Below are 56,902 nucleotides of genomic sequence, written 5' to 3'. Positions count from 1 at the left end.
CTGCTCAAGCTCCTGCGGCGAGAGCACCCGCACGGTCTCGGGCTGGATCTGCTGTGCGACGCGCTGCGGCTCCGATTGCTGCGTGGGCCCGACGCCCCACGGCAGCAGCAGCCCCTGGGACCAGGCATAGAAGCCGCCGTTGGCCAGCAGCAGGAGCAGGACGATCAGGCGCAGCATGAGGGCTTAGGGGGCCGCCGGCCGCACGCTCACTTCCGAGCTGGCGATGGCCTGCAGGCCGGCCGCAGTATGCACCAGCAAGGCTCCCGAGTCGCTGACGCCATGGGCGGTGCCGGCGGTGCCGTCGCTGAGCGTCACGGCACGATCGCGCAGCGCGTCGCGCGCCTCGAAGCGGAGGCGGAAGGCCGCGAAGCCAGCCTGCTGGAAGGCCAGCACGTCCCGCACCAGCGCGGGTGCGACGCGCTGCAGCACCGAGGCAGCGTCCGCCTGCGGCAGCAGTTCGCGCACGCAGGCGGGCGGGGTCGAGAGGCCGGCTGCCGGGCGCGGCGCGATGTTCAGGCCGACGCCGATCACGGCTTGGCGCGCGCCGCCTGCATCGACAAAACCGGCCGTCTCGATCAGGATGCCGCCGAGCTTGCGATCGCTCAGCCACAGGTCGTTGGGCCATTTCAGCCGCACGGCCGGGTGCAGGTTCTCCGCGATGCTGGCACCCACTGCGAGCGAGAGGCCCGCCCAGTCCGCCGGGGCCAACGGCAGGGCCAGGGAAAAAGTCAGGGAATCTCCGGCGCCGCTGTGCCAGTCGCGCCCGAGCCGGCCGCGGCCGGCGGTCTGCCGCTCCGCCACCAGCAGCACGGGCTCGGTCTGGCCCGAGCGCGCGCGGCGCATCAGCTCGCTGTTGGTGGAGTCCAGCTCAGGCAGGACTTCGACGGTGAAGCCGGGCAGCAGAGGGGCGACGGCTTCCCAGATGGCTTCGGCGGGCCAGCGGATCATTTCCCCCTGCGCTTGGGCGCCAGCAAGGTCCGGCGGCAATTCTCGCTGCCGCACCAGCAGGGATACTCCGCCTTCAGCTTCTTCGTGTACGGCTCGTCGATGATCAGGCCGTAGTCGTAGTTGAGCTCTTCCCCTGCCTCGATGTTGCGCAGGCTCTTGATGAACACGCGGCCGTCCTGCTCGTCGGCTTCGCAGTTGGGGTTGCACGAATGGTTGATCCAGCGCGAGGCATTGCCGCCGTGGGCGGCGTCGATCACCCGGTCTTCGTCGACGTGGAAGTAGAAGGTATGGTTCGGGTCTTCCGGATTCCAGGGATGGCGCCGCTGTGCCTCCTTCCACGTGATGATCTCGCCGACATATTCGATCAGCGTCTCGCCCTCGGGAATATCCTGCAGCGCGAAGACGCCCTTGCCGTGCACGCCCGACTTGCGGACCTGGATTCTGCGGTTGGTCTTGGATGCGGTCTGGACGGGCATTGGAAAAAAATCTGTTAACTTGAATTCGTACACGTGCGCAGGCGCGTGCGCGTACATGCGCGAGGAAAAGCGCGATTGTAAGAACACCGAGGAACAGGGCGCCGCAAGGCGCCCGGTCTGAGAGACCGTGAGCACCAAGACACTAGTCATCGCCGAGAAACCCTCTGTCGCCCAGGACATCGTCCGGGCGCTGACGCCCGTGGCCGGCAAGTTCGAGAAGCACGACGAGTACTTCGAGAGCGACAAGTACATCGTCACCAGCGCCGTGGGCCACCTGGTGGAGATCCACGCGCCGGAGGAATTCGACGTCAAGCGCGGCAAGTGGAGCTTCGCCCACCTGCCGGTGATCCCGCCCTACTTCGACCTGAAGCCGGTGGACAAGACCAAGACGCGCCTGAACGCGGTGGTCAGGCTGGCCAAGCGCAAGGACGTGACCGACCTGGTCAACGCCTGCGACGCGGGCCGCGAGGGCGAGCTGATCTTCCGCCTGATCGAGCAGTACGCCTTCGGCAGCGACGGCGCCGGCGCCGGCAAGAAGGGCGGCCCGGTCAAGCCGGTCAAGCGCCTGTGGCTGCAGTCGATGACGCCGCAGGCGATCCGCGACGGCTTCGACAAGCTGCGCAGCAACCGGCAGATGGAAGGCCTGGCGCACGCGGCGCGCTCGCGCTCGGAGGCCGACTGGCTGGTGGGCATCAACGGCACGCGCGCCATGACCGCCTTCAATTCGCGCGACGGTGGCTTCTTCCTCACCACCGTGGGCCGCGTGCAGACGCCGACGCTCGCGATCGTGGTGGAACGCGAGGAGCAGATCCGCAAGTTCATCAGCCGCGACTACTGGGAGATCCATGCCAGCTTCGCCGCCGAGGCGGGCAACTATCCGGCCAAGTGGTTCGACCCCAAGTGGAAGAAGGACCCCGAGGACGCCGAGAAGCGCGCCGACCGCGTCTGGAACGAGCACGACGCGCAGGCGATCGCGCAGGCGGCACGTGGCCAGCTGGCGACCGTCACCGAAGAATCCAAGCCCAGCACGCAGGCCGCGCCCGGCCTGTTCGACCTGACCTCGCTGCAGCGCGAGGCCAACGGCCGCTTCGGCTATTCGGCCAAGACCACGCTGGCGCTGGCCCAGTCGCTGTACGAGCGGCACAAGGCCCTGACCTATCCGCGGACCGACTCGCGCCACCTGCCGCAGGACTATGTGGCGGTGGTGCACGACACCATGGGCATGCTGGCCGGCAGCGGCATGCGGCACCTGGCGCCGTTCGCGCAGCAGGCGATCGACGAGAGCTACGTCAAGCCGATCAAGCGGGTGTTCGACGACAGCAAGGTGTCCGACCACTTCGCCATCATCCCCACGCTGCAGGCGCCCAGCGGCCTGTCCGAGGCGGAACAGAAGGTCTACGACCTGGTGGTGCGGCGCTTCCTGGCGGTGTTCTTCCCGAGCGCCGAATCCATGGTGACGACGCGCATCAGCCAGGCAGCCGGCCATCACTTCCGCACCGAGGGCAAGGTGCTGGTCCGCCCGGGGTGGCTGGCCATCTACGGCAAGGAAGCGGCCGCCGAGGTGGAGGACGCCAAGGAAGGCGACAAGGGCCAGAACCTCGTGCCGGTGAAGCCGGGCGAGCAGGTGCCCGCCGAGAGCGTCGAGGCCAAGGGCCTGAAGACGCGGCCGCCGGCGCGCTACAGCGAAGCGACGCTGCTCGGCGCGATGGAAGGCGCGGGCAAGTTCGTGGAGGACGACGAACTGCGCGAGGCGATGCAGGAAAAAGGCCTGGGCACGCCGGCCACGCGCGCCTCCATCATCGAAGGCCTGATCAACGAGAAGTACATGCTGCGCGAAGGCCGCGAGCTGATCCCGACCGCCAAGGCCTTCCAGCTGATGACGCTGTTGCGCGGCCTCGGCGTCGAGGAATTGAGCAAGCCGGAGCTCACCGGCGAGTGGGAATACAAGCTGGCGCAGATGGAGCACGGCAAGCTGTCGCGCGACCAGTTCATGCTCGAGATCGCCGACATGACGAAGCGCATCGTCATGAAGGCCAAGGAGTACGACCGCGACACGGTGCCGGGCGACTACGCCACGCTGAAGACGGCCTGCCCCAATTGCGGCGGCGTGGTGCAGGAGAGCTACCGTCGCTACAACTGCGTGGGCAAGGCGGGCCAGGAGCCCTGCGGCTTCTCGTTCACGAAGATCCCCGCCGGCCGCGCCTTCGAGCTCGAGGAAGTCGAGACCTTCCTGCGCGACAAGCGCATCGGCCCGCTGCAGGGCTTCCGCTCGAAAGCGGGCTGGCCGTTCACGGCCGAACTGGCGCTGGCCTTCGACGAGGAAGAAAAGAACTGGAAGCTGGAGTTCGACTTCGGCGAGGGCAAGGACCCGTCCGAGACCGGCGAGATCGTCGACCTCTCGGCGCAGGACCCGCTGGGTCCGTGTCCCAAGTGCGGCCACCGCGTCTTCGAGTGGGGCAGCAACTACGTGTGCGAGCGCGCGGTGCCGACGCAGGAGCATTCCACGCCCACCTGCGATTTCCGCAGCGGCAAGATCATCCTGCAGCAGCCGGTGGAGCGCGAGCAGATGGCCAAGCTGCTGGCGACCGGCAAGACCGACCTGCTGGACAAGTTCATCTCGATGCGCACGCGCCGCCCCTTCAAGGCCTTCCTGGCCTGGGATGCGGAGGCCGGCAAGGTGAACTTCGAATTCGAACCGCGGGCCTCGAAATTCCCGCCGCGCAAGACGGCGGGCGCAGCGACGAAGACGACGGCTGCGAGCCGCGCGAAAGCCAAGGAACCGCCGGCGCCGTACAAGGCCACGGCCAAGGCCGCGAAATCGGCCGTCGCCAAGAAGGCGGTGGCGAAGAAGGCACCGGCCGCGAAGAAGGCGACGGAGGCCAAGGCGCCGCGCAAGACCGGCGCCGGCCTCAGGCCCAGCCCCGAACTCGCGGCCGTGGTCGGCAACGAGCCGATCGCGCGCACCGAGGTGATCAAGCGGATCTGGGACTACATCAAGGCCAAGGGCCTGCAGGACGCCAAGGACAAGCGCTCGATCAACGCCGACGAGAAGTTGCGGCCGGTGTTCGGCAAGGCACAGGTCACGATGTTCGAACTGGCCGGCATCGTGGGCAAGCACCTCTCCGCCGCCGAATAGTGCCTTGCACCCTCCCCCGCCGGGGGGGGGCTGGGGTGGGGGCGCTCCCCCGGCCGCCGCATCTCGTCCACGCGATCTTCAGTCGCGCAGCACTTGCCGGGCAAGGGCCGCCTGCCGCGTCATGCGCGGGGCACAATGCCCCGGTGAAAAGGCCCCTCACCCCTTCCGAGACCACGCCCCAGCCAGCGCTGGAGGCGCTGCGCCTGCGCAGCATCGTGCTGGCGGGCGCCGCCCTGCTGCTGGTGCTGTGGCTGAACCTGCTGTCCGCGCTGTTCGCCGGTCTCGCCGGCTTCGTGCTCTACCGGCGCGTGCGAGTCTTCACCGGCCCGGCCCAGGGCTCGTGGAAGAAGCGCGCCGTGCGCTGGTTGCTGGTGTCGGCGACCGTGGCCGTCCTCACCGGCGCGGTGCTCGCGGCCACCGAGCTGCTGTTCCGGTCCGGCGGCCTCGGTCGGCTGATGCAATTGCTGGCCGACACGCTGGACCAGGTCCGCGTCACGGCGCCGACGTGGATCGTCGAGCGCCTGCCGCAATCGGCCGACGCGATGCAGCACGCCGTGAGCGAGTGGCTGCGCGGGCATGCGCACGACGTGCAGCGCTGGAGCGGCATGGTGCTCAAGATCCTGGTGCACATCATCATCGGCCTGGCGATCGGCTTGATGGCCGCGACGGCCCGCAGGAGCGCGCCGCAGGAGACGTCGCGGCGGCCGCTGGTGGTGCTGGCGCGGGCGCGCATGCTGCAGTTGGCCGCGGCCTTCGGGGACGTGTTCGCGGCGCAGCTGCGCATCGCCTTCATCAATGCGACGCTCACCGGGATCTACCTGCTGGTGGTGCTGCCGATGCTGGGCTATCGCGTGCCGCTCGGGCCGACGCTGGTGGGCTTCACCTTCTTTGCCAGCCTGGTGCCCATCATCGGCAACCTGCTGTCGAATGCGGCGGTCACGGTGGCGGCGCTGACGGTGTCGGTGTGGCTCGGCATCGCTTCGCTGGGCTTCCTGGTGGTGATCCACAAGCTCGAATACTTCCTCAACGCGCGCATCGTCGGCGGCCGCACCAACGTGCCCACCTACGCCATGCTCGCCTCGATGCTGCTGATGGAAGCGGCCTTCGGCGTGCCGGGGTTGGTGGCAGCGCCGATTTTCTGCGCCTGGCTCACGAGGGAGCTGCGCGACGGGCAGTGGATTTGATTGGTTTTACTCCCTCCCCCACCGGGGGAGGGTTGGGGTGGGGGCGCTCCGGCGTTTCAGATGTGTGCGGGGTGCGCCCCCATCCCAGCCTTCCCCCGGAGGGGGAAGGGGCAAATCAATTCAAGCCTGCCGCAAATGCCACGCCTTCGTCCGCGTGAAGGTCTGGATCCCGTACTTCGACAGCGTCAGCCCCACGCCTGAATCGCCCACGCCACTCCACGGCAGCCGCGGGCTGACGCGGTCGCAGCAGTTCCAGTAGACGCTGCCCGCGTGCACCTGCGCCAGGATGCGGCGCGCGCGCTCTTCGTCGGGCGTGTAGACGCCGGCGGTCAGGCCGTAGCGCGTGTCGTTCATCAGGCGCACGGCTTCCGCATCGCCGGCGACCTTCTGGATGCCGATCACCGGGCCGAAGCTTTCCTCGCGCATGATGTCCATCGTGTGGTCCACATGGGTGAGCACGGTGGCATCGAACCAGTTGCCCTCGCCGATGCGGCGCTCGCCGCCCGCCTGCAAGGTCGCGCCCTTGGCAAGCGCGTCCTCCACTTGCGACTCGAGCACATCGAGCTGCGGCGCGCGCGTGATGGCACCGATGTAGGTGTCCTCGCTGGCGGGGTCGCCCAGGCGAAAGCCCCGCACCGTGCGAACGAAGTGTTCGACAAAGGCGTCGTGGATCTTCTCGTGCACGTAGATGCGCTCGACCGAGCAGCAACTCTGGCCGGTGTTGTACATCGCGCCATCGGCCAGCGATTCGGCCGCGGTCTGCGCATCGGCGTCGTCGCAGACGTAGGTCGGGTCCTTGCCTCCCAGCTCCAGTTGCAGCTTGACCAAGCGACTGCCCATCGCCTCGGCGATGCGCCGTCCGGTGGCATGCGAGCCGGTGAAGAACACGCCGTCCACCGGCTGCGCCAGCAGCGCGGCGCCGACCTCGCCGCCACCGACCAGGCAGGCCATCACCTCCTGCGGCACCCCCGCCTCGTGCAGCAGGCGCGCGATCTCCTGCCCGGTCATCGTCGAATATTCGGAGGGCTTGTACAGCACCGCGTTGCCGGTCAGCAGCGCCGGCAGGATCACGTTGCAGCCGACGAACCACGGATAGTTCCACGCGGAGATGTTGGCGACCAGCCCCAGCGGCTCATGCTGGATCTGCTCGCGCATGCCGCCTTCGTCGAACACGGTCTCGGCCGCGATCGCCGGCTCGGTCTGCGCCAGAAAGAAATCGATCCGCGGCAGCAGGCCGTTCAGCTCGTTGCGCGACATGCGGATCGGCTTGCCGGTCTCGCGCGTCATCACCTGCGCAAGCCGCTCCAGGTCGCGCACGACCCCGGCGCGAAAGCCCTCGATGCAGCGCTTGCGCTCGGCCAGCGGCCGCGCGGCCCACGCGGGTTGCGCGGCGCGGGCGGCCTGCGTCCTGGCGGCTACCGATGCGGGATCGTCGGCCTGCAGTTCGACGATCCGGTGGCCGGTGGCGGGGTTGTAGATGGAGAGGGTGCTCATGATGAGATGGGAAGCCTCCGTGCTACGCACTGCGGTCTTCGGTCTTGGGGCGGCCCGGCGAGCTTCGGGCCGAGCGAGCGGCCGCCAGGAAGTCGCGCAGGAGCGGCGTGTCGTCGACGACACCCAGCTCGGGGCGATGGAATTCGGGATGCCATTGCACGGCGGCGACCCACGGGCCGTCCGTGCGGCGGATCGCTTCGACCACGCCGTCCTCCGGCGAGACGGCCTCGACGGCGAAGCCGGGCGCGACGTCCTTCACGCCCTGGTGGTGCACGCTGTTGATCTTGTGGCGCCCCGGGGGCAGCAGCTGCGCCATGCGCGTGCGCGGCAGGATGTCGACCTCGTGGAAGTTGAGGTCGTAGATCGCCGCATCGCGATGCACCAGCGCACCGGGCTTTTGCGTCGTGATGTCCTGGAACAGGGTGCCGCCGTGCGCCACGTTGATCAACTGCAGGCCGCGGCAGATGCCGAACACCGGCTTGCCGGCGGCGCTGAAGGCCTGGACCAGGCCGATCTCGTACTGGTCGCGAATGCGGTCGCCGTTCCATTCGGGGCGCAGCGGCTCCTCACCGTAGCTGCCCGGCCAGACGTCGGCGCCGCCGTGCATCAACAGGCCGTCGAGCCATTGCGCATAGTCGGCCACGTCCACCGCGCCGCGAAAGGTTTCGCCAGCGAACGAGGGGATCATCACCGGCAGCGCGCCCTCGGACATCACCCAGTGGGCGGTCGACTGCTCGATCCACAGCAGCGTCTTGGAAGGCGCGGCCTTGCGCCCCTCGTCCGGGTGGAAGAAGCAGGCGGAGATGCCGATCTTCAGGCGGTCCATCGCGTCACATCGCGGCCGCGAACAGCCGCTCGAAGTCCTGCGCGGTCACCGGTCGCGGATTGGTCTGGTGGCAGATGTCCTGCACCGCGATCTTCACGAGTTGCGGGATCTGCTCCTGCTTCACGCCATGCGAAGACAGCGTGCCCGTGATGCCAACCTGCTGCTTCAGGTGGCCGAGCCAGCGCACCAGGCCCGGGCCGCCGCCGCTCACGCGGCAGACGTGTGCCAGTTCCTCGAACTTGTCGGGCGCGGCCTCCAGGTTCCAGGCCAGCACGGTCTCGATCATCAGCGCATTGGCCAGGCCATGGTGCAGGTCGCACACGGCGCCCAGCGCGTGGGCGCAGGAGTGCACGGCGCCCAGATCCTTCTGGAAGGCGATCGCGCCCATCATGGAGGCCATCATCATGTCGCTGCGCGCCTGCAGGTTGGCCGGCTCGCGCACCGCGCGCACCAGGGAGCGGGCCGCGATGCGCGTGCCTTCCAGCGCGATGCCGTCGCACAGCGGATGGTACGCCGGAGAGAGATAGCTCTCGATGTTGTGCGTGAGCGCGTCCATGCCGGTCGCGGCCGTCACGTGCGCGGGCAGACCCAGCGTCAACTCGGGATCGGCAAACACTTTTTTCGCCAGGATCAGCGGACTGAACACCACGCGTTTCAGATGCGTCGCATCCTCGCTGATCACGGAGGAGCGGCCGACTTCGGAGCCGGTGCCGGAGGTCGTTGGCAGCGCAACGAAATACGGCAGCGCCGCGCGGATGGATCGCACCTTCGGATGGTCCCACGCGTACTCGATGATGTCGCCTTCGTGCGTCGCGGCGAGGCCGACCACCTTGGCCACGTCCAGCGCCGCGCCGCCGCCGAAGCCGATCACGCAATCGGCGTCGTGCGCGCGGTAGGCCGCCGCGCCGGCCATCACCTGGCTTGCCGTCGGATTGCCGAACACGCCCCCATACACCGCGACCTCGAGGCCCTGCAGATGCGACTGGAATTCGGTGAGCACCGGCAGCGCCGCCAGGGCCCGGTCGGTGACGATCAGGGGCCGCGCGAGCCCCTGCTCCTGCAGGTGCTTGCGCACCTCCTTGCGGGCGCCGGCGCCGAACTGGACGGCGGTGGGAAAGGAGAAATTGGCAAGGCTCATGGTGCTTGGCTCAGGTCCAGGTGCATGTGGTTCTTGGCGAAGGGCTGTCCCTCCACGCGGATCGCATCGGGCTCGATGCCGAAGCTGCGAAAGCCGGCGCCGGCGTACAGCCGCCACGCATGCGCGTTGCCCTCGGTGACGGTCAGCACCAGCGAGGCGATGCCCGCGCCGCGCGCATGCACAACGAGCGCCTGCAGCAGCGCACGGCCGACGCCTTGCCCGGTGACTTCCGGGGTGACGTACATGCCGATCACGCTGCCCTTGTGCCGGTTCTTGGCGCGCTGCTCGTGCTCGAGGCCGACCATGCCGTACAGCTCGTCGCCCTGCACGGCGCCCCAGAAGGCATAGAGCGGCGATGCGAGCCGCGCGAAGCTCACCTGCAGCGGCTGCTGCACGTCCTCCTCGTAGCTGGAGGTGAAGGCATCGGGATGCTCGCGCAACGCCCGCAGGCGCAGCGCCCGGTAGGCCGGGCCATCGGCGGGGGCGAGCCGGCGGATTTCCATCAGATCACTTCGAAGTAGCGTTTCAATTCCCAGTCGGTCACGCCGTCCTGCCACTGCCGCCATTCCCAGTCGCGGGTGGCGGCGAAGTGGTCGACGAAGGCGTCGCCCAGCCAGTCGCGGGCGATCTGGGACTGCTGGAAGACGCGCGTGGTCTCGATCAATGTGCGCGGCGCCCGCGGCACGTCCTCGCCGCCCTGGTTGGTGCCGGTGATCGGTGGCGCCGTGAGCTTCAGTCCCTTCTCGACCCCGTGCAGGCCGGCTGCCAGCACGGCGGCCATCGCGAGATAGGGATTCACGTCCGAGCCGGGGCAGCGCGTCTCCAGCCGCGTGGCCTTGGGCGAGCCGGCCAGCACGCGGAAGCTGGCCGTGCGGTTGTCGATCCCCCAGGTCGGCTTGACCGGCGCCCAGAAGCCGTCGACCAGGCGCTTGTAGCTGTTGATGGTGGGCCACAGCATGGGCCCGAACTCCATCATGCAGGCGACCTGGCCGGCCAGATAGCTTTCGAACAGCGACGACATCTTGCGCGGCGCGTTCGCGTCGTGGAACAGGTTGGTCTTGCCGTCCGACAGGCTCTGGTGGATGTGACCGCTGCAGCCCGGATAGTTCTGGCTCCACTTGGCCATGAAGGTCGGCATGATGCCGAAGCGCTTGGCGATTTCGCGCGCGCCGGTCTTGAACAGGATCGCGCGGTCGGCCTGCTCCAGCGCCGGCGAGAAAGCGATGGCCACCTCGTAGACGCCCGGCCCCGTCTCGGTGTGCAGGCCTTCGATCGGCACGTTGAAGGCCAGCATCTCGTCCATCAGCGCGTTGAAATAAGCGGGGTTGTCGGCCATGCGCAGCAGCGAGTAGCCGAACATGCCGGGCGTGATCGTCTGCGGCGGCTGGCCGTTCTTCTCGGCCCAGCTCTGCGGCGTTTCGCGGAAATTGAACCACTCGAATTCCATCCCGCACATGGGCTGGAAGCCGAGCTTCTCGGCGCGCGCCAGCACGCGCTTCAAGGTCTGGCGCGGGCACAGCGGATGCGGCGAGTTGTCGGCATTGACGAACTCGCCCAGGAAAAAGGGCACGTTGTTGTCCCAGGGCACGTTGCGCGCGGTGCCCAGGTCGATGCGCGCCAGCGCGTCGGGATAGCCATGCTGCCAGCCGGTGACCGTGGTGTTGTCGTAGGTCACGTCCAGCATGTCCCAGCCCAGCACGACGTCGCAGAAACCGAAGCCGCCCTCCGCCGCGCCTTCGAACTTGTCGATATGCAGGTACTTGCCCCGCAGCACGCCATCGATGTCGCTGACCGCCACCTTCACCTTGGTGGCCCCTGCCTTGCGCAGCTTCTCGATCGCGGGGTGCGTCGTGGTGTTCGCCAAATCGGGTCTCCCTGCGGAGCACAGCCGCCCCGGGAAAATGCTAGCGCTTCTGGGCGGCGAGCGGGGCCGTTTGGGCGATGATCCGCGCATGCCGTTCGCTCCCAGCGCATGAACCTGACCTGGCCGGTCGCCCTGGCGGTGCTCTTTGGCGCCCTGCTGCACGCGGGCTGGAATGCGCTGGTCAAATCGGCGGCCGACAAGGCGCTGGACACGGCGCTGCTCAACCTCATCGGTGCAGTGTTCGCGCTGCCTCTGCTGCTGGCCGCCGGCCTCCCCGCCACGAGCGCCTGGCCCTGGCTGATCGCTAGCGCGACGCTGCACGTCGGCTACTACGGCCTGCTGACGGCGGCCTATCGCCATGGCGAACTGGCGCTGACCTATCCCTTGATGCGGGGGGCGGCGCCGCTGCTGGTGGCAATGACTTCGGTTGCGGCTTTCGGTGAGCCGCTCTCGACGGTCGGCTGGATCGGTGTGCTGGGCGTGAGCTGCGGCGTGCTCGTGCTCGGCCTGTCGCGCCACGGGCTGGAGTCCGGCCGCGCGGTCATGCTGGCGCTGGCCAACGCAGGAGTGATCGCGCTCTATACCGTGATCGACGGCCATGGCGTGCGCGTCAGCGGCAATGCGGTGGGCTACGTGGCCATGGTGTTCCTGCTGAACGGCTTGCCCTTCGGTATGCTGGTGCTGGCCCGGCGCGGCTGGCCGGCCGTGCGCGCGCATGCGCTGCGGCGCGCGCCGGTCGCGTCGCTGGGCGCCGCCGCCTCGCTGGGCTCCTATGGCATCGCGCTGTGGGCCATGACGCGCGCGCCGGTGGCCACCATTGCCGCCCTGCGCGAAACTTCGGTGCTGTTTGCCGCCCTGATCGGCGCCTGGCAACTGCACGAGGCGTTTACGCCCCGGCGGGCGCTGGGCACGGCCGCGATCCTGGCCGGCATTGCCGCGTTGCGGCTCGGCTGACACCGATCGGCCAGTTCGGGTCTCAGGGAAAGCCCCTGCCCTCACGGTCGAGTTGCAGGCGTTGCGACACACGAAGGCGCGCCGTAGCATGGCCTTCCCATGTGTTGCAGGAGGGCCTTGTGGCTACTCATCGCGAGATCGCCTCACGGCGCACCGTGGCCCTCGTGGGTCCGAGCGCCGCGGGCAAGACCAGCCTGGCCGAAGCCTTGCTGTGGAAGGCCGGGGCGGTGGGCGCACCCGGCAGCGTGGAAAAGGGCAGCACGGTGTCCGACCACGACCCCCTCGAGAAGAAGGCGCTGCGCTCGCTCAATGCGACGCTGCTGCACTTCACCCACCGTGACATCACCACCCACCTGATCGACACCCCCGGTGCCGGCGACTGCCTCGGCCAGTCGCTGCCCGCACTGGAGGCGGTGGAGACGGCGGCCATCGTCATCAACGCGGCCACCGGTGTCGAACCGATGGCCGTGCGGATGATGGAGTGGGCGCAGCAGCGCGAGCGGGACCGAATCATCATCGTCAATCGCATCGACGCCCAGGGCGTGAACCTGGAAGCGCTGGTCGGTGAAATCCAGGCTGCGTTCGGGCGCGAGTGCCTGCCGGTGAACCTGCCCTCGCAAAAAGGCGAGCGGGTGCTCGATTGCTTCTGGAAGATGGACGACGACGGCCCGCCACCGGACTTCTCCTCGGTGGCGGCGGCGCATCGCGCGCTGGTCGAACAGGTGGTGGAAGTCGACGCCGCTTTCGTCGAGCGCTATCTGAACGACGGCGACGTCGATCCCTCCGAGCTGCACGCGCCCCTGGAGCAGGCGCTGCGCGAAGGCCACCTGGTGCCGATCTGCTTCGTCTCCGCGCGCACCGGCGCCGGCGTGCCGGAGTTGCTGGATGTCATCGAGCGCTTGCTGCCCGATCCGAGCGAGGGCAATCCGCCGGCCTTTCTCGAAGGCGAGGGCGATGCGGCAAAGCCGATCCGTGCGCTGCCCGATGCCGACAAGCACGTGCTGGCCCACGTCTTCAAGATCACGCAGGACCCTTACGTCGGCAAGATGGGCGTGATCCGCGTGCACCAGGGCACCATCACGCGCGACAGCCAGCTGTACGTGGGAGACGGCCGGCGCCCTTTCAAGGTCGGCCACCTCTTCATGCTGCAAGGCAAGGAGCTGCAGGAGGTGGCAAAGGCGGTGCCGGGCGACCTGTGCGCGATCGCCAAGGTGGAGGAGCTGCATTACGACGCGGTACTGCACGACGCCGCCGAAGACTCGCACATCCACCTCAAGCCTTTGCAGTTCCCGCTGCCCGTGCACGGGCTCGCGATCTCGCCCAAGCGGCGCGGTGACGAACAGCGGCTGCACGACATCCTGCTGAAGCTGGTGAGCGAGGACCCCTGCCTGCACGTGGACCACGTGGCCAGCACCAACGAGACGGTGGTCTACGGGCTGGGCGAGCTGCACCTGCGCACGCTGCTGGATCGCCTGGCCGACGTGCACAACTGCCAGGTCGACACGCGGCCCCCGCGTATTGCCTACCGCGAAACGATCACCGCCGCGGCGGAGGGCCATCACCGCCACAAGAAGCAGACGGGTGGCGCCGGCCAGTTCGGCGAGGTGTACCTGCGCATCGAGCCGCTGCCGCGCGGCACCGGTTTCCTGTTCGTCGACGAGGTCAAGGGCGGCGCCATTCCCCACAACTTCATGCCCGCCGTCGAAAAGGGCGTGCGGCAGGCGATGGAGGAAGGCGTGGTGGCGGGCTATCCGGTGGTGGACCTGAAGTGCGTGGTCTACGACGGCAAGAGCCACACCGTGGACAGCAAGGAGATCGCCTTCGTCACCGCCGCCAAGAAGGCGCTGGTGGCGGCCGTGCAGGCGGCGCGTCCCTGCCTGCTGGAGCCGATCGTCGACGTGGAGATCGCCGCCCCGGAAGACAACATGGGCGACATCACCGGCGACCTCGCCTCGCGGCGTGGCCAGGTGAGCGGCACGCGCGCGGACACCGAGGGCGCGCTGACGGTGCTGGCGCAGGCGCCGCTGTCGGAGCTTTCGAGCTACCAGACGCGCCTGAATTCACTCACCGGCGGCCAGGGCCGCTACACCATCGCCTTCAGCCACTACGAGCCGGTGCCGCCCAACCTGCAGACGCAGCTGGCGTCGCAGTACAAGGTGAAGGAAGAGGCCTGAACGTTCGCACCGCCCGAAGCCGAAGGATGTCATCCCGGGCTTGACCCGGGATCCATGCGGCGCCCCTATGAGCGCCGTCGTGGATTGCGGGTCAAGCCCGCAATGACATGCGGTGTCGCTTCGGGCCGGCGCATGCGCGTCAGTGGCGCCAGTGCCCGCCGCCGTTTCCGCCCTGGTGCACGCCTTCCGCATCGCCCTCGCGCTGCCAGCCGCCCTCGCTGCGAGCGATCGGCGCGGCGTGCTGCACGTGGGGCTGCTGCATCAGCGGTTGTTGCATTTGCGGCGGCGGCATTTGCAGATGCTGCTGGGGGGCTGCGAACTGCATCGGGTGCTCCGGCGCGACGTGGTTCTGCCGCGGCTGCACGACCGGTTGCACCGGTTGCTGCACCAAGCCACGGGGCGGCGGCTGCACGGCCTGGCGTTGGGCGCGGTCCTGCTCCCGCTGGCGCAGCCACGCCTCGCGCTGGGCAGGGTCCGGCTGCGGGGCCTGCACCACACCGCGCTGCCCCCGCGGCGCGCCGCCGATGCGACCCGCCTGCTCCTGCTGCTGGCGCAGGATCTGTTCGCGCTGGGCGCGCACATCGCCTTGCTGGCGCACGACTTCCTGCTGCCGCTGCTGCTCGCGGGCGGTGCGTTCGGCATCGCGCTGCAGGCGACGCTGCTCCTGCTCGGCGCGGAACTGGTCGCGCACGGCTGGCGCGGCGGCTTCGCGGCCGCCCGGCAACGGGTGCGGCAGCGTGGCCAGGCCGTTGGCCGCGGGCGCCAGTTGCGATCCGCGTTGCTGGTCTTCCGCGCGCCGCCAGCGCGGGTCTGGTCGGCCGGGCACCACGCCGACCTGCGCGCTGCCGAGGAAATGCGGCTGCACCTGCTGCCGGTGCCGATCCACCGCGCGACCATGACGGAAGTCGTCCTGCCCCATGGCAGTCACCGCGAACGGACGATTGCGCCAGAAGTGATGGTGCGCGCCGCGCGGCTGCCCGCGCAGGTTGATGTTGAAGTTGACGAAGTTCAGGTACGCCACGCTCGTGCCATACACCGGGTACCAGGCCTCGCCCGGCGCCAGCGGATACCAGCCGACCTCGGGCGAGCCGGCGATGCCGGAGCCGTCACCGAGGAACTCCACCAGGGCGGGCGAATACACCGGGCGCACGGTCAGGCGTCCCGGCACCCAGGCCCAGCGGTTGCCTATCATGGCCCAGCGGCCGTAGTGGAAGGGCGCGAAGCCCCAGGGGGCGTCGTCGATCCAGGTCCAGCCCCAAGGCGCTATCCATTCCCAGTGGCCATAGCGGTACGGCGCCCAATCGGCCACCGGCACCTGCGGATACCACACGTCCCCGTAGTTCGGGTCCTGGGCCCACTGGCCGAAGGGATCGAGCTCGTTATAGCCCACCACGCCGCGCGGCACGTGACGCGCGGCGATCGACTGATCCTCCTGCCGGTTGCGCTCGGCCGCCCACAGGCTGAAGTCGTCGATCGCATAGCCCGGGTGCTGCACCTGCGCCAGGAAGCGGCCGGCGAAACTCAGTTGCTGGCCGGCGCCCATCTGGATCACCTGCGCGCCGCCTTCGCCGAACACCTGGGCAAGGCCGCTTTGCACCGTGACCCGGGTCTCGCCGGTCTGCGCGTCGACGTCGATGCGATAGTCGCCCGGTTGCAGGGCACGGAAGGCGAGGTTGGGCGTGCCCACCTCGAAGTTCTCGCCGGTCGCGAGGTCGCGCACCCGCGTATTGATCGAGCCCTGCTGCAGGATGAACTGCGCCGCGCGCTCGTCCACGTCGCTCAGTCCCAGGTGGCTCTCGCCGTCCACGTGCAGGGTGGCGCTTCCCATCTGCAGCTCGGCGCGGGCGCCACGGTCGGTCCAGAGGCGGTCGCCGCCGGTGAGCGGCCGGTTCTGCGGCAGCTCCACCCATTCCTCGTCGCCCTGCGGCGCGTAGACGACGCTGCCCTGACGGAAGGTGACCACGGCCACGCGCCCGGGCGGGTCCCCCGCCTGCTGCGCGGACGCGGCCGCCGCGGCGCACAACAGCAGCAGCAGGCCCAGCCAGCGCAGGGCGTACCAGGGGCGGCGATGGCTGATGGCGTGCATGGCGCTCATGTGGCGAGACTTCATGGCTTGGCCCTCGAGTCTGGAGACTGGACCCCGGCCGTAAAGCGCCGATGAAGCGACCGTCGCGGCCCGTGCGGCAACTGAACGCACGTAACTTTATTAACGCGCGGAAGTGCTCCCGCGTCCAGCAAGGGAAAGCGCTGATCGCCGCCGGCATGCATGCCGCAGTGCAGCACGCGCCGCAATCCATCGCTTTCGGGCAAAAGCGTTTAGCCTTGGATGCGCGTTCCCGCGGGCGTAGTCTTCGGCCGGGCTGATCCCGCCCACGCGACTTGAGCTGCACAAAAGAAGGAGACACCCATGACCACCCCCCGCAAGATCCTGATCCTCGGCGCCTCGTACGGCTCCCTGCTGGCCTCCAAGCTGCTGTTCGCCGGCCACGAGGTCAAGCTGGTGTGCCTGCCCGCCGAGGCCGACCTGATCAACACCGAAGGCTTTCGCGTGCGCATGCCGGTGCGTGGCCGCAAGGAGCAGGTGGTGATCGACTCGCGCGCGCTGCCCGGCAAGGTCTCGGCCGCCGGCACCGGCGACGTCAACCCCGCCGACTACGACCTGGTTGGCCTGGCCATGCAGGAGCCGCAGTACCGCTCGCCCGGCGTGCGCGAACTGCTGTCCGCCGTCGCGCGCTCCCGCGTGCCCTGCATGTCGATCATGAACATGCCGCCGCTGCCCTACCTCCGCCGCATCCCCGGCCTCGACGCCGACGCGCTGAAGCCCGCCTACACCGACCCGAGCGTGTGGGACGAGTTCGATCCCGGCCTGCTGACCCTGTGCAGCCCCGACCCGCAGGCGGTGCGCCCGCCCGACGAACAGGTCAACGTGCTGCAGGTGACGCTGCCGACCAACTTCAAGGTGGCGCGCTTCGACGACCCGAAGCACACGGCGCTGCTGCGCCAGCTGGAACAGGACGTCGACGCCGTGCGCTTCAAGGCGCCCGAAGGCCCGATCGAGCTGCCGGTGAAGCTGCGCCTGTCGGACTCGATCTTCGTGCCGCTGGCCAAGTGGTCGATGCTGCTGGCGGGCAACTACCGCTGCATCACGGCCGACGGCATGCGCACCGCGCAGGAGGCCGTGCACAGCAACCTCGCCGAGTCGAAGTCGGTGTACGACTTCGTGTTCGACCTGTGCGTGCAGCTCGGTGCCAAGCCCGCCGACCTGGTGCCCTTCGAGAAATACGCCGCGGCCGCCGAGAGCCTGACGCGTCCCGCCTCCGCGGCGCGCGCCCTGCAGAACGGCGTGGCCTACATCGAGCGCGCCGACAAGCTGGTGCAACTGGTGGCGCGCCAGAAGGGCCTGCGCCATCCGGTGATCGACGGCATCGTGGAGCTGGTGGACCGCCGCCTGCAGGCCAATCGCGACAAGCTGGCCAGCAAGTAGGATCGCGGCCATCCACTTTCGCGAGGAGATCCCATGACGAGTCCGGTGCCGGCCGTGGCCGCCGCCCTGGTGCAGGCGCATCGCACCCAGCGTCCCGCCGACGCCGTGCCGCTGGAGGGCCTGTTGCAGGGCGCCGGCGACGCCTATGCCGTGCAGGACGAAGTGGCGCGCGCCTGCGGCTGGTTCGGCAATGCCGTGCCGCAGTACTGGAAGTCCGGCGGTCCCGCCCGTGACGCCGCTCTCACCCATGCGCCGCTGCCGCCGCAGCACGTGTGGCCCAGTCCCGCCGATGCGCGCAGCGCCCATTTCAACCTGCGCCTGATCGAGGCCGAGGTGGCGTTGCGCTTGGCGCGCGCGGTCACGCCGCAGGATGCCGCGGCGCTCACGCACGAGGGCGCGGCGACGCTGGTGGAAGCGATGACGGTCTCGATCGAGATCGTCGACTCGCGCTGGCAGCAGGCGCGCTCGGCTGGCGCGCTGCTCAAGCTGGCCGACCTGCAATCGCATGGCGCGCTCGTGCTGGGCGAGTGGCAGGCGTTCGCCGCGCGCGACTGGAATGCCCAGACCTGCAGCGTGCAGATCGGCGACGCGCCAGCGCAGGTCTTCCGCGGCTCGCAGTCGCTGGGCGACCCGGCGTGGCTGCTGCCGATCTGGCTGCGGCACGTGACGCGCCAGGGTGCGACCGTGCCGCGGGGTACGGTGGTCACGACCGGGACGTGGTGCGGCTTGCTGGAGGCCAAGGCCGGCGATCGCGTTCGCGCGGTGTTCGAAGGCATCGGGGCGGCGGAAGTCCAGCTGTAGTTGCCCGGCATCGCGCGGCCGGGGCGATGGATTGCGGGTCAGGCCCGCAATGACATGCTTTCGGCCCGGCATGACAGCCTTCGCACACCCATGTCATTGCGGACTCGATCCGCAATCCATGCGGCGCCAGTGCCACACAGCGCTTCGGATGCCACTGCGCATCGCCTATCCTCGCGCCTGCGTGACCGTATCGACCTCTTCCCCTTCCCGCAGCGCCTGGCCGATGCTCCTGGTGCTGATCTCAGGCTTCAGCATGAGCCAGGCCTTTCGCACGGCGGCCGGCATGATGGCGCCGCCGCTGCAGCATGAATTCGGCCTGACGCCCCAGCAGCTGGGCCTGTTCGCCGCGGCGTTTCATTTCTCGTTCGCGTCGCTGCAGCTCTTCATGGGCATGGGCATCGACGTGTACGGGCCGCGTCGCACCGTCGTCGTCGTGTTTCCGCTGGCGGCCATCGGTTCGCTGGTGACCGCTTCGGCGCATGGCTATCCCATGCTGATCTTCGGGCAGATCCTCACCGGCATCGGCTGCGCGCCCGCCTTCCTGGTGTGCACCGTGTTCATCGCGCGCCACTTCGCGGGCGAGCGCTTCGCCGCGGTCAACGGTGCGGCGCTGGGGATAGGCTCCATCGGCCTGCTGCTCACGGGCACGCCACTGGCCTGGGTGATCGAGCACCTCTCGTGGCGCGCCGGCTTCGTCGCCATGGCGGCGTGCTCGGCGCTGGCGTGGTTGGCCATCCTGGCGCTGGTGCGCGAGGAGCCCGCCGAGGGCGCGCCGCACCAGGAGCTGCACGTGCTGGCCGCCCTGCGTGGTTACGGCGAGCTGTTCCGCCTGCGGCACACCATCGGCATCGTCGCCCTCGCCCTCTTCAGCTATGCGGCCTTCATGTCGCTGCGCGGCCTGTGGCTGACGCCGCTGCTGATCGAGCGGCATGGCTTCACGCTGGTGGAGACCGGCAACGTCGCGCTCGCGATCTCCGCGCTGGGCATGGTGGGTTCGCCGCTCTTCGGCCGCTTCGATCCGGGCGATCAGCGCCGGCGCGGCTGGATCCTGGCCTGCGCATTGCTGTCCGCCTCGATGTTCTTCGCCCTGGCGCTGCATCCCGGTCCGGCCATCGCGGTGGCGCTGGCACTCGGGATCAGCCTGCTCTCCGGCTTCGGCACGCTGCAGTACGCCGATGTGCGCTCGGCGTACCCGGCCCGCATGACCGGCCGCGCGATGGCCGTGTTCACCATGGCCATGTTCCTGGGCGTGGCCGTCATGCAGTGGCTGACCGGAGGGCTGGCCTCGCTGGCGGGCGCCCTGCAGGTCGAGCGCTATGCGGCCGTCATGGGCGGCATCGGCGCTTTCCTGGTGCTCGGCGCGCTGCTGTTCCGCTTGCTGCCGGCGCCGCCGCGGGCCGCCGCGATGGCGGGCGAGCCGTCACAATCGCGTCCATGAACATCGCGAAAGACACCGTCGTCACGCTGCGCTACAAGGTGGCGGATGCCAGCGGCCGGCTGATCGAGGAAAGCCGCGAGCCCATGGTCTACCTGCATGGCGGCTACAACAACACCTTGCCGAAGATCGAGCAGGCGCTCGAAGGCAAGGAGCCCGGCTACGAAACCACAGTGAGCCTGCAACCGGAAGATGCCTTCGGCCAGCGCGACGAGTCGCTGGTGCGCGTGATTCCCAAGGACGACTTCCCGCCGGGCGTGAAGGTGGGCGGCCAGTTGCAGGGCGTGGCCGATGACGGCCGGCCGCATGTCTTCCATGTCATGAAGATCAAGGGCCACGAAGTCCACCTGGACGGCAATCACCCGATGGCCGGCAAGGCGCTGAAGTTCACGCTCAAGATCACCGACGTGCGCCCCGCCACCGCCGAAGAACTGGCGCACGGGCATGTGCATGGGGAGCACGGGCACCATCATTGAGGGTGGTTGGCGCAGCAACAATTCTTGAACGCAGAAGACGCGAAACAAACAGCCAAACACGCGAAAGGATTTCCTGCTGGAATCGTTCTGCGTGTTTTTCTTCCTTCTGCGACTTCTGCGCTTGAAATGCCTGGTCAACCACATGCATTGAAATGTCCGCGTCCAAGCCACATGTGAGAGGACCATGACCGCCGCGACCACCTCTGCCATCCTCTCCGTCCGCCCCCTCGGCTTTCCGTGGGAGACCGCCGATCCCTTCCTGTTCTGCGCGTATCACGACGATGCTTATCCGCGCGGCAACGGCGCGCTGGGGCCGGCGGTGTCGCTGGCCGGGCGCGACATCGGGCAGGACTTCAGCCGCAAGGACGGCTGGAGCATGTACCACGGCGACAGCGTGCCCGGATTTCCGGCGCATCCGCACCGCGGCTTCGAGACCGTGACCATCGTCCGCAAGGGCCTGATCGACCACAGCGACTCGCTGGGCGCCACCGCCCGCTTCGGCGGCGGCGACGTGCAGTGGGTGACGGCCGGCCGCGGCCTCGTGCACTCGGAGATGTTCCCGCTGCTCAAGACCGGCGAAGACAATCCGCTCGAGCTGTTCCAGATCTGGCTGAACCTGCCCCAGCGCAGCAAGATGGCCGAGCCGCACTTCACGATGCTGTGGAACGCGCAGATCCCGCGCCTGGTGCTGGCGGATGCCGATGGGCGCAAGACCGAAGTCGCAGTGATCGCCGGCCGCTTCGGTGACGTCGCGCCACTGCCGGCGCCGCCCGATTCCTGGGCCGCGCAGGCCGAAGCCGACGTCGCGATCTGGACCCTGCGCATGGAGCCGGGCGCCGGCTTGCAGCTGCCGCCCGCGACCCTGGCCGACACGCGCCGCACGCTCTATTTCTTCAAGGGCGACTCGGCGATGGTGGGTGACCGCAATGTGCAGGGCCCGGTCGCGATCACTCTCGATGCGGGCGTCGAGGTCGGCCTGCTGGCCGGCGACACCGCGTGCGAATTCCTGGTGCTGCAGGGTCGTCCCATCGGCGAGCCGGTGGCGCAATACGGGCCGTTCGTGATGAACACGCAGCAGGAGATCGCGCAGGCCATGCAGGACTACCGCCGCACGCAATTCGGCGGCTGGCAGTTCGCGGACGCCGCGCCCGTGCACGGCAGCGAGCCGGTGCGCTTCGCGCGCTATCCGGACGGGCGCGAGGAGAGGCCCGAGTGAGCCCGGGCCAGATCCGGGCGGAGGGTTGAGCGTTTCACGAACCATGTCATTGCGGGCTTGACCCGCAATCCACGACGGCGCAGGCGCGAGCGCAGCGTGGATCCCGGGACAAGCCCGGGATGACATCCTGAAGGCTCCGCCGATCGATCGCGAAGAAGCGCCCCGCAAGGGGCTTTCTCATGGCGGCAGCGCGGCTTACTTGCCCGCCACCACCCGCACCATCTCCAGGCACTTGTTCGAGTAGCCCCACTCGTTGTCGTACCAGGCCACCAGCTTGACGAAGGTGGAGTCCAGCGCGATGCCCGCGTCGGCGTCGAAGATCGACGTGCGCGCATCACCGCGGAAGTCGGTGGCCACCACCTTGTCCTCGACGTAGCCCAGGATGCCCTTGAGCGCGCCCTGGCTCTGCGACTTCATCTCGGCGCAGATCTCGGCGTAGGTCGCCGGCTTCTCCAGTTCCACCGTGAGGTCGACCACGGACACATCCGAGGTCGGCACGCGGAAGGACATGCCGGTGAGCTTCTTGTTCAACTCGGGGATCACCACGCCCACCGCCTTGGCCGCACCGGTCGAGGAGGGGATGATGTTTTCCAGGATGCCGCGGCCGCCGCGCCAGTCCTTGTTGGAGGGGCCGTCGACCGTCTTCTGCGTCGCGGTGGCGGCATGCACCGTGGTCATCAGGCCGCGCTTGATGCCCCACTTGTCGTTCATCACCTTGGCCAGGGGCGCCAGGCAGTTGGTGGTGCACGAGGCGTTGGAGATGATCTCCTCGCCCTGGTACTTCGCGTGGTTCACGCCGAAGACGAACATCGGCGTGTCGTCTTTCGACGGGGCCGACAGGATCACCTTCTTCGCGCCGGCCTGCAGGTGCTTGTGGGCGCCGTCCTTGGACAGGAAGATGCCGGTGGACTCGATCACCACGTCGGCACCGATCTCGCCCCACTTGAGCGCGGCCGGATCCTTCTCGGCGCTCAGGCGGATCTTCTTGCCGTTGACGATCAGCGTGTTGCCCTCGACCGCGATCTCGCCCTTGAACCGGCCGTGCACCGAGTCGTACTGCAGCATGTACGCCAGGTAGTCCGGCTCCAGCAGATCGTTGATGCCGACGATCTCGATGTCGGGGAAGTTCTGCACCGCCGAGCGCAGCACGTTGCGGCCGATGCGGCCGAAGCCATTGATGCCAACCTTGATTGCCATTGCATTCACTCCTTAGTCAAAACTTTCCCGCCGAGCCATGTCATTGCGGGCTTGACCCGCAATCCAGGCGGCGCTTGAACAAGCGCTGCATGGATCCCGGCTCAAGGCCGGGATGACATCCATTGCGGATCTCGACTGGATGCCGCGGGATGACATGCATCATCCTTCAACCCTGCTGCAGCACGGCCCGCACCGTATCCGCCACATTGTCGGCCGTGAAGCCGAAATGCTTGAACAGCACATTAGCAGGTGCCGACTCGCCGAAGGTATCAATCCCCACGACTGCAGCGCAGCCGTACTTCCACCAGAAATCGGTCACGCCCGCCTCGACGGCGATCCGGGGCACATCCGCGGGCAGTACCTCGGCCTTGTAGTCGCGGTCCTGCCGGTCGAAGGTGGTCGTGCTGGGCATGGAGACCACGCGCACGGCCACGCCCTCGGCCGCGAGCTGCTCGCGTGCCTGGATGGCCAGCTGTACTTCCGAGCCGGTGGCGATGATCACGGCATCCGGCGCCTCGTCGCCGCCGGCCAGCACGTAGGCGCCGCGGGCGATCCGGTCGAGGCCGGTCTTCGGGGTGTACTGCAGGTTCTGGCGCGACAGCAGCAGGGCCGTCGGGCGGTTGACGTTCTCCAGCGCCACGGTCCACGCCACCGTGGTCTCGACCGTGTCGGCCGGCCGCCAGACGTCCAGGTTGGGGATCAGGCGCAGGCTGGACGCGTGCTCGATCGACTGGTGGGTCGGGCCGTCTTCGCCCAGGCCGATCGAGTCGTGCGTGAACACGTGGATGATGCGGCGCTTCATCAGCGCCGCCATGCGGATCGCGTTGCGGCTGTAGTCGCTGAAGGTCAGGAAGGTGCCGCCATAGGGGATGTAGCCGCCATGCAGGGCGATGCCGTTCATGATGGCCGCCATGCCGAACTCGCGCACGCCGTAGTTGATGTGGCGGCCGATCTTGCCGTCGGTCATCACGACCTCACCCGATGCGTCCATGCGCAGCGGCAGCGTGCTCTTGGTGTTGGTGAGGTTGGAGCCGGTCAGGTCCGCCGAGCCGCCGAGCATTTCCGGCAGGGCGGCGGTGAAGATTTCCAGTGCCAGTTGCGAGGCCTTGCGGGAGGCAACGGTCTCGCCCTTGCTGGCGGCCGCGGCGATCGCATCGGCGGCGAGCTGATCGAAGTTCGCGGGCAGCCTGCCTTGCACGCGGCGCAGGTAGTCCGCGGCGAGCTCGGGATGCTCCAGGCGGTAGGCGTCGAAGCGCTTTTGCCATTCGGCCTCGAGCGCATCGCCCTTGGCCCGCGCGTCCCACTCGTCGTACACGGCTTGCGGCAGCTCGAAAGCCTCGTGGTCCCAGCCCAGCGCCGTGCGCGTGAGCTTGATCTCGTCGGCGCCCAGCGGCTCGCCGTGCGCCTTGGCGGTGTCGGCGCGATTGGGCGAGCCCTTGCCGATGTGCGTCTTGGCCACGATCAGCGTCGGCTTCTCGGCACTGCGGCGGGCATCGGCGATCGCGCGGTCCACGGCCTCGACGTCGTGGCCGTCGATCGGGCCGATCACGTTCCAGCCATAGGCGCGGAAGCGGGCGGGCGTGTCGTCGATGAACCAGGGCGTGACCTTGCCGTCGATCGAGATGCCGTTGTCGTCGTACAGCGCAACCAGCTTGTTCAGCTTCCACGCGCCGGCCAGTGCGCAGCACTCGTGGCTGATGCCTTCCATCAGGCAGCCGTCGCCCAGGAAGGCATAGGTGTGGTGGTCGACGATCGCGTGGCCTTCGCGATTGAACTCCGCGGCCAGCAGCTTCTCGGCCAGCGCCATGCCCACCGCGTTGCTGATCCCCTGGCCCAGCGGGCCGGTGGTGGTCTCGACGCCTGGCGTGACGTCGACTTCGGGGTGGCCGGGCGTCTTGCTGTGCAACTGCCGGAAGCCCTTGAGCTCGCCGATCGGCAACTCGTAGCCGGTCAGGTGCAGCAGTGCATACAGCAGCATGGACGCGTGGCCGTTGGACAGCACGAAGCGATCGCGATCGCTCCAGTGCGGGTTCTTCGGGTTGTGCCTCAGGTGGCGGTGCCACAGGGCGACGGCCATGTCGGCCATCCCCATCGGAGCGCCGGGATGCCCGGAGTTCGCTTGTTGCACGGCGTCCATGGCGAGCGCGCGGATCGCGTTCGCCATCAGGGATTCGTTGGCCATTCGGGGATGCTCCAGCAGGCGGAGAGTCAGGGGAAACCCGGGATCTTAATGGAGCCGTCCCAACGGCCCGTCCCGACCCCTGGTGCGCGCGCTTGGCTACATTCGGGGCATGAAGGGTCTCCACCTCACCGCCGACCTGTACCGCTGCCGCTGCGAGCCGGCGTGGCTGGCCGATGCCGCCCTGTTGCAGGCCTGGTGTCTCGCCAGCGTCGAGGCCGTGGGTCTGGCGACGGTGGACCATGCATTCCGCGCGCTGCCCGCTCCCCCGCAGGGCCGCGGCGGCCTGAGCGCCACGGTGCTGATGGCCGATGGCCATGTCTGCCTGCACACCTGGCCCGGCGAAAAGGCGGTGAGCGCCGATGTGTACGTCGGCAGCGCCAACGCGGAGCAGACCGCCAAGGCGCGCGGCCTGATGTTCGCGCTGGTCAATCGCTTCCAGCCGGAATGGACCGAGCAGCGCTCGCTCGATCGCGGGGAGGAGGAATGACTGCTCCCGCCATGGTGCTGGCCGCCGGCCGCGGCGAACGCATGCGGCCGCTCACCGATACCTGTCCCAAGCCCCTGCTGCAGGTGAGGGGCAAGCCGCTCATGGGCTATCACCTCGATGGCTTCGCGCACGGTGGCTTGCGCGACGTGGTGGTCAACACCGCGTGGCTGGGCGAGCAGATCGAGCAGCACTACGGCCACGAGACGAGCGCGGGCGTACGCATCGCGTACTCGCACGAGGGCCGCGACTTCGGCGGCGCGCTGGAGACGGCGGGCGGCATCGCGCGCGCGCTGCCGCTGCTGGACGAGGTGTTCTGGATCGTGGCCGGCGACGTCTACATGCCGCAGTTCCAGTTCACGCGCGCGGCGTACGAGCGGTTTGCGGCCGGCGACAAGCTGGCGCACCTCTATCTCGTGCCCAATCCGCCGCACAACGCGAAGGGCGACTTCGCTCTCACCGGCGAGGGGCTGGCAGCGAACGCGACTGAGGGGCGGCACACCTATTCGACCGCGGGCCTGTACCGCAAGGCGCTGTTTGCCGAACTGCCAGCAGGCAATCCCGAGGGACGCAAGCTCGCGCTGGCGCCGCTGCTGCGCGCTGCGATCGATAGTGGCAAGGTCTCGGCGGAGCTCTACACCGGTCCGTGGGTGGATGTTGGCACCCCCGAGCGCCTGGCCGCCTTGAATTCGTAGGCTGGGCTGGCGTAGGCCACCCCAGCCGGCAGCCGCAAAACCGCTGGGGTGCGCTGCGCGCAGCCCAGCCTACCGATCCACGCGCCGCTCCCAATCGCGCAAAATGTCCCCATGAACACCACCGTTCCCACCTCCCTCTACGCCCGGCGTCGCGCCCGCATGGCTGCGCAGCTGGGGGCCAACGGCATCGCCATCATCCCCACCGCTCCGGAGCGGCAGCGCAATCGCGATTCCGACTTCCTGTTCCGGCACGACAGCTACTTCTACTACCTCAGCGGCTTCAGCGAGCCGCATGCCTGGCTGGTGGTGACGAGCGACGGCTGCAGCACGCTGTTCTGCCAGCCGAAGGACCTGGAACGCGAGATCTGGGACGGTTATCGCCTCGGCCCCGAAGCAGCTGTGGGCGCGCTGGGCGTGGACGCGGCCTATCCGGTCAGCGACCTGGACAAGCAGCTGCCGCGGCTGCTGGAAAACCGCGACACGGTGTGGTTCCCCTTCGCGATCCACGAAGGCCTGGAGCAGCGCGTGGCCGGCTGGCTGAACCAGGTGCGCGCTCGGGTGCGCTACGGCGCCTTGTGCCCCGAGCAGCAGAGCGACTTGTGCGCCGTCCTCGACGAGATGCGCCTGACCAAGGACGCGCACGAGCAGGACATCATGCGGCGCGCCGCTGCCATCAGCGCCGGCGCCCACGTGCGCACGATGCAGGCCTGTGCCCGCATGCTGCGCGCCGGCGAGGACGTGCGCGAGTACCACCTCGATGCCGAGCTGATGCACGAATTCCGCATGGGCGGCTCGCAGTACCCGGCCTACAGCTCCATCGTGGCCGCCGGTGCCAACGCCTGCGTGCTGCATTACCGCGCCGACGTGGCGCCGGTGCGCGCCGGCGAGCTGGTGCTGATCGACGCGGGCTGCGAACTCGATGGCTATGCCAGCGACATCACCCGCACCTTCCCGGCCGACGGCAAGTTCAGCGGTCCGCAGCGCGCGCTCTACGACCTGGTGCTGGCCTCGCAGGAAGCGGCTGCCGCGGTCACGAAGCCGGGTGCCCGCTTCACCGATCCGCACGAGGCGGCGGTGAAGGTGCTGGCGCAGGGCATGCTGGATGTCCGCCTGCTCGATCGCAACAAGGTCGGCTCGCTCGACGACGTGATCGAGAAGCGCGCGTACTTCCCCTTCTACATGCACCGCACCGGCCACTGGCTGGGCATGGACGTGCACGACGCCGGCAGCTACGTGGAGCCGGGCGAAGTGGGTCAGGTGAGCGAACGCAAGGACCCGCTCTCGGGCGAGATCATCAAGAACCGGCCGAGCCGCATCCTGCAACCGGGGATGGTGTTGACCATCGAACCGGGCATCTATGTGCGCCCGGGCGAGGGCGTGCCCGAGCAGTTCCACAACATCGGCATCCGCATCGAGGACGACGCGATCGTGACGGCACAGGGGTGCGAGCTGATCACGCGCGGCGTGCCGGTGAACGGGGACGAAATCGAGGCGCTGATGCGCGGGTGATCTTGCGTGGTGGGGTGCGCTGACGCGCATCCCACCCTACGTGGCATAGGGCGTTTCTTGCGGCGGGGGTCGGGTGAATGCCCGGTGGGGTGCGCTGCGCGCATCCCACCCTACAAGTGCCGCCGGTAGGGTGGGATCGCGCAGCGACCCCACCGTCTCGCTCCGCTGGCCCGACATGGGCGCGCGCAGCTCTGCACTCACCCCGACACCCGCCTGATCGCCTCTCCCGCCGTGAACAGCAGCAGCCCGATCGCACCGCCAACGAGCGTGCCGTTGATGCGGATCTTCTGCAGTTGCGGGCCTATGCTCAACTCGATCTGCGCGGCCATTTCGCGCGCATCCCAGTGCCGCACCGTGTCGCGGATGTGCGTGGTGAGATAGGACGAAAACTCGGGCGCGGAGCTGCGCGCCGCCGCTTCGAGCTGCGCGTTGAGGGTGCGCCGCAGCTCGGGGTCCGCCGCCAGTTCGCGCCCCAGCCAGCCGGCGGCCGACATCAGGTTGCGATGCAGCGGCGAGTCGGGGTCCTCCACGTTGCGATGCAGCCAGGCTGACAACGTGGACCAGAGCTGCGCGGCATAGCGTGCCAGCTGTTCGTCGTTCAGCAGATAGTTCTTGATCTCCTCCGCTTTCTCGCGCATCAGCGGATCGACCTTCAGCCGCTCGATCAGGCGCGCGGCCTGCGCGTCGAAGGCGGTGCGCAGCGCGTGCTGCGGATCGCGCCGCACTTCGTCCAGGTAGCGACCCAGCTGCTCGGCCACCAGCTCGCTGCCCTTGCTGCCCAGCCACTCGGTGGGCAGCATCAGCTGCTTGCGATAGTGCTCGGTGCGCAGCCACTGCACGATCTTGTCGGCGATCACCTCGCGCGTGCGGCGCGTGTCCAGCAGCTGCAGCAAGGAGCCGATCAGCTGGTCCAGCAGTTGCTGGTGCCGGCCGCCGGCGGTGAGCGTGTCCAGCACGTCGGCGGCCGATTGCGAGAGGTCGACCTTGCGAAAGGCCAGGCGCGTGGCGTCCTTCAGCAGTTGCTGCACGCGCTCCACCTCCACCATGTGCAGCGAGCCGGCGACGCACTTGACCACGAAGCCGCCCAGCCGCCGCGCGTTTTCGCCCTGGGTGAGCCAGTCACCCAGGCCTGAAGCCAGGTCCTGCCGGTGGATCAGCGTCGCCAGCGAATCGGCATCGAGGAACTTGTCCTGCACGAACTGCGCGAGCTGGTCGCCGATCTCGTCCTTCTTGCGCGCGATCACGTCGGTGTCGCGTCCGATCAGCGGCACGGGCAGCCGCCGGAACAGCGCCTCCACCGCGAACCAGTCCGCGAGTCCACCGACGATGGAGGCCTCGCTGGTGGTCCGCAATCCGTCGGCCAGCAGCCCCGGTTCCATGGTCAGGCTGGCCAGCAGCACCAGGCCCATGATCAGCAGCAGCGCCAGCGCCGTGGTCTTGGCATGCGCGAGCACCGCCCGCGGGTCGCCGGCGCGCGGCCCGCGCCGCACCGCAGCGGCGATGACGACAAGGACGATGCCGGCGATGGCGCCCAGGGTCGATATCGAGGGGGAGTGCATCGTCGCTTCACACCAGGTTGCGCAGCTCGCGCAGCGCCACGGACAGCATCGCCAGGTCCGATCCCGGCGTCTCCTGCAGTTCCACCAGCAGGCGCTGGGCGCGCTCCAGGGCCTGGCGGTTGCCCTGCTCCCAGCGATCCAGGATCGCACCGGCATCGCCGTCGCCGTGCCCGAGCGCCTCCAGCGCGATCGAGCGCTGCAGGTCGGCGACGTCGTCGCCCAGCGCCACCTTCGCCAGGCCCTGCCAGTAGCTCTCGGTGGGCAGCAGCTCCACCTGCTGCCGGATGCGCTGCAGCCCCAGGCGCTCACCGACGCCCGCGTGCACCTGCGCGGTCAGGGCCAGCGGCTTCTTGCTGGCCTCGGCGACCTCCGCGGTGTCGAGTGCGTTGAACAGCACTTGCGCGGCGTCGACCTGCGCCGCCAAGGCATCGGGCACACCGGCCTGCGTCCAGCGCGCGGCCCGCGGCGAACCTTCCTTGCTTGCGGCAAGCTGCGCGCGCAGCGCCTGCACGGCCGGCGCGAAGCGGCTCACCTGCTGCTGCGTGGGCTCGAACAAGCGGCGCGAACGCAGGAACCAGGTGGTTGCGCGCGCAACGAGTGCCCGCAGCGCGATCACCATCTCGGCCTGCACCTCGTCGGGCACGAGGCTGTCCAGTGCCTCGATCTGCTGCCACAGGGGCACCAGCCCGAACACCTCGCGGCTGGCCAGGTACGCGCGCACCACCTGCGGCGGCGTCGCACCGGTGATCTCGCCCAGCCGATGCACGAAGGTCGGCCCGACGCGGTTGACCATGCTGTTCAACACGTGCGTCGCGATGATCTCGCGCTTGAGCGGATGGCGCGGGATCCAGGCCGCGAACTTCTCCTTCAGCTGGGTCGGGAAGTAGCGCTCCAGCGCGGTCGCGATCCAGGGATCCTCGGGCAGGTCGGAGGCGATCAGTTCCTCGTTCAGCCACATCTTGCCGTAGGCGAGCAGCACGGCTTGCTCCGGGCTGGTGAGGCCCAGCCCCTTGCTGCGGCGATCCGCGATCTCCTCTTCGGAAGGCAGGTATTCGATCGCGCGATCGAGCTCGCCCTGCTTCTCCAGGAAGCGGATGAAGCGCGCCTGTTCGTCCAGCTGGCGCGGCGCCAGTCGGCCGGCAATCGACAGCGCCTGGGTCTGGAAGTAGTTGTCGCGCAGCACGAGCGCCGCGACCTGCTCGGTCATCTGCGGCAGCAGCGCGTTGCGCTGTTTCTCGGTCAGCTCGCCATCCGCTTGCGCGAGCCCCAGCAGGATCTTGATGTTGACCTCGTGGTCCGAGGTGTCGACGCCCGCGGAGTTGTCGATGGCATCGGTGTTGATGCGCACGCCGTGCAATGCCGCCTCGATCCGCCCGCGCTGCGTGAAGCCGAGGTTGCCACCCTCGGCCACCACCTTGCAGCGCAGGTCGCGGCCGTCGATGCGGAGCGCGTCGTTGGCGCGATCGCCCACCAGGGCATGGGTCTCGCTCGACGCCTTCACATAGGTGCCGATGCCGCCGTTGTACAGCAGGTCCGCCGGCGCTTTCAGGATGGCGGTGACCAGCTCCGCCGGCGTCAGGCGCTCGGCCTCGATGCCCAGCGCCGCGCGCGCCTGCGGCGAGATCGCCACCGATTTTTCCGAGCGAGCCCAGACGCCGCCACCGGGTGAGATCAGCTTGGCGTCGTAGTCGGCCCAGGAGGAGCGCGGCAGCTTGAACAATCGCTCGCGTTCAGCCAACGAGACTTCGGTCTGCGGCTCGGGGTCGATGAAGATGTGGCGGTGATCGAACGCGGCCAGCAGGCGGATGTGCCGCGACAGCAGCATGCCGTTGCCGAACACGTCGCCCGACATGTCGCCGATGCCAACCACGCTGAAGTCCCTGGCCTGCGTGTCGACGCCCAGTTCGCGGAAGTGCCGCTTCACGCTTTCCCAGGCGCCGCGCGCCGTGATGCCCATCTCCTTGTGGTCGTAGCCCTGGCTGCCGCCGGAAGCGAAGGCGTCGCCCAGCCAGTGGCCGTACTCCGCGCTGATCGCATTGGCGTGGTCCGAGAAGGTGGCCGTGCCCTTGTCGGCCGCGACGACGAGATAGGGGTCGTCGCCATCGATGCGCAGCACCTGCGGCGGCGGCACCGGCTGGCCGGCCACCAGGTTGTCGGTGAGATCGAGCAGGGCGCGCAGGTAGTCCTGGTAGCAGGCCACGCCCTCCTTCATGAAGGCCTCGCGGTCGCTCGCCGGTGGCGCCTTCTTCAGCACGAAGCCGCCCTTGGAGCCGACCGGCACGATCACGGTGTTCTTCACCATCTGCGCCTTGACCAGGCCCAGGACCTCGGTGCGGAAATCGTCCGGCCGGTCGGACCAGCGCAGGCCGCCGCGCGCCACCTTGCCGCCCCGCAGGTGGATGCCTTCGAAGCGTGGCGAGTAGACCCAGATCTCGTACAGCGGCCGCGGCTCGGGCAGGCCGGGCACCTTGTGCGAATCGAGCTTGAAACTGAGGAAGGGTCGGCGCGGGCCGGGCGCGCCCGAGGCGCCGACGCCCGTGCGCCAGTGGTTGGTGCGCAAGGTCGCCTGCACCAGCGCCAGCAACTGCCGCAGCACGCGATCTTCCGAGAGGTTGCTGACCTTTTCCAGCGCCTGCTCCAGCGCGTTCACCTGCGCGGCGGCACCGGCCTCGTCGTGCGCCGCGGGATCGAAGCGCAGGCGGAACAGCGACACCAGCATGCGGGCGATGCGCGGATACCTGGCGAGCGTGGCGCCAATGGTGGCCTGCGACTGCGCGAAGCCGATCTGCTGCAGGTACTTCGCATAGGCGCGCAGGATGACGATCTCCTGCGCCGAGAGCGCGGCCAGCAGCACCAGGCGGTTGAAGTCGTCGTTCTCCACCTCGCCGCGGAAGACGCGCGCGAACGCGTCCTCGAACAGTTGGGCGAGCGCCTGCGGGTCGGTCTCGGCGTTCGACTGCGCCTCGAGCGCGAAGTCGTGCAGGTACACCGGCTCGCTGCCCGCGCGCTGCAGCCGGTGGCTGTCTTCGGCCAGCACGCGCAGCCCCATGTGCTCCAGCATCGGCAGGCTGTCCGACAACACCACCGGCGCGCCGACGCGATAGACCTTCAGGCCGAGCCGGCCTTCGGGCGCGCCCAGCGGCCAGTACAGCGCGAGCGCCAGCGGCTCCTGGGCCGCCGAGCCGCGCGGCATCGCAGCCAGTTGCTGCAGCTTGCGGATGTCGTGCACCGCCGCGCGCGCGCCGACCCGCTCGCGATAGGCGAGCGGGAAGGAAGGACCCCATTCGCGCTCCAGCGCCAGTCCCGCGGCCTCGCCTTCGGCCTCGATCAACGCGTCGCGCAGCTCGTCGTCCCAGCGCCGCGCCACGCCCGCCAGCCTGCGCTCCAGGTCCTTGCGGTCGATCGCCGGCATGGGGTTCGGGGCAACGCGCACGGTGAAGTGGATGCGCGCGAGCTGCGTGCCGGAGAGCAGCACGTCGAAGTCGATGTGCGTGCCGCCCAGCGCCTGCAACAGGATCTTCTGGAACTTCAGCCGCAGCTGCGTGGAGAAGTTTTCGCGCGGCACGAAGAGCAGGCAGGCAACGAAGCGATCGAACGGGTCCTGCCACAGGAACAGCCGCAAGCGATGTCGCTCACCGAGGGCGAGGATGCCGAGCGCGGTGTCGTACAGCTGGTCCTCCGGAATCTGGAACAGGTCGTCGCGCGGAAAGGTCTCCAGCGTGTGCTGCAAGGCCTTGGCCAGGTGACCCGCGGGCGCGAAGCCGGCGCGCTGCGCCACCCGGTCCACCTTGCGCCGGATCAGCGGGATCTCGTGCACGCGTTCCGAATACGCGGTGGAGGTGAACAGGCCGATGAAGCGATGCTCGCCCACCACCTGGCCCGAGGCATCGAAGCGCTTCACGCCGACATAGTCGGTGTAGCCGTCGCGGTGCACGGTGGAGCGCGTGTTGGCCTTGGTGACCACCAGCACCGGGGAAGGTGTGCGCGCCAGCGTGCGCGCGGCCGGCGGCAGGGCCGCGAAGCTGGCGGAAGGCGCATCGCGCCCTTCGTTCAGCAGGCCCAGGCCGCTGCCGGCCTCGCGCTTCAGGGACAGCTCGCCGCCTTGCTCGAGCAGGTCGTTGCGGCGGTAGCCGAGCAGCGTGAAGTGGTCGTCGGCCAGCCATTGCAGGAAGGCGCGCGCTTCCCTTGCCTCTTCCGTGGGCAGCACCGGGGGGGCGTGCTCCAGTTCGACGGCGGCATCGCGCAGGCGGTCGCGCATCGCCTGCCAGTCGCGCACCGCCGCGCGCACGTCGGCCAGCACACGCTCTATGCCCGTGCACAGCGCGCTGCGCCGCTCGGCGTCGACGATGCGGTCGACCTCCAGGTACATCCACGATTCGCGCGGCAGTCCCGGCGCGGCCGTGCGGGGCACGACGGACTGCAGCTGACCTTGCGCATCGCGCTGCACGGCGAAGATGGGGTGCACGAGGAGATGCAGCGCGAGCCCCTGGCGCGCGATCTCCAGCGAGACCGAGTCGACCAGGAAGGGCATGTCGTCATTGACGATCTGCACGACGGTGTGGCGCGAGCCCCAGCCATCGGCGCCCGGGGAAGGACTGAACACGCGCACGCGGGGCGTGTCCGGCTGGCGCTGCGCTGCGAGCTGCCCGTGCGCGAGCAGGGCGCCCAGCAGGTCCTCGGGCGTGCGCTCCTCGAGATCCTCGGCGTCGAGCTGCCCGAAGTAGTCGCCGGCCAGCGCGGCCAGCGGCACCTGGCCCCCGGGTTCGCCGCGCTCGGCGGCCAGGGTGACGACGCCGGCGATGCGCTCCTCGCGCCGGGACTCGTTGGATGCAGCCATGTTTTCGTTCTCCTGCGGCAGTGCCGGGCCCAGGCGCCGCGCCTGCTGTGCTCCGGCGGAACGCGCAAGCGTATGCGGAATGCGCGAGGGCAGGGCGCAGCCGTGCGCAACCCCGTCCGTGACCATACGCAAAACCACGCGCTAGGGTTTTCCCGGCCGAGCCAGAACGCGAGGTCTACAATCTCCTGCTCTTTTTTGCCCGAACAATAGGCGCCAGAGGCTCCGGCGCCAGGAGACTGGATCCCATGCCCACTTCGACCCCGAGCGACAAGCGCGCGGAGCTGCGCCAGGCGGCCCTCGAGTACCACGAGTTCCCCACGCCCGGCAAGATCGCGATCGCGGCGACCAAGCAGCTGATCAACCAGCACGACCTCTCGCTGGCCTATTCGCCGGGCGTCGCTTCGCCCTGCGAGGAGATCGTGAAGGACCCGGCCAACGCCTTCCGCTACACGGCGCGCGGCAACCTGGTGGCGGTGATCACCAACGGCACGGCGGTGCTGGGCCTGGGCGATATCGGCCCCCTGGCCGCGAAGCCGGTGATGGAAGGCAAGGGCGTCCTGTTCAAGAAGTTCGCCGGCATCGACGTGTTCGACATCGAGATCGCCGAGAAGGACAACCTCGACAAGCTGGTCGACGTGATCGCGGCGCTCGAGCCCACCTTCGGCGGCATCAACCTCGAGGACATCAAGGCGCCGGACTGCTTCTACGTCGAGCGCAAGCTGCGCGAGCGCATGAAGATCCCGGTGGTCCACGACGACCAGCACGGCACCGCCATCACGGTGGCCGCGGCCATCCTGAACGGCCTCAAGGTGGTCGGCAAGAACCTGCAGACCATCAAGCTGGTCACCTCCGGCGCCGGCGCCGCGGCGCTCGCCTGCCTGGGCCTGCTGGTCAAGCTCGGTGTGCCGCGCAAGAACATCTTCGTCACCGACCTCGCGGGCGTGGTCTACAGCGGCCGCAAGGAGCTGATGGACGAGGACAAGATCCAGTTCGCGCAGGAGACCAGCGCGCGCACGCTGTCCGAGGTCATCCAGGACGCGGACGTGTTCCTGGGCCTGTCGGCCGGCGGCGTGCTCAAGGCGGAGATGGTCAAGAAGATGGCGGCCCAGCCGCTGATCCTGGCGCTGGCCAATCCCAACCCCGAGATCGACCCCGACCTGGCCAAGGCCACGCGCCCCGACTGCATCATCGCGACCGGCCGCACCGACTACCCCAACCAGGTCAACAACGTCCTGGTGTTCCCCTACATCTTCCGCGGTGCTCTTGACTCCGGAGCCACCACCATCACGCTGGAGATGGAGATCGCGGCGGTGCACGCGCTGGCCGAACTGGCGCAGGCGGAGCAAAGCGAAGTGGTCGCCGCGGCCTATGCCGGCCAGCAGCTGTCCTTCGGCCCCGAGTACCTGATTCCCAAGCCGTTCGATCCGCGGCTGATGATCAAGATCGCGCCGGCAGTGGCCAAGGCGGCGGCGGAAAGCGGGGTGGCGCTGCGTCCGGTCAAGGACATGGACGCCTACCGCGACCACCTGCAGAACTTCGTCTATGCCTCGGGCACGACCATGAAGCCGATCTTCATGGCCGCCCGCAATGCGCCGAAGAAGCGCGTTGCCTTCAGCGAGGGCGAGGAAGAGCGCGTGCTGCGCGCGGCGCAGATCGTCGCCGACGAGGCCGTGGCCCGGCCGACGCTGATCGGCCGCCCGAAGATCATCGCCCAGCGCATCGAGAAGTTCGGCCTGCGGCTGCAGGAAGGGCGCGATTACGACGTCGTCAACGTCGAACAGGACGACCGCTATCGCGACTTCTGGCAGACCTACCACCGCATGACCGAGCGCAAGGGCGTGACGGTGCAGATCGCCAAGATCGAGATGCGCCGGCGCCTGACGCTGATCGGCTCGATGCTGCTGCACAAGGACCAGGTCGACGGCCTGATCTGCGGCACCTGGGGCACCACCGACCTGCACCTGCGCTACATCGACCAGGTGATCGGCAAGCGCGCGGGCGTCAACACCTATGCCTGCATGAACGGGCTGATGCTGCCCGGCCGCCAGGTCTTCCTGGTCGACACGCACGTCAACTACGACCCGAGCGCCGACCAGCTGTGCGAGATCACGCTGATGGCCGCCGAGGAGATGCTGCGCTTCGGCCTCAAGCCCAAGGTGGCACTGCTGAGCCATTCCAATTTCGGCAGCAGCAACCATCCCAGCGCCGTCAAGATGCGGCAGGCGCTTGATCTGCTGCGCGAGCAGGCGCCCTGGATGGAGGTCGACGGCGAGATGCATGGCGACCTGGCGCTCGACGGTCAGGCGCGCATGCAGCTGATGCCGCACAGCACGCTGACGGGCGACGCCAACCTGCTGGTGCTGCCCAACATCGACGCTGCCAACATTTCCTACAACCTGCTGAAGACGGCCGCCGGCGGCAACATCGCCATCGGCCCGGTGCTCCTGGGGGCCGCCAAGCCGGTGCACATCCTGACGGCCAGCACCACGGTGCGGCGCATCGTCAACATGGCGGCACTCACCGTGGCCGATGCGAACGCCGCGCGCTGAGACTTCGCGCGACAGCATGCGCTAACTTAAGGCCTACGAGGCGGGGCCGTAAAGGCCCCGTCTCCTGCCCAAAATTTGGGCATCGGCTTGCCTTTTGCAGGCGCATGGGTCACACTACCGCCCTTGCAGTTCCGGGTTTACCCGGGTTTCAAGTTGGTCCGGCTTCTGGCCGGAGTGGCGTCCCCCCTTGAAGATCTCCTCAGAAGGTCCGTCCATGGCGCGTTATGCGGCAGTCAAGTCAGCGCTCAGCAGCGCTTTGATCGCCGTCGCTATCGTCGCTGCTCCCCTGGCGCAAGCCCGGGGTCTGATGGACGGATGGGCCCGTGACAGTGTGGCGACGGTTCGTGTCGCCGAGCTGCCGCGGCCCGGGCGGGAGATCTACGAACTGATCCGCCAGGGCGGACCGTTCCCGCGTGACAAGGATGGCACGGTGTTCGGCAACCGGGAGCGACTGCTTCCGGCCGAGAGGCGCGGTTTTTACCGCGAGTACACCGTGGCGACGCCCGGATCCCGCGACCGGGGCGCCCGGCGCATCGTGTGTGGTGGTCCAGCCCGGTCGCCGCAAGCCTGTTATTACACCGCTGACCACTACGCCAGCTTTCGCAAGATCGTGGAGTGACCCGAAAAATGAAGCGGGCTGAGTTTTTGACTACCGAGAAAGAACCGGAGATGGAACACCAATTTCGTCCCGACATTTCAGAGACACCCCTCAAAGGGGTGCGCAGCAACATCGTGCAGTCCATCCGCGCCTTCCGGGTGCAGGACCTGCAGGAGTCTGCCACCGCGATGGGCCACCACTTCCTGTATGCCAACCTGGCCACGGCCCAGAGCAAGCAGGACGTGCTGGACATGATCGCGCAGCAGTTCACCTTCCCGTCGCACTTCGGCAAGAATTTCGACGCGCTGTACGACTGCATGACGGACCCACTGCACAAATCGGGCCCGCAACCCGGCTTCATCGTGGTGCTGGAGCACATTCCGGCGAACGGCAAGTTCGACAAGGAAGCGCGGGAGCAGCTCCTGGACATCTTCCGGGACACTGCCGATTTCTGGGCTGATCGGAAGGTACCCTTCCGATGTTTCTATTCTTTTCAGTAGCCCGTTCCGCGCAACAAGGCCAAGCGGAACGGGCGAACGAGGCCCAGGGCGAACCCGTGCAACAGCCGGTCGCCATCACGGAAAACGGCGAGAAGATGCCGACGGACAAGATCCTCGACGTCTCCCCGCTGGCGCTGCGAATGAGCAGCCCCTTCAACGCGGGCTACTGGCTCGCGGCGGCGTAAGTCGCACCAGAGAAAGCCGGGTAACTGCCCGGCTTTTTCGTTTTGGGCGCGGCGGACTATTCAGCATTTCCGAACGCAGAAGGCGCAGAAGTTGCGCAGAAATCGCAGAAGACTTCCATCGAGGAGCGGGCCCGCTTTTTGGCGCCTTCCTTTTCCTGTCTTCCTTCTGCGTGTTCTGCGTACTTCTGCGCCTTCTGCGTTCAGAACTGCACGGTCAAGCACCAGCGCTCAAGGAAACCACCGCAGCACACACCGACAGGTATTCCGCCACCGGCACCTCCTCGGCGCGCCGCTGCACGTCGAAGGTGCCCGTGAAGCCCTTCTCCTGCAGCCACTTGCCCAGCGTGTGCCGCAGGATCTTGCGGCGCTGCGAGAAGGCCACCTGCACCAGCTCGGACAGCAGCTTCTCGTTCACCGCCGCCGGCTGCGCGTAAGGGATCATGCGCACCACCGCGCTGTCCACGCGCGGGGGTGGATCGAAGGACTCGGGCGGCACGAACAGCACGCTTTCCATCGCGTAGCGCCACTGCAGCATCACCGACAGGCGCCCGTAATCGGCGGTCGCCGGCGCGGCCACCATGCGGTCGACGACTTCCTTTTGCAGCATGAAGTGCTGGTCCTCGATGCGGGCCACGTGCCGCAGCAGGTGAAAGAGGATCGGGCTGGAGATGTTGTACGGCAGGTTGCCCACCACCCGCAGCTTCGGCGCGCCCATGCGGTCGGCCAGCGCCGTGAAGTCCACCGTCAGCACGTCCGCCTCCACGACATCGAGGTGCTGATGCTGGCGCAGCCGCGCCGCCAGGTCGCGATCGAGCTCGATCACGGCAAGCGCGCCGACGCGCTCCACCAGCGGCTGGGTCAGGGCGGCCAGGCCGGGACCGATCTCCACCATGGCCTGGCCGGCACGCGGATCGATCTCGCGCACGATGCCGTCGATGATGCCGGCGTCGGCCAGGAAGTGCTGGCCGAAGCGCTTGCGGGCAATGTGCTTCACGCCTTCACTGCGGCGGCTCGCGCATCTCCACGTACGCGCGGCCGCGCACTTCCTGCGCCCATTGCACGTAGGCCTCGTCCAGTTTGCGTTCGCGCACCAGGTTGCGCACGACCTCGCGCTGTTCGCGCTGGCTCATGGTCGCCTGGCGCCGCTCCAGCAGCTGGATCAGGTGGACGCCGAAGCGCGTGACGATCGGGTCGGCGATCTGGCCCGGGCCCAGCGCGTTGATCGCCTCCTCGAACTCGGGCACGAACATGCCCGGGCTGGACCATCCGAGGTCGCCGCCGTTGCGCGCGCTCGCGTCCTGCGAGTTGTCGCGCGCGAGCTGTGCGAAGTCGGCCTGGCCGGCCGCGATGCGCCGCTTGTAATCGGCCAGCCGCTCGCGGGCCTGTGCCTCCGTCAGCTGCGCACCGGGGCGCAGCAGGATGTGCCGCGCGTGGCTTTGCGTGACCGCCATCGCGGAGGAGCCGAGCTCGCGCTTTTCCAGCACCTTGACGATGTGGAAGCCGGCCACCGAGCGCACGGGGCCGACGATGTCCCCCTGCTTCGCCTCTCGTGTCGCATCCAGGTACAGCTGCGGCAGCCGGTCGGCCGAACGCAGGCCGATCACGCCGTCGTTCTGCGCCGCGCCCGCCGCATCGGAGTTCTCGCGCGCCAGCTTGGCGAAGTCCTCGCCGCCGCGCGCGCGCTGCACCAGCTGCTGCGCCTTGGCCTGCGCCTGCGCCAGCTGCTCGGGGCCGGCGCTCTCCGGCACGGCCACCAGGATGTGCGCCAGATTGAGCTCGGTCAATGCCGGATCGTTCGCACCTTGCTGGTCGCGCAGGAACTGGTCGACATCGAGGTCGGTGACCTTCACGCGCGCGTCGAGCTCGCGGTCGCGCAGGCGCTGCAGCATGATCTGGCTGCGCAGGTCCTCGCGGAACTGCGCCACGTTCATGCCGTCGGCGGTCATGCGGCGGCGCAGTTCGGCGACCTCGATGCTGTTCTGGCGGGCAACGTTCTGCTCTGCCTGGTCGACCACCGCGTCGTCGACCCGCACGCCCAGTTCGTGCGCGAGTTGCAACTGCGCCTTCTCGGTGATCAGGCGATCCAGCACCTCGCGCGTGAGCTGGGTGCGGGGCGGCAGCGGCGCGCCCTGCTGCGCGAGCTGCTGTTCGTAGCGGACCATGCGCGCGCGCACTTCGTAGTTGGTGATCGGTTCGGAGTTGACGACCGCGACGATGTAATCGGCGGCGCGCTGGCTGCTGTCGGACAGCGAGGCCGCGGGACGCGAGAGCTGGGGCGCCGGGCGCAGGCCCTGGGCGACGGCGGGCAAGGCGGCGGCCGCGAGCGCTGCAGTGCAGGCAAGGGCCAGGAAACGGAGCTTCATCGTGGTGGGACTCTAGTCGTAGTTGCTGAACCGGCTGGGCGTGGTGACACGCTCGCGCAGGTATTGGTAGCGGGGGATATTTTCCTTGAGCGACTGCAGGGCGTTCGAGCCGAGATGGCTGAAGCCGACGAACTCGAGCTGGAACAGGATCCGCTTGTTGGCACTGGTGGTGCCGGTCTGGAAGCGCTCGAGGACCACGCGACCGAGCCAGCAACCGCCGTCGTATTCGAGGCCCAGCACGCCGTCGACCAGGCGCTTGTCCAGCAGGCTCACGTCCATGCGGCCGACGCTGTACCAGCGGCCCTCGCCCTCGCCCATGCCGGGGCCGAGATCCTGGCCCCGGTCGCCCCACAGGTCGTTCAGCGGCCATTGCCAGCCGATGTCGACCTCCGAACTGACGCCCTGCTGCCGCCGGAACGCGGCGCTGATCACGTGGTAGTTGCGCGGGCTGTAGCGCACGCCGATCACCTGGCGCGCGGAGTCGCCGGTCTTGGGGTTGTACTGGATGGTGGTCTCGGCGCTCCACTGCCGCACCAGCGCCACCGAGGCGCCGAACAGGATGTCCGACAGGCGATCGCTCACCGGCGTGCCACCCGGCAGCGTGACGTTCTGGTTGCTGAAGCGCAGGCGCTGGGCCAGCGCGAACTTGGCGGCCTCGGCGCCGGTGTCGGGATCGAGCAGGCGGGTGGTCGCGCCCAGCGTCAGCAGGTTGTTGTCGACGATCCGGTCGGAGCCGCCGAAGATGTTCTCGGTGTAGATGCTCGCGAAGTTGAAATCGAGCAGCGCCGAGTCGTAGTTGGGCAGCCGGCTCTGGTCGCGGAAGGGCGTGTAGACGTAGAACGCGCGCGGCTCCAGCGTCTGCGTGAAACGGCGGCCGAAGAGGGTCGCGTCGCGCTCCAGCACCAGGCCGCTGTCCAGGCTGAAGGTGGGCACGGTCGAATCGGCGGTGGTGATGCCGGTGCTGCTGGGTGAGTCGAGGTTGTAGTGGCGGGTGATGACCTGCAGCTTCGGGACCACGAACCAGCCCGGCGCCTGGAACGGCCGGCTCACCTGCGCCTGCAGGTAGCTGCGGTCGCCATTGGGCTGCGTGGCTTCCGGGATGCCGGCAAACTGCGGCAACAGGCTGGCATCGATGGAGCGGGTGAAGCGCGTGTAGTCGGCCGTCACCGTCGTTTCGAAACCGCCCCACAGGTTGTTGCCGACGTGGGTGGCGGTGAGTTCCGGCGACTGGTCGTAGGGCGGCAGGATGAAGCTGTTGCTCGTCGGATCCTGCAGCGTCTGCCACTTCAGCACGCGGGCGCTCAGGGCGACGCCGTACCAGTTCCAGGAGAGGGTGCCCGCCTGGGACAGCAGGCGCTGCGTCAGCGTGCCGCCGCTGCGGGTGAAGTCGCGCCAGTAGTTCTCGTCGCTGACCTTGTTGATGTTCAGGACGAGCGCGGAGGGCCCCAGCACCGGCAGGACGAGGCCCGACTGCGTGTGCGTGAGCGTCAGGCCCCAGCGATCACGGTCGCGCAGCTTGTCGGTGGGCATGTAGTCGCCGCGGATCACGCCGTTGTAGGTGGGCTCGAGGTAGCGGAATTCCCCCCCCAGGTCGACGCCCCGTTTGCTCATGAACGTGGGGTAGATCGTCGCGTCGCGGTTGGGCGCGATGTTCCAGTAATAGGGCAGCGTCAGTTCGGCGCCGTTGACGTTGTCCAGCCCGAAGGTGGGCGGCAGCACGCCGCTCTTGCGCTGGTCGCTCAACGGAAAGCTCATGCCCGGCACCGGCAGGATCGGCAGTCCCATGAAACTGAGCACCGCGTTCTTCGCGTAGCCGGTCTCCTCGTCCTGGTCCACCGAGATCGACGCGGCGCGCAGGATCCACGCCGGCATCCAGCTCGGGCCCGGATAGCGCTGGCAGGTGGTGTAGGTGGCGTTGCGGATGATCGAGTGCTTGTCGTCGACGAAGTCGATGCGATCCGCCTGCCCGTAGGCATTGTTCTGCAGGAAGCGGTAGCGCGGCTCGTTGAAGAAGCCCTCGAAGGATTCGAGGTGCAGTTCGAGCAGCGGGCCTTCGAAGACGTTGCCGGCCTTGTTGACGTGGACGTTCCCGGTGGCGTGTGCGAGGTCCGTGGCCTGGTTGTAGTCGAGCTTGTCCGCACGGATCACCGTGTCGCCGCGCCGCAGGACCGCGTTCCCATCGACCGTGGTCTCCAGGTCGGTGCGCCCCTGGATGTGATCGCCCTCGACGAACGTCGGCAGTTGCGAGCGGTTCGCGCGCGGGATGTCCTCCCGCAATTGCGGGGTGGTCTTCAGGTGTGGCGACGGATCTTCCTGCGCGTGGGCGGCGGGCTGCAGCAGCGAAGCTGCGACCAACGCGACCGGGCTCAGGGCGAAGCGGGCCAGGGACGCCTTGTTTCTTTCGTGATGCATCGGGGTGAGGACCCGGGCGGCCGGGCGGCGCGCCACCTTGGATTTGTAGAATCGATTATCCATGAGCGATTCCGTGTCCACCGTTTCCCAGCCTGCTCCCGCCCACGCGCCCGTGACCTGGAGCGACCCCGCTCGCGAGGCCGCCTTCCACGACTGGCTCGCGCAGGTGGCACCCGGGCACGGGCTCGATCCCGCCAGCTTACGCCTGGCCTCGGCGGACGCGAGCTTTCGCCGCTACCTGCGGGTCGATGGGGCGCAGGGCAGCCGCATCGTGATGGACGCGCCCCCCGAGCGGGAGGACTGCGCGCCATTTGTAAAGATTGCCGCATTGATGGCCGAAGCCGGCCTGAACGTGCCCCGGGTGCTGGAATGGGACGCCCCGCGCGGCTTCATGCTGCTCGACGACCTGGGCACGCAGACGATGATCGAGGTGGTCCAGCCGCAGGCGCCCGCGGCCAACCAGCAGCTTTACCTGCGGGCGGTCGACGCGCTGGTCTCCTGGCAGTCCGCATCGAAGCCGGGGGTGCTGCCGGCCTATGACGAGGCCCTGCTCGCGCGTGAACTGTCGCTCTTTCCCGACTGGTACCTGCAGAAACACCGCGGCATCGAAATTTCGCCGGCGCTGCGGCAAACGCTGGATGCGCAGTTCGGCCTGATCGTCCAGCGCAATCTCGCGTCGCCGAGCGTCTACGTGCACCGCGACTTCATGCCCCGCAACCTGATGATCCCGCGCGATCCGGCGGAGCCCCGCCTGGGCGTGCTCGATTTCCAGGACGCCGTGTACGGGCCGGTCACGTACGACATCGCGTGCCTGATGCGCGATGCCTTCCTCAGTTGGGACGAGGAGTTCGTCCTCGACATCACGGTGCGCTACTGGCAGCGGGCGGTGAAGGCCGGGCTGCCGGTCGACCCCGACTTCGGCGAGTTCTATCGCGCGGTCGAGTGGATGGGGCTGCAGCGGCACCTGAAGGTGGCTGGCATCTTCGCGCGGCTGACGCTGCGCGATGGCAAGCCGAAGTACCTGGCCGACGCGCCGCGCTTCATCGGCTACATCCGCGCGACGGTGCACCGCTATCGCGAGCTCGGTCCGCTGGCACGCCTGCTCGACGAGATCGAAGGCAGCGAGCCGGTCAGCGGCTACGCCTTCGGCCGGCTCTGACGCCGTGCCGCGCCTTTATTGCAGCGAGCCCCTGAGCCTCGGGCTCGAACTTGCGCTGCCGGCCGGGGCCGCGCGCCACGTGCAGGTGCTGCGCCTGCAGCCGGGCGACGGCATCACCCTGTTCGACGGCCGCGGCGGCGAGTACGAGGCGGCCGTCACGCACATGGGCCGCAGCGAGGTGCGCGCGCAGGTGGGTGCGCATCGCGCGATCGAGCGCGAAACGACCCGCGCGGTGCACCTGGCCGTCGGCATGCCGGCCAACGAACGCATGGACTGGCTGGTGGAAAAGGCGACCGAGCTTGGCGTCGCCTCGCTGCAGCCGCTGCTGGCCGAGCGCAGCGTGCTGCGGCTGGCCGGCGAGCGCGCGCAGAAGAAGCAGGCGCACTGGCAGGGCGTGGCCATCGCCGCCTGCGAGCAGTGCGGCCGCAACCGGGTGCCGGTGGTGCATGCCGTCGAGACGCTGCCCGCGTGGCTCGCGCGCCAGGCTGCGCCCGGGCTGGTGCTGTCGCTGCGTGCAAGCAGCCGGACGATCGTGGCCGCCGCAGCCGCGCAGGAACTGACGCTCCTCAGCGGCCCCGAGGGCGGACTCGCGCCCTCCGAGGAAGATGCTGCGCTGGCGGGCGGCTGGCAGCCGGTGCACCTGGGCGAGCGTGTGCTGCGCGCCGAGACGGCGCCGCTGGCCGCGCTGGCGGTGCTGACGCTCCTGCCCTGAGCTTCAGAAGCGCGCGTCCAGCCACTGCCGCAGGCAGCGATAGACCGGCTCGGCATCGAGCTCGTTGAACAGCTCGTGGTAATGGCTCTCGAAGCAGCGCGTGGTGACGAACTGCGGCGGCGCGCCGGAGGCGAAGGCGCGGGTGCCCGTCGTGTCGACCAGGCGGTCGTCGCCGGCAAACATCAGCAGGGTCTGCACCTTCCAGCTGGGCGCGCGCATGCGCACCAGGTGGCCCTCGTCGCTGATGAAGCGGGCGAGCCGGCCGGAGATGCGGTCGTGCACGCGCGGGTCCGTGCGGTAGGCCTGCACCACCCGCGAGTCGTGCGAAAGGTAATCCGCCGCCAGGCCGCTGCCGACCGTCAGGTTGGGAGCGACGCGCGGCACCACCGCCATCAGCAGCTTCTGCACGGGCGACAGGCGGGTGGCCAGCACCGGCGAGCACAGCACCAGGCCATCGACGGCCAGCAGGGTCCGGGCGACGAAGCTGGCGGCGATCAGCCCGCCCATGCTGTGCCCGAGCAGCACGATGGGCATGCCGGGCTGGCGGATGCGCGCGCTTTCGATCAGGTCGGCCAGGTCGTCGAGCAGGCGGTTGGGGTGCGGCAGGCCACCGCGGGTGCCGTCGGAATCGCCGTGGCCGTACTGGTCGTAGCCACGCACCGCAAAGCCCCAGCCATTGAGCACGCGGGCAACGGTGTCGTAGCGGCCGGCGTGTTCCCCCAGGCCGTGCACCAGCAGCATCTGCGCCCGGGGGCGCACGCCCTCGGGCAATTGCCAATCCTGCACGGCGAGGTTGTCGCCATCACTGGCCGTGAACGTGGAAAGGGTGGACTCGACGCCTGCTGGGCTCATCGCCCGGGATCATGGCCGGGCTGGGGGCGAAGTCAATGCCCCGTTGGGGGGAACCCGCGACGCCGCGGTCGCCGAAGTGACCGCAAGCGCAGTCTCAAGGCATCTGCGCCATCACCTCGGCCACGGCCGCGGTAATGCGTTTGGCATAGGGGACGTGCAGGAATTCATTGGGTCCGTGCGCATTGCTGCGCGGCCCCAGCACGCCGCAGACCATCATCTGCGCCTGCGGAAAACCCTGACTCAGCAGATTCATCAGGGGGATGGTGCCACCCTGGCCGATGTAGCCCACCGGCGCGCCGAAGTGCGCGAGCGAGGCGGCGTTCAGCGCGTTCTCGAACCACGGCACGGTGGCCGGCGCATTCCAGCCGGAAGCGCCACCGCCGCCTTCGAAGGTGACGACGGCTTGATAAGGCGCGTTGTCCTCCAGCAGCTTCTTGAGTTCCTGCACCGCCTGGCCGGCGTCCACCAGGGGAGGCAGGCGCAGCGACAGCTTGAAGGCGGTGTAGGGACGCAGCACGTTGCCCGCGTCCTGCATGGCCGGGAAGCCCTCGGCCCCGACCACCGACAGGGTAGGCGACCAGGTGCGGTTGACCAGCGCCTGCACCGGGTCGGTGGTGGTCGGCAGCGCGAAGGTGCTGGAGCCGCCGCAGTCCGCATGCGCCCAAGGGAAGCGCTTGTAGACCTCGTCGCCGAGGATGGCGGCCGTCGCCCTGGCCTGCTCGAGGCGCTGCGCGGGGATCTCGCAATGGAAGCTTTGCGGCAGCAGGCGACCGGTCTTGCTGTCCTCCAGCCGGTCGAGCACCTGCCGCATGATGCGAAAGCTCGAAGGGACCAGGCCCGAGGCGTCGCCCGAGTGCACGCCCTCGGTAAGGATCTGCACCTTGAGCGTGCCGCCGGCCAGGCCGCGCAGCGAGGTCGTGAGCCACAGCTGGTCGTAATTGCCGGCGCCCGAGTCGAGGCAGATCACCAGGCCGACGTCGCCCAGCCGCGGGCGCAGCGCGTCCACGTAGGGCAGCAGGTCGTAGGAACCCGATTCCTCGCAGGTCTCGATCAGGCCGACGATGCGCGGATGCGCCTTGCCCTGCGCCTTGAGCGCCTGGATGGCGGCGATGCTGGCGTACACCGCATAGCCGTCGTCGGCGCCGCCGCGCCCATAGAGCTTGCCCTCTTCGTACTTGGGCGTCCACGGGCCGAGGTCATTGCGCCAGCCGGTGAATTCGGGCTGCTTGTCGAGATGGCCGTACATCAGCACGGTCTGCTGCGCGTCGGCGCGGGTCGCGGCCACTTCGAAGAACAGCACCGGCGTGCGGCCGGGCAGTCGCACCACCTCGAGCTGCAGACCCTCCACCTTCTGCGCCTCCACCCACGACGCCGCATTGCGCAGCACCGTCTCGAGGTAGCCGTGCTGCTGCCACTGCGGATCGAAGCCCGGCGACTTGGCCGGGATCGCGATGTACTCGGTGATCTGGCGCACGATGTCGCCATCCCATTGGCGCGTCACCTGGTCGAGCGCGCGAGCGCTGTCGAGCACGGTGGCGGGGAGTTCGCGGTGGAGAGGAGCGTTCATTGGGGGGAGGGGCCTGGGAAAGTCAACGCTTCCACTGTACGCGCTCGACCGGGCGCTGGGCTAGCATGCCCCCACATTCCCCTTGCTCCCCATGAACAACATCCACGTCGGTGTCGGCGGCTGGACTTTCGAGCCCTGGCGCAACAATTTCTATCCGGCCGGCCTGCCGCACAGCAAGGAGCTGCAGTACGCCAGCCGCCAGCTCACGGCGATCGAGGTGAACGGCACGTTCTACAGCACCTTCAAGGAGGCCACCTTCGCGAAATGGCGCGACGAAACGCCCGAGGGCTTCGTGTTCTCGCTCAAGGCCCATCGCTTCACGACGCACCGCCGCGACATGGCCACCGCTGGCGAGGGCGTGGAGCGCTTCGTGGGCAGCGGCATCGCTGCGCTCGGCGACAAGCTGGGTCCTTTGCTGTGGCAGTTCATGCCGACCAAGGCCTTTGCCGCCGAGGAGGTCGAGGCCTTCCTGCGACTGCTGCCGCGCGAAGTGCAGGGCCGGCCGCTGCGCCATGTGCTGGACGTGCGGCATCCCAGCTTCGCCTGCGAGGAATACCTCGACCTGCTGGCGCGGCACGACTGCACCACGGTGTACACCGACTCGGAGAAATTTCCCGCGATCCCGCATGCCAGGCACGGGTTCGCGTATCTGCGCCTGATGCGCAGCCGGGCAGAGCTTGCGACGGGCTATCCGCCCGACGAACTCGTGCCGTGGGCGCGGGGCGCGCGCGAGTGGGTCGGGCTCGGCGCGGACCGGGAGGCCTTCGTGTTCTTCATCAATGGGGCCAAGGAGAGGGCGCCGGCGGCAGCGATGGAGTTCCTGAAGATCCTGGGCGGGTGAACGCCTCGCAGGTGGGCTGGGCGTGAGCGCGTGCCGCCGACGTGCGTGCTAAGGCCGCACGGTGGATTGCGCTGCGCGCAATCCACCCTACGAAGGCATCCATTGCAGGTGTCCCTGACCCGCTTCGTTCAAGCGCACGACCAGCGAAGCCGATGCATCCTGCGCCACCGTGAACGCGATCTCCACCGCATCCCCGTGGCGCACCTCGCCCAGCGCAGCACCTGCCTCCTGCAGCGCGCGCCGCACCGCGCCTTCCAGGGCATACGGCACGATGCAGGCAAGCTGCAGCATCTTGCGCAGCGGCAACTTCTGCGCTCCCAGCAGCGCCTGCGCCACCGCGTCGGTGTACGCGCGCACCAGCCCACCCGCTCCCAGCTTCACGCCGCCAAAGTAGCGCACGACCGTCGCCAGCACGCCTTCGAGCTGCTGGTGCCGCAGCACCTCCAGCATCGGCCGGCCGGCGGTGCCGCCCGGCTCGCCGTCGTCGTTGGCCGCCGATTGCCCGCCGGCGAGCAGCGCCCAGCAGACGTGCGCGGCGCCGGGATGTTGCGCGCGCAACGATTGCACCATCACCAGCGCCTCCGCGCGGCCGGCCACCGGCTGCACGCAACCGAGGAAGCGGCTTTTCCTGATGACCAGTTCGCTGTGAACGGCCCCAGCCAGCGTCAGCGCCATGCCAGGTGGCCGGACGCCGGCAGCGTCACGCCACGGACGTCTGCAGCGCCCGCAGCCAGCCCAGGCCTTCGCTGGTGCCCCCGGGCTGCGCACCGCGCGCCGGCCGGTACTCGCAGCCGACCCAGCCCTGCCATCCGCATTCGGCGGACACCTCGTCGATCACCGTGAACAGGTAGTCGTAGTTCAGCTCACCGAGGTCCGGTTCGTGGCGCAGCGGCACGCCGGCAATCTGGAAGTGGCCGACGCGCCCGGTCGGCAGGTACTGGCGGATCTTCATCGCCACGTCGCCCTCGACGATCTGGCAGTGGTACAGGTCCATCTGCACCTGCACGTTGGGCTCGTCGATCTCCGCCAGCAGTTCGTGCGCGTGGTCCTGGCGATTGAGGAAGAAGCGCGGGATGTCGCGCGTGTTGATCGGCTCCAGCAGCAGCTTGAGGCCCTGGCGCGCCGCCTCGCGCGCAGCCCAGCGGATGTTGGCGACATAGGTGGGACGCAGCTCCGCGCGCTCCTGCCCCTGCGGCACCAGCCCCGCCATCACGTGCACGCGCGGGCACTGCAGCGCGTCGGCGTATTGCAGCGCGCGGGTGATGCCCTGGCGGAATTCCTGCTCGCGTCCCGGCAGGCAGGCCATGCCGCGCTCGCCGCCGTTCCAGTCGCCCGGCGGAGCGTTGAACAGCACCTGCTGCAGGCCGTGCGACTGCAGGCGCGCGGCCAGTTCGCTGGCCTCGAACTCGTAGGGGAACAGGAACTCGACGCCCTGGAAGCCGTCGCGCGCGGCGGCTGCGAAGCGATCGAGGAAGGCATGCTCGGGATAGAGCATGGACAGGTTGGCGGCAAAGCGCGGCATGGCAATCCTCCTTCAGCGCAGCGCGATGCGCGCGGCCTGCGGGTTTTCGGCGATGTAGTCGCGCACGATCGCATCGAAGTCGGCGTCGTTGCGCAGTCCGAGGCTGCGCGCGCGCTCCCAGGCGACGTCGCCGGGCCAGCTGCGCACCAGCTTCTCGATCGCGGCGTCGGGCTGCCAATCGAGCAGCGCGCTGGCCTCCTTGCCCGCCACGCGCTCCAGCGCCGCGGCCATGTCGCCGACGGTGGTGCCCAGGGACGGCAGGTTGATGGCCGTGCGCTGGCCCCATTGCGCATCGCTGGCTTCGGCGGCGCGCACGAAGCCTTCGACCGTGCGGGTGGGCGAGGCCAATGCGACCGGCACGTCCGGGCCCACGGGGACCCGCGCGCGCTCGCCGGCAAGCGGCTCGCGGATCATGCCGCTCAGGAAACCCGAGGCCGCGCCATTGGGCCGGCCCGGGCGCACGCTCACCGTCATCGGCCGCACGCTGCGGCCGGCGATGAAGCCCTTGCGCGTGAAGTCCGCGACCAGCTGCTCGCCGATGAATTTCTGGATGCCGTAGCTGCCCTGCGGCGTGGGCAGCGAGTCGTCGCGCACCCTGCCCAGCGCGGGCCCGCCGGGCTGTTGCCCGAACACCGCCAGCGAGCTCACGAACACGAACACCGGGCAGGTGCCGAGTGCGCGGCAGCCATCCAGCAGCGCGCGCGTGGTGTCCAGGTTGCTGCGCATGCCGAGGTCGAAATCGGCCTCGCATTCCGCGCTGACCGCCGCCGCCAGGTGGAACACGAGATCGGTGTCCGCGCCGGGGAGATCGCGCCGCTGCAGCAGCTCGATGAGGTCGCCCTGCAGCGCGTGCACGCGGGCATCGGCCAGCAGGTCGGCGGGCGCGGGGCCGCGGTCGGCCAGCACGATCTGCGCGATCGGGCGGGCCGGGGCGCCGCGCAAGGAAAGCGAGCCGGCCGCGAGCAGGGCCCGCGCCAGGCGGGCACCGAGGAAACCGGCGCCGCCGGTGATCAGGATGTTCATCGTGGGTCCTTGGCGCTGGGCGCGCCCTGCTGGATGTGCGCGGGAGTATCGCTCGTTCGCCGGCACCCACGATGCGGGGTTCACCCGCTGTCAGGCCAGGCCGGACAGGCGCAGCAGCATGCCGGCCAGGGCACACGCCACGATCACGGGAATGACGCCGGCCTTGCGGCGAAACAGCGCGAACGCTGCCGCCGCCGCGATGGCCAGCGCGACCAGGTCGAGCGGCCAGCCCGGCGTGGGATGGTCGCGCGCGATGTGCACGAGGAAGAACAGGGCGAGCGTGGCAATCACGCCGACCACGGCCGCTGTGATGGCGGTCAGCGGCGCGGTGAGGCGCAGGTTGCCGTGCGTGGACTCCACCAGCGGGCCGCCTGCCAGGATGAACAGGAACGAGGGCAGAAACGTGAACCACGTCACCACACTGGCCGCCAGCGCGCCGGCGAGGAACAGCGCATCGGGGCCCAGCAGATGGCGCGTCCAGCCGCCGACGAAGCCGACGAAGGCCACGACCATGATCAGCGGACCCGGGGTGGTCTCGCCCAGCGCGAGCCCGTCGATCATCTGCGCGGGCGTGAGCCAGTGGTGATGTTCCACCGCGCCCTGGAACACGTAGGGCAGCACGGCATAGGCGCCACCGAAAGTCAGCAGCGCAGCCTTGGTGAAGAACCACGCCATCTGCGTGAGGGCACCGGCCACCCCCTGCGTGGCCAGCAGCAGCGCCATGGGCGCGATCCACAGCACCGCACCGACAGCGAGCACGAGCGCCAGCCGCGACTTGCGAAACAGCGCATGCGGCGGCGTCGGTGTCTGATCGTCGATCAGCGCCGCGCCCCAGCTGCGATCGCCCTGGCCGTGAGCGGCCGCTGGCGCGAACTGCGCCGGCACGAACCGGGCGCCAAGCACGCCGGCCAGGGCCGCGATCGCGATCACCAGGGGAAAGGGAATCTGCAGCCAGGCAATGGCCACGAAGCTCGCCAGGGTGACGGCCCACAGCAGCGGCACCTGCGCGGGGCTGCGCAAGGTGCGGCTGCCGATGCGCCATACGGCGTGCAGCACGATGGCCGCCACCGCCGGCTTGATGCCGTAGAACAGGCCGGCCACCCAGCCCACTTCACCGAAGGCCAGGTACACCCAGCTCAGGCCGATGAGGATGAACAGCGAGGGCAACACAAACAGCGCGCCGGCCGCGATGCCGCCCCAGGTGCGATGCATCAGCCAGCCGATGTAGGTGGCCAGCTGCTGCGCCTCGGGTCCCGGCAGCAGCATGCAGTAGTTCAGGGCGTGCAGAAAGCGACGCTCGGAGATCCAGCGCTTTTGCTCGACCAGTTCGCGATGCATGATCGCGATCTGTCCGGCCGGCCCCCCGAAGCTGATGAAGCCCAGCTTGAGCCAGAACTTCAGCGCTTCGCCCAGGGGGACCGCGGCATCGGCCATCGCTTCAACCGCGCTCGAACTTGAAGACCGCGGTGCTCGCCGTGAGATTGGGCAACAGCCGCCGCTCGCGGCCGTCCTGCAGGCCGAACGCATCGAGGATGGTCAGGCGGCTGCGGGTGGCCAGCACCTCGAAATCCTTGAAGGTGCCCACGCGGATGTTGGGCGTGTCGTACCACTGATAGGGCAGCCGCTTGGTCACGGGCATGCGCCCGCGCACGATGGACAGGCGATTGGGCCAGTGCGCGAAGTTGGGAAAGGCAACGATGCCAAGCTTGCCCACGCGCGCCGTCTCGCGCAGCATGATTTCGGCATTGCGCAGGTGCTGCAGCGTGTCGATCTGCAGCACCACGTCGAAGGTGTCGTCGTCGAAGATCGTCAGGCCCTGGTCGAGGTTCAGCTGGATCACGTTGACGCCGCGCTTGACGCAGGCGAGCACGTTGGCATCGGCGATCTCGATGCCATAGCCGCTGCAGCCGCGCTCGCGCTGCAGGTAGTTGAGCAGCGCGCCGTCGCCGCAACCCAGATCCAGCACACGCGCCCCTTCGGGCACCAGCCGGCCGATGCACTGCAGGGTGGCCTTGTCGCTCATCGGGTCGCCTCCCCGGTCCGCAATTGGAGGGGGCGGGCGCCTTCGGGCGGCCGTGCGGCGCTCACAGCAAGGCTCCGGCGGGCAGTTCGCGAGGCGCCGCGGCAACGCCGGGCGCTTCGGCGGCAATGCGTGCGAAGTACGAGCGCACCAGCCCGAGGTAGCGTGGGTCTTCCAGCAGGAAGGCGTCGTGGCCGTGCGGTGCATCGATCTCGGCGTAGCTGACGTCGCGCTCGTTGTCGAGCAGCGCCTTGACGATCTCGCGGCTGCGTGCGGGTGAGAAGCGCCAGTCGGTGCTGAAGCTCACGAGCAGGAAGTGCGCCGTGGCCGCGGCCAGCGCCTTGGCGAGGTTGCCGTTGTGGCGGCGCGCGGGATCGAAGTAGTCGAGCGCCCGCGTGATCAGCAGGTAGGTGTTGGCATCGAAGTACTCGCTGAACTTGTCGCCCTGGTAACGCAGGTAGCTCTCGATCTGGAACTCGATGTCCTGCGTGGTGTAGATGTAGTCCCCCACGCGCCGCGGCGCGGCGCTGCCCCCTGAGGGGGCGGTGGCCCGCAGGTCGATGCCTTCCCGCAGTTGCCGGCCGAATTTCTCGTTCATCACGTCGTCGGACAGATACGTGATGTGGCCCACCATGCGGGCGATGCGCAGCCCGCGCTTGGGCACCACGCCGTGCTCGTAGAAGTGGCCGCCATGGAAGTCGGGGTCCGTGACGATCGCGCGCCGCGCGACCTCGTTGAAGGCGATGTTCTCGGCGTTCAGATTGGGCGCGCTCGCGACCACCACCGCGTGGCGCACGCGCTGCGGGTACTGCAGGGTCCATGACAAGGCCTGCATGCCACCGAGGCTGCCCCCCATCACCGCCGCCAGTTGCGCGATGCCCAGGCGATCGAGCAGCCGTGCCTGCGCATCGACCCAGTCCTCCACCGTCACCACCGGGAAGTCGGCGCCGTAGATGCGGCCGGTGTCGGGGTTCACGTCCATCGGGCCGGTGGAGCCGAAGCACGAGCCCAGGTTGTTGACGCCGATGACGAAGAAGCGGTCGGTGTCCACCGGCTTGCCGGGCCCGATCATCGTGTCCCACCAGCCCTCGGATTTCTCCTCGCCCGCATACGTGCCGGCCACGTGGTGCGAGGCATTGAGCGCATGGCAGATCAGCACCGCGTTGCTGCGGTCCGCGTCGAGCGTGCCGTAGGTCTCGTAGGCCAGCGAGTAGTCGCGGATCGAGGCGCCGCTTTGCAGCGCGAGCGGCGCGTCGAACTGCATGGAACGTGGCGTGGCGATGAAGGAGGTCATGAACGAAAAAACCCGGCCCCGCTACAGCGGGCCGGGTTCCGGCCTGTCTTTAGCGGCATTTATTGAGCGCCCGCAAGCGAGGCAAATCGGCGCTTGCGGGGAGTATAGCGCCCCCATCCCGGCCTTCCGCCGGCGGGGGAAGGAGCAAGTCAGTGCAGCACTGCCAGCAGATCCAGCACCAGGAAGATCACCGCCCCGATCGTGTGCACCAGCTTGATCGGCACCTTGCGCGTGATGCGGTCGCCGAACCAGACGACCGGCGTGTTGGCCAGCATCATCCCGAGCGTCGTGCCCGCCACCACCGGCGCCCACGCGTTGAAGCGCGCGGCGAGCATCACCGTGGCGACCTGCGTCTTGTCGCCCATTTCTGCGAGGGCGACGATGCCGGTGGAGGCGAGGAAGGCTTCCATGAAGTCGAATGCTCCGGCCGGAACGAAAACACCATGACTGCGCGGCATCCCCGGCCTGAAACGGAGGCTGCGCAGTCAAAGGTCTCGCCAAACCGAAGCCGCCGGCGCCACGGAGCGTTGCTGCTCCAAGTCTGTTGACGCCGGCCCTTTCGAGCTGAAGGGAGGCTACTCCCCGATGAGTGCGCGGAGTCTGGCTTGCGGCCCGGTGCACAGAGTCGGCGCACTTATTGCTTTATTTTGGTGCGGGCCTGCAAAGGCCCGTTTAAACGCACCAATAGCAAGCATTTCATCCAAAGAGGCAACAATGGAAGCACTAAAACAGGGCTCCGACGTCCTGTTTATCCTGCTGGGCGCCATCCTGGTCCTGGCCATGCACTCCGGGTTCGCGTTTCTCGAGCTCGGAACGGTCCGCAAGAAGAACCAGGTCAATGCGCTCGTCAAGATCCTGGTCGATTTCTCGGTCTCGACGGTCGCGTACTTCCTGGTCGGTTATTCGGTCGCCTACGGCACCGGCTTCCTGGTCGGCGCCGACCAGCTGGTGGCCAGGAACGGCTTCGAGCTGGTGCGCTTCTTCTTCCTGCTCACGTTCGCGGCGGCGATCCCGGCGATCATTTCGGGCGGCATCGCCGAGCGCGCGCGCTTCGGCCCGCAGCTCATTGCCACGGCGGTCATCGTCGGCCTGGTCTATCCGCTGTTCGAGGGCGTCGCGTGGAACCACCGCTTCGGCATCCAGGAGTGGATCCGCGCCACGACCGGCGCGGAGTTCCACGACTTCGCCGGCTCGATCGTCGTGCATGCCGTGGGCGGCTGGCTCGCGCTGCCGGCCGTGTTGCTGCTCGGTGCCCGTAGCAATCGCTATCGCAAGGACGGGGCGATGTCGGCCCATCCGCCCTCCAACATTCCCTTTCTCGCGCTCGGCGCCTGGGTGCTGACCGTGGGCTGGTTCGGTTTCAACGTGATGAGCGCGCAGACCATCGACAAGGTCTCGGGGCTGGTCGCGGTGAACTCGCTGATGGCGATGGTGGGCGGCACGCTCGCCGCCCTGCTGATGGGCCGCAACGACCCCGGCTTCGTGCACAACGGACCGCTCGCCGGACTGGTCGCGGTCTGTGCCGGCAGCGACCTCATGCATCCATTGGGCGCACTGACAGTAGGGGCTTGTGCCGGTGTGATCTTCGTCGCAATGTTCACGCTCACGCAGAACCGCTGGAAGATCGACGACGTGCTCGGCGTGTGGCCGCTGCACGGGTTGTGCGGCTTGTGGGGTGGACTGGCGGCGGGCCTGTTCGGCAGCAAGGCCTTGGGCGGACTCGGCGGCGTGAGCTTCGCCGCGCAGCTGATTGGAAGCTTGCTTGGCGTGGCCTGGGCATTGTTGGGCAGCTTCGCCCTCTATGGGCTGCTCAAGGCGACAGTGGGGCTGCGACTGTCGGCCGAACAGGAGTTCGAGGGCGCCGACCTCGCAATTCACCGCATCGGATCCACTCCCGAGCGCGAAGCCAATTGGTAGCGCAACAGCGGGCGCGCCAATGGTCGCGCTGCCCGCAAGCAACACGACCATAAGGCGTCAGGGGCAGTCCCAGTGTGAACGAAACAAGGGAATGGCATAATGCGTTCCGTGGGTCGGGGTTCGACCTACGAGTTTGCGGTGTTTGTCGGTCTCGCGTGGTTTTGATTGCGTCTTGCGGACTCCATCGCTTCATCTAGCGTTTTTCTTCAGGAGTCCTTCAATGGGCAACAAGCTATACGTGGGGAACCTTCCCTACTCTTTCCGCGACAGCGACATGGAACAGGCGTTCGCGCAGTACGGTACCGTCACCAGCGCCAAGGTCATGATGGAACGTGACACCGGCCGCTCCAAGGGTTTCGGTTTCGTCGAAATGGGCAGTCCCGCCGAAGCGCAGGCTGCCATTGCCGGCATGAACGGCCAGCAGATCGGCGGCCGTGGCCTCGTGGTGAACGAAGCCCGTCCGATGGAACCGCGTAGCGGTGGCGCTGGCGGCGGCGGCGGCGGTGGTCGCGGCTTTGGCGGCGGCGGCAGCGGTGGTGGCGGCGGCGGCTACGGTGGTGGCGGCAACGGCGGCGGCGGTGGCGGCCGTGGTTTCGGCGGCGGTGGCAGCGGTGGTGGTGGCGGCGGCGGCGGTTACGGCCGCGATCGCTACTAAGCAGCGATCCGCAGCAGTCACATGCAGAAAAAGGGCCTCCGGGCCCTTTTTTCATGGGCGCGGGCAGCCCGGATTCCTCCTCATTTCGGCGTGGCTTGGGTCCGCACCCCTTGCCACCCGGCCGACGGTCTGCTTCATAATGGAATCGCGTGGTCAAGCTTTACACGCAGGGTTGCGGGGAACAGGTGCCTTTCGCGTCGCTTCTGAATGCGTTTCCGGGATTCCATCGCTTTCTCGCTTTCAAGTTCTTATTCAGGAGTCCCTTCGATGGGCAACAAACTCTACGTAGGCAACCTGCCCTACCAGGTGCGTGACAGCGACCTGGAAGAGGCATTCGGGCAGTACGGCCAGGTCACCAGCGCCAAGGTGATGATGGATCGCGAGACCGGCCGCTCCAAGGGCTTCGGATTCGTCGAGATGGGCAGCGACGCGGATGCGCAGGCTGCCATCGACGGCATGAACGGCCAGCCGCTCGGCGGCCGCAGCATCGTCGTGAACGAGGCGCGGCCGATGGAAAACCGTCCGCGCGGCTTCGCCGGCAGCGGTGGCGGCGGCAGTGGTGGTTATGGCGGCGGCGGCGGTGGTGGCGGCTACGGCGGTGGCGGTGGCGGCGGCGGCCGTTCCGGCGGCGGTGGCGGCTACGGCGGTCGCAGTGGCGGCGGCA

Annotated in this window: 46 protein-coding genes, 1 pseudogene and 1 riboswitch (1 of these 48 cut by a window edge); of the genes and pseudogenes, 22 read left to right on the top strand and 25 right to left on the bottom strand. The window is 68.6% G+C overall.

What is annotated here, in order from left to right:
- The 3 genes in view from JWP60_RS07865 to JWP60_RS07855 are tightly spaced (at most 6 nt apart) and all read right to left on the bottom strand, a layout consistent with a single transcriptional unit that may run on beyond the window.
- On the bottom strand, positions 1-177 hold the 5' portion of the coding sequence (locus JWP60_RS07865; RefSeq protein WP_299788814.1) for an SPOR domain-containing protein. 480 nt of this gene lie to the left of the window's left edge; 177 of the gene's 657 nt are visible here — the first part of the coding sequence; the start codon lies at positions 175-177; its stop codon lies off the left edge, out of view.
- Positions 178-183: 6 nt separating this feature from the next.
- Positions 184-948 carry a biotin--[acetyl-CoA-carboxylase] ligase gene (locus JWP60_RS07860; RefSeq protein WP_299788812.1) on the bottom strand — a complete coding sequence of 255 codons (765 nt, stop codon included), beginning with the start codon at positions 946-948 and terminating at the stop codon, positions 184-186.
- Positions 945-1,424, bottom strand: coding sequence for an SET domain-containing protein-lysine N-methyltransferase (locus JWP60_RS07855; protein WP_299788810.1), 480 nt, complete (start codon positions 1,422-1,424; stop codon positions 945-947). Before JWP60_RS07855 ends, JWP60_RS07860 begins: the two co-directional genes overlap by 4 nt.
- Positions 1,425-1,551: 127 nt before the next feature.
- On the opposite strand from JWP60_RS07855, the gene JWP60_RS07850 reads away from it, so the two are divergent.
- Together JWP60_RS07850 and JWP60_RS07845 are read left to right on the top strand one after the other, a co-directional pair.
- A complete protein-coding gene (locus tag JWP60_RS07850) occupies positions 1,552-4,560 on the top strand; it encodes a DNA topoisomerase III (RefSeq protein WP_299788808.1) in 3,009 nt (1,002 codons plus the stop codon).
- A 143-nt stretch (positions 4,561-4,703) separates the two neighbouring features.
- Positions 4,704-5,744 carry an AI-2E family transporter gene (locus tag JWP60_RS07845; protein WP_299788806.1) on the top strand — a complete coding sequence of 347 codons (1,041 nt, stop codon included), beginning with the start codon at positions 4,704-4,706 and terminating at the stop codon, positions 5,742-5,744.
- Between the two features lie 120 nt (positions 5,745-5,864).
- Here the strand turns inward: JWP60_RS07845 and JWP60_RS07840 are convergent, their stop codons facing one another.
- From JWP60_RS07840 to JWP60_RS07820, 5 genes are read right to left on the bottom strand one after another with little or no spacing between them, the layout of a single operon-like run.
- On the bottom strand, positions 5,865-7,238 hold the full coding sequence (locus JWP60_RS07840; RefSeq protein ID WP_299788804.1) for an aldehyde dehydrogenase family protein: 1,374 nt from the start codon (positions 7,236-7,238) through the stop codon (positions 5,865-5,867).
- A 22-nt stretch (positions 7,239-7,260) separates the two neighbouring features.
- Positions 7,261-8,064, bottom strand: coding sequence for a type 1 glutamine amidotransferase (locus tag JWP60_RS07835; RefSeq protein ID WP_299788801.1), 804 nt, complete (start codon positions 8,062-8,064; stop codon positions 7,261-7,263).
- A gap of 4 nt (positions 8,065-8,068) precedes the next feature.
- Positions 8,069-9,202 carry an iron-containing alcohol dehydrogenase gene (locus JWP60_RS07830; RefSeq protein WP_299788798.1) on the bottom strand — a complete coding sequence of 378 codons (1,134 nt, stop codon included), beginning with the start codon at positions 9,200-9,202 and terminating at the stop codon, positions 8,069-8,071.
- A complete protein-coding gene (locus tag JWP60_RS07825) occupies positions 9,199-9,705 on the bottom strand; it encodes a GNAT family N-acetyltransferase (protein WP_299788795.1) in 507 nt (168 codons plus the stop codon). Before JWP60_RS07825 ends, JWP60_RS07830 begins: the two co-directional genes overlap by 4 nt.
- Entirely contained in the window at positions 9,705-11,066 is a 1,362-nt protein-coding gene (locus tag JWP60_RS07820; RefSeq protein ID WP_299788792.1) for a glutamine synthetase family protein, read from the bottom strand. The genes JWP60_RS07825 and JWP60_RS07820 overlap by 1 nt, the downstream gene beginning before the upstream one ends.
- A 108-nt stretch (positions 11,067-11,174) precedes the next feature.
- Here JWP60_RS07820 and JWP60_RS07815 point away from each other — a divergent pair, with 108 nt between their 5' ends.
- Positions 11,175-12,020 carry an EamA family transporter gene (locus JWP60_RS07815; RefSeq protein ID WP_299788789.1) on the top strand — a complete coding sequence of 282 codons (846 nt, stop codon included), beginning with the start codon at positions 11,175-11,177 and terminating at the stop codon, positions 12,018-12,020.
- 119 nt (positions 12,021-12,139) lie between these two features.
- The gene (gene fusA / locus JWP60_RS07810; RefSeq protein WP_299788786.1) at positions 12,140-14,194 is read left to right on the top strand and encodes an elongation factor G; all 2,055 of its coding nucleotides are present in this window, start codon (positions 12,140-12,142) and stop codon (positions 14,192-14,194) included.
- Positions 14,195-14,333: 139 nt separating this feature from the next.
- Here fusA and JWP60_RS07805 read toward each other — a convergent pair whose 3' ends face one another.
- Positions 14,334-16,304, bottom strand: coding sequence for a DUF6600 domain-containing protein (locus tag JWP60_RS07805; protein WP_299788783.1), 1,971 nt, complete (start codon positions 16,302-16,304; stop codon positions 14,334-14,336).
- 297 nt (positions 16,305-16,601) lie between these two features.
- Here JWP60_RS07805 and JWP60_RS07800 point away from each other — a divergent pair, with 297 nt between their 5' ends.
- The 5 genes from JWP60_RS07800 to JWP60_RS07780 all read left to right on the top strand — a co-directional run bounded on the left by JWP60_RS07800 (position 16,602) and on the right by JWP60_RS07780 (position 21,606).
- Entirely contained in the window at positions 16,602-17,678 is a 1,077-nt protein-coding gene (locus JWP60_RS07800) for a hypothetical protein (RefSeq protein ID WP_299788780.1), read from the top strand.
- Between the two features lie 33 nt (positions 17,679-17,711).
- On the top strand, positions 17,712-18,479 hold the full coding sequence (locus JWP60_RS07795; RefSeq protein ID WP_299788777.1) for a fumarylacetoacetate hydrolase family protein: 768 nt from the start codon (positions 17,712-17,714) through the stop codon (positions 18,477-18,479).
- Positions 18,480-18,627: 148 nt separating this feature from the next.
- Positions 18,628-19,917 carry an MFS transporter gene (locus tag JWP60_RS07790; RefSeq protein WP_299788774.1) on the top strand — a complete coding sequence of 430 codons (1,290 nt, stop codon included), beginning with the start codon at positions 18,628-18,630 and terminating at the stop codon, positions 19,915-19,917.
- Positions 19,914-20,390: a peptidylprolyl isomerase gene (locus JWP60_RS07785; protein ID WP_299788771.1), complete on the top strand. Its 477-nt coding sequence runs from the start codon at positions 19,914-19,916 to the stop codon at positions 20,388-20,390. The genes JWP60_RS07790 and JWP60_RS07785 overlap by 4 nt, the downstream gene beginning before the upstream one ends.
- 184 nt (positions 20,391-20,574) lie before the next feature.
- Complete coding sequence (locus JWP60_RS07780) at positions 20,575-21,606, top strand: pirin family protein (protein WP_299788768.1); 1,032 nt, start codon at positions 20,575-20,577, stop codon at positions 21,604-21,606.
- A gap of 195 nt (positions 21,607-21,801) precedes the next feature.
- Here JWP60_RS07780 and gap read toward each other — a convergent pair whose 3' ends face one another.
- On the bottom strand, positions 21,802-22,803 hold the full coding sequence (gap, locus tag JWP60_RS07775; protein WP_299788765.1) for a type I glyceraldehyde-3-phosphate dehydrogenase: 1,002 nt from the start codon (positions 22,801-22,803) through the stop codon (positions 21,802-21,804).
- Positions 22,804-22,969: 166 nt separating this feature from the next.
- Positions 22,970-24,985 carry a transketolase gene (tkt, locus tag JWP60_RS07770; RefSeq protein WP_299788762.1) on the bottom strand — a complete coding sequence of 672 codons (2,016 nt, stop codon included), beginning with the start codon at positions 24,983-24,985 and terminating at the stop codon, positions 22,970-22,972.
- Between the two features lie 109 nt (positions 24,986-25,094).
- Here tkt and JWP60_RS07765 point away from each other — a divergent pair, with 109 nt between their 5' ends.
- The 3 genes from JWP60_RS07765 (at position 25,095) to JWP60_RS07755 (ending at position 27,673) form a co-directional block, all read left to right on the top strand.
- Complete coding sequence (locus JWP60_RS07765) at positions 25,095-25,472, top strand: S-adenosylmethionine decarboxylase (protein ID WP_299788759.1); 378 nt, start codon at positions 25,095-25,097, stop codon at positions 25,470-25,472.
- On the top strand, positions 25,469-26,164 hold the full coding sequence (gene murU / locus JWP60_RS07760; protein WP_299788756.1) for an N-acetylmuramate alpha-1-phosphate uridylyltransferase MurU: 696 nt from the start codon (positions 25,469-25,471) through the stop codon (positions 26,162-26,164). Before JWP60_RS07765 ends, murU begins: the two co-directional genes overlap by 4 nt.
- 111 nt (positions 26,165-26,275) lie before the next feature.
- Positions 26,276-27,673: an aminopeptidase P N-terminal domain-containing protein gene (locus JWP60_RS07755; RefSeq protein ID WP_299788753.1), complete on the top strand. Its 1,398-nt coding sequence runs from the start codon at positions 26,276-26,278 to the stop codon at positions 27,671-27,673.
- A gap of 197 nt (positions 27,674-27,870) precedes the next feature.
- Here JWP60_RS07755 and JWP60_RS07750 read toward each other — a convergent pair whose 3' ends face one another.
- Both JWP60_RS07750 and JWP60_RS07745 read right to left on the bottom strand, forming a co-directional pair.
- The gene (locus JWP60_RS07750) at positions 27,871-29,232 is read right to left on the bottom strand and encodes a DUF445 family protein (protein WP_299788750.1); all 1,362 of its coding nucleotides are present in this window, start codon (positions 29,230-29,232) and stop codon (positions 27,871-27,873) included.
- A gap of 7 nt (positions 29,233-29,239) precedes the next feature.
- Positions 29,240-34,069 (bottom strand): NAD-glutamate dehydrogenase, encoded by a 4,830-nt coding sequence (locus JWP60_RS07745; RefSeq protein ID WP_299788747.1) that lies wholly within the window; start codon positions 34,067-34,069, stop codon positions 29,240-29,242.
- A 245-nt stretch (positions 34,070-34,314) separates the two neighbouring features.
- On the opposite strand from JWP60_RS07745, the gene JWP60_RS07740 reads away from it, so the two are divergent.
- The 4 genes from JWP60_RS07740 to JWP60_RS07725 all read left to right on the top strand — a co-directional run bounded on the left by JWP60_RS07740 (position 34,315) and on the right by JWP60_RS07725 (position 37,901).
- Positions 34,315-36,618, top strand: coding sequence for an NADP-dependent malic enzyme (locus JWP60_RS07740; RefSeq protein ID WP_299788744.1), 2,304 nt, complete (start codon positions 34,315-34,317; stop codon positions 36,616-36,618).
- 214 nt (positions 36,619-36,832) lie between these two features.
- The gene (locus JWP60_RS07735) at positions 36,833-37,237 is read left to right on the top strand and encodes a ribonuclease (protein WP_299788741.1); all 405 of its coding nucleotides are present in this window, start codon (positions 36,833-36,835) and stop codon (positions 37,235-37,237) included.
- Positions 37,238-37,287: 50 nt separating this feature from the next.
- The gene (locus JWP60_RS07730; RefSeq protein WP_299788932.1) at positions 37,288-37,716 is read left to right on the top strand and encodes a barstar family protein; all 429 of its coding nucleotides are present in this window, start codon (positions 37,288-37,290) and stop codon (positions 37,714-37,716) included.
- Between the two features lie 56 nt (positions 37,717-37,772).
- A complete protein-coding gene (locus JWP60_RS07725; protein ID WP_299788738.1) occupies positions 37,773-37,901 on the top strand; it encodes a hypothetical protein in 129 nt (42 codons plus the stop codon).
- A gap of 214 nt (positions 37,902-38,115) precedes the next feature.
- Here JWP60_RS07725 and rsmA read toward each other — a convergent pair whose 3' ends face one another.
- The 3 genes from rsmA to JWP60_RS07710 are packed head-to-tail and all read right to left on the bottom strand — an operon-like array spanning position 38,116 to position 42,739.
- Complete coding sequence (gene rsmA / locus JWP60_RS07720; RefSeq protein ID WP_299788735.1) at positions 38,116-38,895, bottom strand: 16S rRNA (adenine(1518)-N(6)/adenine(1519)-N(6))-dimethyltransferase RsmA; 780 nt, start codon at positions 38,893-38,895, stop codon at positions 38,116-38,118.
- 4 nt (positions 38,896-38,899) lie between these two features.
- Positions 38,900-40,264, bottom strand: a complete 1,365-nt coding sequence (locus tag JWP60_RS07715) for a peptidylprolyl isomerase (RefSeq protein WP_299788732.1) — start codon at positions 40,262-40,264, stop codon at positions 38,900-38,902.
- Positions 40,265-40,276: 12 nt separating this feature from the next.
- Complete coding sequence (locus JWP60_RS07710; protein ID WP_299788729.1) at positions 40,277-42,739, bottom strand: LPS-assembly protein LptD; 2,463 nt, start codon at positions 42,737-42,739, stop codon at positions 40,277-40,279.
- Between JWP60_RS07710 and JWP60_RS07705 the strand changes: the two genes are divergently transcribed.
- Both JWP60_RS07705 and JWP60_RS07700 read left to right on the top strand, forming a co-directional pair.
- On the top strand, positions 42,738-43,835 hold the full coding sequence (locus tag JWP60_RS07705) for a phosphotransferase (RefSeq protein ID WP_299788726.1): 1,098 nt from the start codon (positions 42,738-42,740) through the stop codon (positions 43,833-43,835). The two genes, JWP60_RS07710 and JWP60_RS07705, sit on opposite strands and share 2 nt — an antisense overlap.
- A gap of 4 nt (positions 43,836-43,839) precedes the next feature.
- Positions 43,840-44,547, top strand: a complete 708-nt coding sequence (locus JWP60_RS07700) for a 16S rRNA (uracil(1498)-N(3))-methyltransferase (RefSeq protein ID WP_299788723.1) — start codon at positions 43,840-43,842, stop codon at positions 44,545-44,547.
- Positions 44,548-44,550: 3 nt separating this feature from the next.
- Here the strand turns inward: JWP60_RS07700 and JWP60_RS07695 are convergent, their stop codons facing one another.
- Together JWP60_RS07695 and JWP60_RS07690 are read right to left on the bottom strand one after the other, a co-directional pair.
- Positions 44,551-45,399: an alpha/beta hydrolase gene (locus JWP60_RS07695; RefSeq protein ID WP_299788720.1), complete on the bottom strand. Its 849-nt coding sequence runs from the start codon at positions 45,397-45,399 to the stop codon at positions 44,551-44,553.
- Between the two features lie 94 nt (positions 45,400-45,493).
- Complete coding sequence (locus tag JWP60_RS07690) at positions 45,494-46,966, bottom strand: M20 family metallopeptidase (protein WP_299788717.1); 1,473 nt, start codon at positions 46,964-46,966, stop codon at positions 45,494-45,496.
- A gap of 91 nt (positions 46,967-47,057) precedes the next feature.
- Between JWP60_RS07690 and JWP60_RS07685 the strand changes: the two genes are divergently transcribed.
- Entirely contained in the window at positions 47,058-47,807 is a 750-nt protein-coding gene (locus tag JWP60_RS07685) for a DUF72 domain-containing protein (RefSeq protein WP_299788714.1), read from the top strand.
- A gap of 87 nt (positions 47,808-47,894) precedes the next feature.
- Here JWP60_RS07685 and JWP60_RS07680 read toward each other — a convergent pair whose 3' ends face one another.
- From JWP60_RS07680 to JWP60_RS07650, 7 genes and pseudogenes are all read right to left on the bottom strand, one after another.
- A complete protein-coding gene (locus JWP60_RS07680; RefSeq protein ID WP_299788711.1) occupies positions 47,895-48,482 on the bottom strand; it encodes a YigZ family protein in 588 nt (195 codons plus the stop codon).
- Between the two features lie 25 nt (positions 48,483-48,507).
- On the bottom strand, positions 48,508-49,329 hold the full coding sequence (gene otnI, locus JWP60_RS07675; RefSeq protein WP_299788708.1) for a 2-oxo-tetronate isomerase: 822 nt from the start codon (positions 49,327-49,329) through the stop codon (positions 48,508-48,510).
- Positions 49,330-49,341: 12 nt separating this feature from the next.
- The gene (gene denD / locus JWP60_RS07670) at positions 49,342-50,352 is read right to left on the bottom strand and encodes a D-erythronate dehydrogenase (RefSeq protein ID WP_299788705.1); all 1,011 of its coding nucleotides are present in this window, start codon (positions 50,350-50,352) and stop codon (positions 49,342-49,344) included.
- 90 nt (positions 50,353-50,442) lie between these two features.
- On the bottom strand, positions 50,443-51,786 hold the full coding sequence (chrA, locus tag JWP60_RS07665) for a chromate efflux transporter (protein ID WP_299788702.1): 1,344 nt from the start codon (positions 51,784-51,786) through the stop codon (positions 50,443-50,445).
- Between the two features lie 4 nt (positions 51,787-51,790).
- Positions 51,791-52,375: a methionine biosynthesis protein MetW gene (gene metW, locus JWP60_RS07660; protein ID WP_299788699.1), complete on the bottom strand. Its 585-nt coding sequence runs from the start codon at positions 52,373-52,375 to the stop codon at positions 51,791-51,793.
- Between the two features lie 61 nt (positions 52,376-52,436).
- A complete protein-coding gene (locus JWP60_RS07655) occupies positions 52,437-53,666 on the bottom strand; it encodes a homoserine O-acetyltransferase (protein WP_299788696.1) in 1,230 nt (409 codons plus the stop codon).
- Between the two features lie 149 nt (positions 53,667-53,815).
- Positions 53,816-54,055, bottom strand: a pseudogene (locus tag JWP60_RS07650) (TMEM165/GDT1 family protein); the annotation flags it as partial.
- A 31-nt stretch (positions 54,056-54,086) separates the two neighbouring features.
- A riboswitch (yybP-ykoY riboswitch) is annotated at positions 54,087-54,262 on the bottom strand.
- 118 nt (positions 54,263-54,380) lie between these two features.
- Between JWP60_RS07650 and JWP60_RS07645 the strand changes: the two are divergent.
- The 3 genes from JWP60_RS07645 to JWP60_RS07635 form a co-directional block, all read left to right on the top strand.
- A complete protein-coding gene (locus JWP60_RS07645; protein ID WP_299788693.1) occupies positions 54,381-55,583 on the top strand; it encodes an ammonium transporter in 1,203 nt (400 codons plus the stop codon).
- 220 nt (positions 55,584-55,803) lie between these two features.
- Entirely contained in the window at positions 55,804-56,238 is a 435-nt protein-coding gene (locus JWP60_RS07640; RefSeq protein ID WP_299788690.1) for an RNA-binding protein, read from the top strand.
- Between the two features lie 267 nt (positions 56,239-56,505).
- Positions 56,506-56,902, top strand: a 397-nt coding sequence (locus tag JWP60_RS07635) for an RNA-binding protein (RefSeq protein ID WP_299788687.1), incomplete at its 3' end; no start/stop codon positions are given.

Source organism: Ramlibacter sp., from assembly GCF_028291745.1.
In the GTDB taxonomy this organism is placed as follows: domain Bacteria; phylum Pseudomonadota; class Gammaproteobacteria; order Burkholderiales; family Burkholderiaceae_C; genus Ramlibacter.
Note: the sequence above shows the minus strand (reverse complement) of the source record. Positions and strands in the feature narration are given on the sequence as shown.

Excerpts from the sequence above, each read along its gene's own strand:
- JWP60_RS07860 (WP_299788812.1), bottom strand. The coding sequence starts at position 948 with ATGATCCGCTGGCCCGCCGAAGCCATCTGGGAAGCCGTCGCCCCTCTG.
- JWP60_RS07855 (WP_299788810.1), bottom strand. The coding sequence starts at position 1,424 with ATGCCCGTCCAGACCGCATCCAAGACCAACCGCAGAATCCAGGTCCGC.
- JWP60_RS07840 (WP_299788804.1), bottom strand. The coding sequence starts at position 7,238 with ATGAGCACCCTCTCCATCTACAACCCCGCCACCGGCCACCGGATCGTC.
- JWP60_RS07835 (WP_299788801.1), bottom strand. The coding sequence starts at position 8,064 with ATGGACCGCCTGAAGATCGGCATCTCCGCCTGCTTCTTCCACCCGGAC.
- JWP60_RS07830 (WP_299788798.1), bottom strand. The coding sequence starts at position 9,202 with ATGAGCCTTGCCAATTTCTCCTTTCCCACCGCCGTCCAGTTCGGCGCC.
- JWP60_RS07825 (WP_299788795.1), bottom strand. The coding sequence starts at position 9,705 with ATGGAAATCCGCCGGCTCGCCCCCGCCGATGGCCCGGCCTACCGGGCG.
- JWP60_RS07815 (WP_299788789.1), top strand. The coding sequence starts at position 11,175 with ATGAACCTGACCTGGCCGGTCGCCCTGGCGGTGCTCTTTGGCGCCCTG.
- JWP60_RS07805 (WP_299788783.1), bottom strand. The coding sequence starts at position 16,304 with ATGAAGTCTCGCCACATGAGCGCCATGCACGCCATCAGCCATCGCCGC.
- JWP60_RS07800 (WP_299788780.1), top strand. The coding sequence starts at position 16,602 with ATGACCACCCCCCGCAAGATCCTGATCCTCGGCGCCTCGTACGGCTCC.
- JWP60_RS07795 (WP_299788777.1), top strand. The coding sequence starts at position 17,712 with ATGACGAGTCCGGTGCCGGCCGTGGCCGCCGCCCTGGTGCAGGCGCAT.
- JWP60_RS07790 (WP_299788774.1), top strand. The coding sequence starts at position 18,628 with ATGCCACTGCGCATCGCCTATCCTCGCGCCTGCGTGACCGTATCGACC.
- JWP60_RS07785 (WP_299788771.1), top strand. The coding sequence starts at position 19,914 with ATGAACATCGCGAAAGACACCGTCGTCACGCTGCGCTACAAGGTGGCG.
- JWP60_RS07780 (WP_299788768.1), top strand. The coding sequence starts at position 20,575 with ATGACCGCCGCGACCACCTCTGCCATCCTCTCCGTCCGCCCCCTCGGC.
- gap (WP_299788765.1), bottom strand. The coding sequence starts at position 22,803 with ATGGCAATCAAGGTTGGCATCAATGGCTTCGGCCGCATCGGCCGCAAC.
- tkt (WP_299788762.1), bottom strand. The coding sequence starts at position 24,985 with ATGGCCAACGAATCCCTGATGGCGAACGCGATCCGCGCGCTCGCCATG.
- JWP60_RS07765 (WP_299788759.1), top strand. The coding sequence starts at position 25,095 with ATGAAGGGTCTCCACCTCACCGCCGACCTGTACCGCTGCCGCTGCGAG.
- murU (WP_299788756.1), top strand. The coding sequence starts at position 25,469 with ATGACTGCTCCCGCCATGGTGCTGGCCGCCGGCCGCGGCGAACGCATG.
- JWP60_RS07755 (WP_299788753.1), top strand. The coding sequence starts at position 26,276 with ATGAACACCACCGTTCCCACCTCCCTCTACGCCCGGCGTCGCGCCCGC.
- JWP60_RS07750 (WP_299788750.1), bottom strand. The coding sequence starts at position 29,232 with ATGCACTCCCCCTCGATATCGACCCTGGGCGCCATCGCCGGCATCGTC.
- JWP60_RS07745 (WP_299788747.1), bottom strand. The coding sequence starts at position 34,069 with ATGGCTGCATCCAACGAGTCCCGGCGCGAGGAGCGCATCGCCGGCGTC.
- JWP60_RS07740 (WP_299788744.1), top strand. The coding sequence starts at position 34,315 with ATGCCCACTTCGACCCCGAGCGACAAGCGCGCGGAGCTGCGCCAGGCG.
- JWP60_RS07735 (WP_299788741.1), top strand. The coding sequence starts at position 36,833 with ATGGCGCGTTATGCGGCAGTCAAGTCAGCGCTCAGCAGCGCTTTGATC.
- JWP60_RS07730 (WP_299788932.1), top strand. The coding sequence starts at position 37,288 with ATGGAACACCAATTTCGTCCCGACATTTCAGAGACACCCCTCAAAGGG.
- JWP60_RS07715 (WP_299788732.1), bottom strand. The coding sequence starts at position 40,264 with ATGAAGCTCCGTTTCCTGGCCCTTGCCTGCACTGCAGCGCTCGCGGCC.
- JWP60_RS07705 (WP_299788726.1), top strand. The coding sequence starts at position 42,738 with ATGAGCGATTCCGTGTCCACCGTTTCCCAGCCTGCTCCCGCCCACGCG.
- JWP60_RS07710 (WP_299788729.1), bottom strand. The coding sequence starts at position 42,739 with ATGGATAATCGATTCTACAAATCCAAGGTGGCGCGCCGCCCGGCCGCC.
- JWP60_RS07695 (WP_299788720.1), bottom strand. The coding sequence starts at position 45,399 with ATGAGCCCAGCAGGCGTCGAGTCCACCCTTTCCACGTTCACGGCCAGT.
- JWP60_RS07690 (WP_299788717.1), bottom strand. The coding sequence starts at position 46,966 with ATGAACGCTCCTCTCCACCGCGAACTCCCCGCCACCGTGCTCGACAGC.
- JWP60_RS07685 (WP_299788714.1), top strand. The coding sequence starts at position 47,058 with ATGAACAACATCCACGTCGGTGTCGGCGGCTGGACTTTCGAGCCCTGG.
- JWP60_RS07680 (WP_299788711.1), bottom strand. The coding sequence starts at position 48,482 with ATGGCGCTGACGCTGGCTGGGGCCGTTCACAGCGAACTGGTCATCAGG.
- otnI (WP_299788708.1), bottom strand. The coding sequence starts at position 49,329 with ATGCCGCGCTTTGCCGCCAACCTGTCCATGCTCTATCCCGAGCATGCC.
- denD (WP_299788705.1), bottom strand. The coding sequence starts at position 50,352 with ATGAACATCCTGATCACCGGCGGCGCCGGTTTCCTCGGTGCCCGCCTG.
- chrA (WP_299788702.1), bottom strand. The coding sequence starts at position 51,786 with ATGGCCGATGCCGCGGTCCCCCTGGGCGAAGCGCTGAAGTTCTGGCTC.
- metW (WP_299788699.1), bottom strand. The coding sequence starts at position 52,375 with ATGAGCGACAAGGCCACCCTGCAGTGCATCGGCCGGCTGGTGCCCGAA.
- JWP60_RS07655 (WP_299788696.1), bottom strand. The coding sequence starts at position 53,666 with ATGACCTCCTTCATCGCCACGCCACGTTCCATGCAGTTCGACGCGCCG.
- JWP60_RS07645 (WP_299788693.1), top strand. The coding sequence starts at position 54,381 with ATGGAAGCACTAAAACAGGGCTCCGACGTCCTGTTTATCCTGCTGGGC.
- JWP60_RS07640 (WP_299788690.1), top strand. The coding sequence starts at position 55,804 with ATGGGCAACAAGCTATACGTGGGGAACCTTCCCTACTCTTTCCGCGAC.